This is a genomic window from Aeromonas caviae (genome assembly GCF_000819785.1).
GTDB classification, from domain to species: domain Bacteria; phylum Pseudomonadota; class Gammaproteobacteria; order Enterobacterales; family Aeromonadaceae; genus Aeromonas; species Aeromonas caviae.
This window is the reverse complement of record NZ_CDBK01000101.1, coordinates 1-55,736: the sequence shown is the minus strand read 5'-3', so window position 1 is coordinate 55,736 and position 55,736 is coordinate 1. Positions and strand designations below refer to the sequence as shown.

At 61.8% G+C, this 55,736-nt stretch carries 51 protein-coding genes and 3 pseudogenes (1 of these 54 running past the window's edge); 25 read left to right on the top strand and 29 right to left on the bottom strand.

Going from position 1 to position 55,736, the window contains the following annotated elements; genetic code table 11:
- A protein-coding gene (gene rhlB / locus BN1120_RS18260) for an ATP-dependent RNA helicase RhlB (protein ID WP_029313424.1) crosses the window boundary here: on the bottom strand, window positions 1–1,168 show its 5' portion. Its footprint begins 122 nt before the window's first position; the window shows 1,168 of its 1,290 coding nt (coding positions 1–1,168); its start codon is at window positions 1,166–1,168; the stop codon falls past the left edge of the window.
- Between the two features lie 113 nt (window positions 1,169–1,281).
- On the opposite strand from rhlB, the gene trxA reads away from it, so the two are divergent.
- The 5 genes from trxA (at window position 1,282) to fre (ending at window position 6,552) form a co-directional block, all read left to right on the top strand.
- Window positions 1,282–1,608, top strand: a complete 327-nt coding sequence (trxA, locus tag BN1120_RS18255) for a thioredoxin TrxA (protein ID WP_010672369.1) — start codon at window positions 1,282–1,284, stop codon at window positions 1,606–1,608.
- Between the two features lie 207 nt (window positions 1,609–1,815).
- Complete coding sequence (rho, locus tag BN1120_RS18250) at window positions 1,816–3,081, top strand: transcription termination factor Rho (protein ID WP_010672370.1); 1,266 nt, start codon at window positions 1,816–1,818, stop codon at window positions 3,079–3,081.
- A 106-nt stretch (window positions 3,082–3,187) separates the two neighbouring features.
- On the top strand, window positions 3,188–4,195 hold the full coding sequence (locus BN1120_RS18245) for a hypothetical protein (protein ID WP_042017416.1): 1,008 nt from the start codon (window positions 3,188–3,190) through the stop codon (window positions 4,193–4,195).
- Between the two features lie 33 nt (window positions 4,196–4,228).
- Window positions 4,229–5,698, top strand: coding sequence for a 4-hydroxy-3-polyprenylbenzoate decarboxylase (gene ubiD, locus BN1120_RS18240; RefSeq protein ID WP_042017415.1), 1,470 nt, complete (start codon window positions 4,229–4,231; stop codon window positions 5,696–5,698).
- 155 nt (window positions 5,699–5,853) lie between these two features.
- Complete coding sequence (gene fre / locus BN1120_RS18235) at window positions 5,854–6,552, top strand: NAD(P)H-flavin reductase (protein WP_010672373.1); 699 nt, start codon at window positions 5,854–5,856, stop codon at window positions 6,550–6,552.
- A 167-nt stretch (window positions 6,553–6,719) separates the two neighbouring features.
- On the opposite strand, the gene ubiK is transcribed toward fre, so the two are convergent.
- On the bottom strand, window positions 6,720–6,977 hold the full coding sequence (ubiK, locus tag BN1120_RS18230) for a ubiquinone biosynthesis accessory factor UbiK (RefSeq protein ID WP_010672374.1): 258 nt from the start codon (window positions 6,975–6,977) through the stop codon (window positions 6,720–6,722).
- Window positions 6,978–7,278: 301 nt separating this feature from the next.
- Here ubiK and BN1120_RS18225 point away from each other — a divergent pair, with 301 nt between their 5' ends.
- A complete protein-coding gene (locus BN1120_RS18225) occupies window positions 7,279–9,723 on the top strand; it encodes a VolA/Pla-1 family phospholipase (protein ID WP_042017413.1) in 2,445 nt (814 codons plus the stop codon).
- 58 nt (window positions 9,724–9,781) lie between these two features.
- Here BN1120_RS18225 and glpG read toward each other — a convergent pair whose 3' ends face one another.
- Window positions 9,782–10,615 carry a rhomboid family intramembrane serine protease GlpG gene (glpG, locus tag BN1120_RS18220; protein WP_042017425.1) on the bottom strand — a complete coding sequence of 278 codons (834 nt, stop codon included), beginning with the start codon at window positions 10,613–10,615 and terminating at the stop codon, window positions 9,782–9,784.
- Between the two features lie 29 nt (window positions 10,616–10,644).
- On the bottom strand, window positions 10,645–10,968 hold the full coding sequence (gene glpE, locus BN1120_RS18215) for a thiosulfate sulfurtransferase GlpE (protein WP_042017411.1): 324 nt from the start codon (window positions 10,966–10,968) through the stop codon (window positions 10,645–10,647).
- A gap of 163 nt (window positions 10,969–11,131) precedes the next feature.
- Here glpE and BN1120_RS18210 point away from each other — a divergent pair, with 163 nt between their 5' ends.
- On the top strand, window positions 11,132–11,725 hold the full coding sequence (locus BN1120_RS18210; RefSeq protein WP_010672378.1) for a LysE family translocator: 594 nt from the start codon (window positions 11,132–11,134) through the stop codon (window positions 11,723–11,725).
- Here BN1120_RS18210 and BN1120_RS18205 read toward each other — a convergent pair.
- The 6 genes from BN1120_RS18205 to BN1120_RS18180 form a co-directional block, all read right to left on the bottom strand.
- Entirely contained in the window at window positions 11,704–12,549 is an 846-nt protein-coding gene (locus BN1120_RS18205) for an AraC family transcriptional regulator (protein WP_042017410.1), read from the bottom strand. The genes BN1120_RS18210 and BN1120_RS18205 overlap by 22 nt on opposite strands.
- A gap of 82 nt (window positions 12,550–12,631) precedes the next feature.
- A complete protein-coding gene (locus tag BN1120_RS18200; protein ID WP_010672380.1) occupies window positions 12,632–13,333 on the bottom strand; it encodes an ABC transporter ATP-binding protein in 702 nt (233 codons plus the stop codon).
- Window positions 13,334–13,343: 10 nt separating this feature from the next.
- The gene (livG, locus tag BN1120_RS18195; RefSeq protein WP_010672381.1) at window positions 13,344–14,117 is read right to left on the bottom strand and encodes a high-affinity branched-chain amino acid ABC transporter ATP-binding protein LivG; all 774 of its coding nucleotides are present in this window, start codon (window positions 14,115–14,117) and stop codon (window positions 13,344–13,346) included.
- Window positions 14,114–15,382: a high-affinity branched-chain amino acid ABC transporter permease LivM gene (locus BN1120_RS18190; protein WP_039041002.1), complete on the bottom strand. Its 1,269-nt coding sequence runs from the start codon at window positions 15,380–15,382 to the stop codon at window positions 14,114–14,116. Before BN1120_RS18190 ends, livG begins: the two co-directional genes overlap by 4 nt.
- An 82-nt stretch (window positions 15,383–15,464) precedes the next feature.
- Window positions 15,465–16,391 (bottom strand): high-affinity branched-chain amino acid ABC transporter permease LivH, encoded by a 927-nt coding sequence (gene livH / locus BN1120_RS18185; protein ID WP_042017408.1) that lies wholly within the window; start codon window positions 16,389–16,391, stop codon window positions 15,465–15,467.
- A 66-nt stretch (window positions 16,392–16,457) separates the two neighbouring features.
- Window positions 16,458–17,579: a branched-chain amino acid ABC transporter substrate-binding protein gene (locus BN1120_RS18180; protein WP_039041003.1), complete on the bottom strand. Its 1,122-nt coding sequence runs from the start codon at window positions 17,577–17,579 to the stop codon at window positions 16,458–16,460.
- Window positions 17,580–18,014: 435 nt separating this feature from the next.
- Between BN1120_RS18180 and BN1120_RS18175 the strand changes: the two genes are divergently transcribed.
- Window positions 18,015–19,019, top strand: a complete 1,005-nt coding sequence (locus tag BN1120_RS18175) for a substrate-binding domain-containing protein (protein WP_042017407.1) — start codon at window positions 18,015–18,017, stop codon at window positions 19,017–19,019.
- 83 nt (window positions 19,020–19,102) lie between these two features.
- Here BN1120_RS18175 and norR read toward each other — a convergent pair whose 3' ends face one another.
- A complete protein-coding gene (norR, locus tag BN1120_RS18170; protein ID WP_042017406.1) occupies window positions 19,103–20,629 on the bottom strand; it encodes a nitric oxide reductase transcriptional regulator NorR in 1,527 nt (508 codons plus the stop codon).
- Between the two features lie 170 nt (window positions 20,630–20,799).
- Between norR and norV the strand changes: the two genes are divergently transcribed.
- The 8 genes from norV to BN1120_RS18135 all read left to right on the top strand — a co-directional run bounded on the left by norV (window position 20,800) and on the right by BN1120_RS18135 (window position 29,796).
- Window positions 20,800–22,284: an anaerobic nitric oxide reductase flavorubredoxin gene (gene norV, locus BN1120_RS18165; RefSeq protein WP_042017405.1), complete on the top strand. Its 1,485-nt coding sequence runs from the start codon at window positions 20,800–20,802 to the stop codon at window positions 22,282–22,284.
- Window positions 22,281–23,432: an NADH:flavorubredoxin reductase NorW gene (gene norW / locus BN1120_RS18160; RefSeq protein WP_042017404.1), complete on the top strand. Its 1,152-nt coding sequence runs from the start codon at window positions 22,281–22,283 to the stop codon at window positions 23,430–23,432. Before norV ends, norW begins: the two co-directional genes overlap by 4 nt.
- Before the next feature lie 51 nt (window positions 23,433–23,483).
- Window positions 23,484–23,822 (top strand): DUF1971 domain-containing protein, encoded by a 339-nt coding sequence (locus BN1120_RS18155; protein ID WP_041212030.1) that lies wholly within the window; start codon window positions 23,484–23,486, stop codon window positions 23,820–23,822.
- Window positions 23,823–23,944: 122 nt separating this feature from the next.
- Window positions 23,945–25,162, top strand: a complete 1,218-nt coding sequence (locus BN1120_RS18150) for a 4Fe-4S binding protein (protein ID WP_042017403.1) — start codon at window positions 23,945–23,947, stop codon at window positions 25,160–25,162.
- A 176-nt stretch (window positions 25,163–25,338) separates the two neighbouring features.
- Window positions 25,339–25,422, top strand: a complete 84-nt coding sequence (gene tnaC, locus BN1120_RS21995; protein ID WP_069652909.1) for a tryptophanase leader peptide — start codon at window positions 25,339–25,341, stop codon at window positions 25,420–25,422.
- Window positions 25,423–25,625: 203 nt separating this feature from the next.
- Window positions 25,626–27,092 (top strand): tryptophanase, encoded by a 1,467-nt coding sequence (gene tnaA, locus BN1120_RS18145; RefSeq protein ID WP_010672391.1) that lies wholly within the window; start codon window positions 25,626–25,628, stop codon window positions 27,090–27,092.
- A 70-nt stretch (window positions 27,093–27,162) separates the two neighbouring features.
- Window positions 27,163–28,377 (top strand): aromatic amino acid transporter, encoded by a 1,215-nt coding sequence (locus BN1120_RS18140; RefSeq protein ID WP_039041009.1) that lies wholly within the window; start codon window positions 27,163–27,165, stop codon window positions 28,375–28,377.
- 198 nt (window positions 28,378–28,575) lie between these two features.
- Window positions 28,576–29,796: an aromatic amino acid transporter gene (locus tag BN1120_RS18135; protein WP_042017401.1), complete on the top strand. Its 1,221-nt coding sequence runs from the start codon at window positions 28,576–28,578 to the stop codon at window positions 29,794–29,796.
- A gap of 81 nt (window positions 29,797–29,877) precedes the next feature.
- Here the strand turns inward: BN1120_RS18135 and BN1120_RS18130 are convergent, their stop codons facing one another.
- Window positions 29,878–30,282 carry a hypothetical protein gene (locus BN1120_RS18130; RefSeq protein ID WP_042017400.1) on the bottom strand — a complete coding sequence of 135 codons (405 nt, stop codon included), beginning with the start codon at window positions 30,280–30,282 and terminating at the stop codon, window positions 29,878–29,880.
- Between the two features lie 104 nt (window positions 30,283–30,386).
- On the opposite strand from BN1120_RS18130, the gene BN1120_RS18125 reads away from it, so the two are divergent.
- Window positions 30,387–30,563 carry a hypothetical protein gene (locus tag BN1120_RS18125; protein ID WP_154676073.1) on the top strand — a complete coding sequence of 59 codons (177 nt, stop codon included), beginning with the start codon at window positions 30,387–30,389 and terminating at the stop codon, window positions 30,561–30,563.
- Between the two features lie 57 nt (window positions 30,564–30,620).
- Here BN1120_RS18125 and BN1120_RS18120 read toward each other — a convergent pair whose 3' ends face one another.
- The 5 genes from BN1120_RS18120 to glyQ all read right to left on the bottom strand — a co-directional run bounded on the left by BN1120_RS18120 (window position 30,621) and on the right by glyQ (window position 37,325).
- Entirely contained in the window at window positions 30,621–31,394 is a 774-nt protein-coding gene (locus BN1120_RS18120; protein ID WP_042017398.1) for a hypothetical protein, read from the bottom strand.
- 165 nt (window positions 31,395–31,559) lie between these two features.
- Window positions 31,560–32,324 carry an EAL domain-containing protein gene (locus tag BN1120_RS18115; protein WP_042017397.1) on the bottom strand — a complete coding sequence of 255 codons (765 nt, stop codon included), beginning with the start codon at window positions 32,322–32,324 and terminating at the stop codon, window positions 31,560–31,562.
- Between the two features lie 724 nt (window positions 32,325–33,048).
- The gene (locus tag BN1120_RS21030) at window positions 33,049–34,218 is read right to left on the bottom strand and encodes a DUF3800 domain-containing protein (protein ID WP_080768098.1); all 1,170 of its coding nucleotides are present in this window, start codon (window positions 34,216–34,218) and stop codon (window positions 33,049–33,051) included.
- 104 nt (window positions 34,219–34,322) lie between these two features.
- Window positions 34,323–36,392, bottom strand: coding sequence for a glycine--tRNA ligase subunit beta (glyS, locus tag BN1120_RS18110; RefSeq protein WP_042017396.1), 2,070 nt, complete (start codon window positions 36,390–36,392; stop codon window positions 34,323–34,325).
- A gap of 9 nt (window positions 36,393–36,401) precedes the next feature.
- A complete protein-coding gene (glyQ, locus tag BN1120_RS18105) occupies window positions 36,402–37,325 on the bottom strand; it encodes a glycine--tRNA ligase subunit alpha (RefSeq protein WP_042017395.1) in 924 nt (307 codons plus the stop codon).
- A gap of 187 nt (window positions 37,326–37,512) precedes the next feature.
- On the opposite strand from glyQ, the gene BN1120_RS18100 reads away from it, so the two are divergent.
- Window positions 37,513–38,091, top strand: coding sequence for a DNA-3-methyladenine glycosylase I (locus tag BN1120_RS18100; RefSeq protein ID WP_042017393.1), 579 nt, complete (start codon window positions 37,513–37,515; stop codon window positions 38,089–38,091).
- A gap of 55 nt (window positions 38,092–38,146) precedes the next feature.
- On the opposite strand, the gene BN1120_RS18095 is transcribed toward BN1120_RS18100, so the two are convergent.
- Window positions 38,147–38,707, bottom strand: a complete 561-nt coding sequence (locus BN1120_RS18095) for a cysteine hydrolase family protein (RefSeq protein ID WP_080768097.1) — start codon at window positions 38,705–38,707, stop codon at window positions 38,147–38,149.
- Window positions 38,708–39,130: 423 nt separating this feature from the next.
- Between BN1120_RS18095 and BN1120_RS18090 the strand changes: the two genes are divergently transcribed.
- Window positions 39,131–39,373, top strand: a complete 243-nt coding sequence (locus BN1120_RS18090) for a hypothetical protein (RefSeq protein WP_010672404.1) — start codon at window positions 39,131–39,133, stop codon at window positions 39,371–39,373.
- 161 nt (window positions 39,374–39,534) lie between these two features.
- Window positions 39,535–40,191 (top strand): OmpA family lipoprotein, encoded by a 657-nt coding sequence (locus tag BN1120_RS18085; RefSeq protein WP_010672405.1) that lies wholly within the window; start codon window positions 39,535–39,537, stop codon window positions 40,189–40,191.
- Between the two features lie 138 nt (window positions 40,192–40,329).
- On the opposite strand, the pseudogene BN1120_RS18080 reads toward BN1120_RS18085, so the two are convergent.
- The 5 genes and pseudogenes from BN1120_RS18080 to BN1120_RS21015 all read right to left on the bottom strand — a co-directional run.
- Window positions 40,330–40,419 (bottom strand): annotated as a pseudogene (locus tag BN1120_RS18080) (endoribonuclease L-PSP); the annotation flags it as partial.
- A 146-nt stretch (window positions 40,420–40,565) separates the two neighbouring features.
- A pseudogene (locus tag BN1120_RS22025) lies at window positions 40,566–40,655 on the bottom strand (endoribonuclease L-PSP); the annotation flags it as partial.
- Window positions 40,656–40,683: 28 nt separating this feature from the next.
- Window positions 40,684–41,031: a RidA family protein gene (locus tag BN1120_RS18075; protein WP_039041019.1), complete on the bottom strand. Its 348-nt coding sequence runs from the start codon at window positions 41,029–41,031 to the stop codon at window positions 40,684–40,686.
- 18 nt (window positions 41,032–41,049) lie between these two features.
- Window positions 41,050–41,295: a sulfurtransferase TusA gene (gene tusA, locus BN1120_RS18070; RefSeq protein WP_041214136.1), complete on the bottom strand. Its 246-nt coding sequence runs from the start codon at window positions 41,293–41,295 to the stop codon at window positions 41,050–41,052.
- 124 nt (window positions 41,296–41,419) lie between these two features.
- A pseudogene (locus tag BN1120_RS21015) lies at window positions 41,420–41,515 on the bottom strand (sulfurtransferase TusA family protein); the annotation flags it as partial.
- 171 nt (window positions 41,516–41,686) lie between these two features.
- Between BN1120_RS21015 and BN1120_RS18065 the strand changes: the two are divergent.
- On the top strand, window positions 41,687–41,878 hold the full coding sequence (locus tag BN1120_RS18065; RefSeq protein ID WP_010672410.1) for a hypothetical protein: 192 nt from the start codon (window positions 41,687–41,689) through the stop codon (window positions 41,876–41,878).
- A 44-nt stretch (window positions 41,879–41,922) separates the two neighbouring features.
- Here BN1120_RS18065 and BN1120_RS18060 read toward each other — a convergent pair whose 3' ends face one another.
- The 6 genes from BN1120_RS18060 to BN1120_RS18035 form a co-directional block, all read right to left on the bottom strand.
- Window positions 41,923–43,179 (bottom strand): ABC transporter substrate-binding protein, encoded by a 1,257-nt coding sequence (locus BN1120_RS18060; RefSeq protein WP_042017389.1) that lies wholly within the window; start codon window positions 43,177–43,179, stop codon window positions 41,923–41,925.
- A 3-nt stretch (window positions 43,180–43,182) separates the two neighbouring features.
- On the bottom strand, window positions 43,183–44,628 hold the full coding sequence (locus BN1120_RS18055; protein ID WP_010672412.1) for an ATP-binding protein: 1,446 nt from the start codon (window positions 44,626–44,628) through the stop codon (window positions 43,183–43,185).
- Window positions 44,629–44,741: 113 nt separating this feature from the next.
- Window positions 44,742–45,464: a response regulator gene (locus BN1120_RS18050; protein ID WP_042017386.1), complete on the bottom strand. Its 723-nt coding sequence runs from the start codon at window positions 45,462–45,464 to the stop codon at window positions 44,742–44,744.
- A gap of 347 nt (window positions 45,465–45,811) precedes the next feature.
- Entirely contained in the window at window positions 45,812–46,975 is a 1,164-nt protein-coding gene (gene fadA / locus BN1120_RS18045) for an acetyl-CoA C-acyltransferase FadA (protein WP_005307433.1), read from the bottom strand.
- A gap of 21 nt (window positions 46,976–46,996) precedes the next feature.
- Window positions 46,997–49,144, bottom strand: a complete 2,148-nt coding sequence (gene fadB / locus BN1120_RS18040) for a fatty acid oxidation complex subunit alpha FadB (protein WP_042017384.1) — start codon at window positions 49,142–49,144, stop codon at window positions 46,997–46,999.
- A gap of 204 nt (window positions 49,145–49,348) precedes the next feature.
- Complete coding sequence (locus BN1120_RS18035) at window positions 49,349–51,286, bottom strand: acetoacetate--CoA ligase (protein ID WP_042017382.1); 1,938 nt, start codon at window positions 51,284–51,286, stop codon at window positions 49,349–49,351.
- 196 nt (window positions 51,287–51,482) lie between these two features.
- Between BN1120_RS18035 and pepQ the strand changes: the two genes are divergently transcribed.
- Genes pepQ through hemG form a run of 4 tightly spaced genes read left to right on the top strand, consistent with a single transcriptional unit; the run spans window position 51,483 to window position 55,448 of the window.
- Window positions 51,483–52,805: a Xaa-Pro dipeptidase gene (gene pepQ / locus BN1120_RS18030; protein ID WP_042017380.1), complete on the top strand. Its 1,323-nt coding sequence runs from the start codon at window positions 51,483–51,485 to the stop codon at window positions 52,803–52,805.
- Entirely contained in the window at window positions 52,805–53,422 is a 618-nt protein-coding gene (locus BN1120_RS18025) for a YigZ family protein (protein ID WP_010672418.1), read from the top strand. The genes pepQ and BN1120_RS18025 overlap by 1 nt, the downstream gene beginning before the upstream one ends.
- Window positions 53,423–53,458: 36 nt before the next feature.
- Complete coding sequence (locus tag BN1120_RS18020) at window positions 53,459–54,916, top strand: TrkH family potassium uptake protein (protein ID WP_039041357.1); 1,458 nt, start codon at window positions 53,459–53,461, stop codon at window positions 54,914–54,916.
- 7 nt (window positions 54,917–54,923) lie between these two features.
- The gene (gene hemG, locus BN1120_RS18015) at window positions 54,924–55,448 is read left to right on the top strand and encodes a menaquinone-dependent protoporphyrinogen IX dehydrogenase (protein ID WP_042017378.1); all 525 of its coding nucleotides are present in this window, start codon (window positions 54,924–54,926) and stop codon (window positions 55,446–55,448) included.
- The last annotated feature ends 288 nt before the right edge of the window (window positions 55,449–55,736 follow it).

Below are 55,736 nucleotides of genomic sequence, written 5' to 3'. Positions count from 1 at the left end.
GCAGCGCCTCGCGGTCATACTTGCTGACCGGGATGGGGTGGTGGATGTACTCCTCGATGGCCGGCAGGTTGAAGGCATAGTCTTCACAGGCCAGGCTGATGGAGTGACCGCTTCTGCCGGCGCGGCCGGTACGACCGATGCGGTGGACATAGTCTTCGGCATCGTCGGGCAGGTCGTAGTTGAAGACGTGGGTCACGTCGGGGATGTGCAGACCACGGGCGGCCACGTCGGTGGCGACCAGGATATCCAGGGTACCCTTGGTGAACTCTTCCAGGATCTTCATCCGCTTCTTCTGCGGCACGTCGCCGGTCAGCAGGCCGACGCGGTGGCCGTCGTTCTCCAGCCAGGCGTGAACGTCTTCACAGACGTGCTTGGTGTTGGCGAAGACGATGGCTTTCTCGGGCCACTCCTCTTCCATCAGGGAGAGCAGCAGCAACATCTTGTCTTCGTTGGAGGGGTAGAAGAGCTCCTCCTTGATCCGCACGCCGGTCATCTGTTCCGGTTCGACCTGCACATGTTCCGGGTGGTTCATGTGTTCATAGGCCAGCTCCTGCACCCGCAGGGAGAGGGTGGCGGAGAACAGCATGCTCAGACGCTCGGTGGCGGGGGGCATGCGGCGGAACAGGAAACGGATGTCCTTGATGAAGCCCAGATCGAACATGCGATCCGCTTCGTCCAGAACCACGACCTGGATGTTGCCGAGATCGATGACCTTGGACTTGAAGTAGTCGATGATGCGACCCGTGGTGCCGATAAGGATGTCGACGCCCTGTTCCAGCACGGCCAGTTGCTTGTCGTAGCCTTCGCCACCATAGGCGAGACCGAGCTTGAGGCCGGTGGAGGCGGACATGCTCTCTGCATCGTTATAGATCTGGACGGCCAGCTCCCGGGTCGGGGCCATGATAATGGCGCGGGGCTGGTTGACGAGGCGCGGCCTGGTCAGCGGATGGGTCAGCAAATAGTTGAATGTCGCCGCCAGGAAAGCCAGGGTTTTGCCGGTCCCCGTTTGGGCCTGACCGGCGAGGTCATGACCTTCAACCAGCAGGGGCAGGGAGAGTGCCTGGATGGGCGTACAATAGTGAAATCCCTTTGATTCCAGACCAGCCAGAACTTCGGGTTCGAGGCCCATTTGGGCGAATTTTTCGGTCGTTAGATGTGTTTTGCTCATGGCGGTAGGTTATCAGGTTAGGCTTGCAATAATAAACAGGATCATTTCAAATAGGGCAACTATTGCCTTTGTTGAACCATCAATAAAGCCTTAATTACTGACTGGAGTTGGAGATGAGTGACAAGATTGTTCAGCTGAGCGATGCCAGCTTCGAGGCCGATGTAATCAACGCCGACAGCCCTGTTCTGGTCGATTTCTGGGCCGAATGGTGTGGACCGTGCAAGATGATTGCCCCGATCCTGAACGAAGTTGCTCAGGAATATGAAGGTCGCGTGACCGTGGCGAAATTGAACATCGATCATAACGCCGACACTCCGCCCAAGTACGGCATTCGTGGTATCCCGACCCTGCTGCTGTTCAAGAATGGTGAAGTGGCAGCGACCAAGGTCGGCGCCCTGTCCAAGACCCAACTGAAAGAGTTCCTGGACGGCAACCTGTAATAATCAAGAAGGAGCGCATTGCAATAATGCGCTCCTTGTGTTTTATCACCTAGACGCTCACCCTGATTGGTGCTAGTTTATCGCTCGTTTGCTAACCTTTTTGCCTGACTCTTTGCTTAACTACCAGCCTGGCAAGTCAAATCCGATCAGCATCAATCCAGCAGACTGTCTCCTCATTTCAATCCTTGCTTACAGACTTTCACCACTATGAATCTGACTGAACTTAAGAACACTCCTGTGTCCGAGCTGGTCCAGCTTGGCGAATCCATGGGGTTGGAAAATCTGGCTCGGGCGCACAAGAAAGACATTATCTTTGCAATCCTCAAGGCGCACGCCAAGGGCGGCGAGGATATCTTTGGCGACGGTGTGCTGGAAATCCTGACCGACGGTTTCGGTTTCCTGCGCAGTGCAGACGGCTCTTATCTCGCTGGTCCGGATGACATCTATGTCTCCCCGAGCCAGATCCGCCGCTTCAACCTGCGTACCGGCGATACTATTTCCGGCAAGATCCGGCCGCCGAAAGAGGGCGAGCGCTATTTCGCCCTGCTCAAGGTCAACGACGTCAACTACGACCGTCCGGAAAACTCCCGCAACAAGATCCTGTTTGAAAACCTCACTCCCCTGCACGCCAACGAGCGTCTGCGCATGGAGCGTGGCAACGGTTCCACCGAAGACATCACCGCCCGTGTACTGGATCTGGCATCCCCGATCGGCAAGGGCCAGCGCGGTCTCATCGTTGCACCGCCCAAGGCCGGTAAGACCATGCTGCTGCAGAACATCGCCCAGAGCATCGCCTACAACCACCCGGATTGTGAGCTGATCGTGCTGCTGATTGACGAGCGTCCGGAAGAAGTGACCGAGATGCAGCGCATGGTGAAGGGCGAAGTCATCGCCTCCACCTTCGACGAGCCGGCCTCCCGTCACGTCCAGGTCGCCGAAATGGTGATCGAGAAGGCCAAGCGTCTGGTCGAGCACAAGAAGGACGTGGTGATCCTGCTGGACTCCATCACCCGTCTGGCCCGCGCCTACAACACCGTCATCCCGTCTTCCGGCAAGGTGCTGACCGGTGGTGTGGACGCCAACGCCCTGCACCGTCCGAAGCGTTTCTTCGGTGCGGCGCGCAACGTCGAAGAGGGCGGCAGCCTGACCATCATCGCCACCGCGCTGATCGATACCGGCTCCAAGATGGATGAAGTCATCTACGAAGAGTTCAAGGGTACCGGCAACATGGAACTGCACCTCTCGCGCAAGATTGCCGAGAAGCGCGTCTACCCGGCCATCGACATCACCCGCTCCGGCACCCGCAAGGAAGAGCTGCTGACCGCCCCGGACGAGCTGCAGAAGATGTGGATCCTGCGCAAGATCATTCACCCCATGGGCGAGATCGACAGCATCGAGTTCCTCATCGACAAGCTGGCTGCGACCAAGACCAACGACGAGTTCTTCGACTCCATGAAGCGTCAACAGAAGTAACAGTCTCTTCAATGACAAAACCGCGGCCCAGGTCGCGGTTTTTGTTTATCTATTTCACGGCTGGCTTAGTAGTATGAAGCCTCGATGTCACAAGGAAAGGGACGTCATGAAGCTGGTGTTGTTCATATGGATGGGTTGGTTGTGGCTGGCGGCCCCGGTGCATGCCGACTCCCCGCCGCAATTGCAGGCTCCCCTGGTGGCGGACGAGGGACTGGAGGGGCATCGGGCGTACCTGGACGGCCGCATGGCGCTCGGGCAGTTTGATGCCATCGACTCGTTGCTCGAGACCCTGTCGGTGGGGCAGCGGGAGTTCCTGTTGTTCCAGTTGCTGGGGGAGCTCAAGTCATCGGGCGCACCGAGCCCGGCGCTGCTGGCCTGGGTGCGGGCACAAGCGGCCAAGGCGCCACAATGGCTGGTGGAAGGGAAGGTGGACGGTTTCCTGGTGCAGCTACCCGCCTACGACTTCCCCGCCGAGGCCCGGCTGGTGCTGAGCCACTGGCAGCAGCTGGCCTGGCAGGACAACTATCGCCAGTTGCTGGAGCAGGATCGCTTCGACTTCAAACAGGTCTACTACAGCCGCAATCCCGAGCTGGCACAGCAGCAGCAGGCCCTGCTGGCGGTGCTCGATCGGCAGCCGGTATCCGTGCTGCGCCGGGAGGCGCAGCGGCTTGCCGCCCTCAATCTCTTCTTGCCGGACAACCAGTTGCTGCTGCACTTCATCGAACAGACCGGGGAGACGGCACTCTACCTCAAGCTGTGGCGTCAGCCAGTGGATCACGATAGCCTGACTGCACTGCACACTATTTCCCGCTTTTATGCAGGTCAGGAGGCGAGCGATCTGCTGATCGCCGCCAGCCAGAACAGCCGCCTGATGGTCCCCGCCCTGCACCAGCTCAGCCGCCTCTCCCCCTTGCCGGACGGGGCCCAGCAGTTCCTCCTGGCCGAACTCGGCAAGCACCAGTATGGCGGGCTGGTGGCCGGCCTGTTGTTGCAGATGGACGAGCCCAGACTCCTGGGTCAATTGGCAAACCGGCTGACGCTTCAGGAGCGGCGACACGCCTCGTCCGTCATGAGGTCCGATACGGGTACACCGGATACGCCGCCAGGGTTATAATGCGGGACCACCTGATCCCGCTAGGGTACTTGCATGAAATACAAGGACTTGCGTGATTTTATCGCGCAGTTGGAACAAAACGGACAGCTCAGGCGCATCAGTCGCGAGATAGACCCCTATCTGGAGATGACCGAGATCAGCGACCGCACCCTGCGGGCGGGGGGGCCGGCCCTGCTGTTTGAGAATCCCAAGGGCTACACCATGCCGGTGTTGACCAACCTGTTCGGCACGCCGGACCGGGTTGCCATGGGCATGGGCCAGCCCAACGTCAGCGCCCTGCGCCAGGTGGGGACCTGGCTCTCCTATCTGAAAGAGCCGGAGCCGCCTCGTGGGCTCAAGGAGCTGATGGAGAAGCTGCCCATCTTCAAGCAGGTGCTCAACATGCCGACCAAGCGGCTCTCTTCGGCCCCCTGTCAGCAGGTGGTGCAGGAAGGGGATGCGGTGGATCTGGATCAGATCCCCATCCAGCACTGCTGGCCCGGGGATGTGGCGCCCCTGGTCACCTGGGGTCTGACCATCACCCGCGGTCCCTACAAGAAGCGGCAGAACCTTGGCATCTATCGCCAGCAGAAGATCGGCAAGAACAAGCTGATCATGCGCTGGCTGGATCACCGGGGCGGCGCCATCGATTTTCGCGAGTGGCAGGAGGCCCACCCGGGCGAGCGCTTCCCGGTGGCGGTGGCGCTGGGCGCCGATCCGGCGACCATCCTGGGCGCGGTGACGCCGGTGCCGGACAGCCTTTCCGAATACGCCTTTGCCGGTCTGCTGCGGGGCAGCCGTACCGAGGTGGTGAAGGCGCTGAGCTGCGATCTGGAAGTGCCAGCCAGCGCCGAGATCGTGCTGGAAGGCTATCTGGAGCCGGGGGAGATGGCCCCCGAAGGGCCTTACGGCGATCACACCGGCTACTACAACGAAGTGGACGAGTTCCCGGTCTTCACCATCACCCACATGACGATGCGCCGGGATGCCATCTACCACAGCACCTACACCGGCCGTCCGCCCGATGAGCCGGCGGTGCTCGGGGTGGCGCTCAACGAGGTGTTCGTGCCGCTGCTGCAGAAGCAGTTCCCCGAGATAGTGGATTTCTACCTGCCGCCGGAGGGGTGCTCCTACCGGATGGCGGTGGTGACCATCAAGAAGCGCTACCCCGGCCACGCCAAGCGGGTGATGCTGGGGGTCTGGTCCTTCCTGCGCCAGTTCATGTACACCAAGTTCGTGATCGTCTGCGATGACGACATCAACGCCCGCGACTGGAAGGACGTTATCTGGGCCATCACCACCCGGATGGATCCGGCCAGGGACACCACCCTGATCGAGCACACCCCCATCGACTACCTGGACTTCGCCTCGCCGGTCTCCGGGCTCGGCTCCAAAATGGGGCTGGATGCCACCAACAAGTGGCCGGGGGAGAGCAACCGGGAGTGGGGTCAGCCCATCGTCCAGGATGAGGCGGTAAAGCAGAAGATCGATGCCATCTGGGACGAGCTGAAGATCCTCGACTGAGGGATCCCCGATGCGGCGCGGCCATTGTGACGCAAAAGTGCGGTATTGCCGTGCCGAATTGGGTATGCTCGACGGACCTGACCACCAACTGGTCGCCATAAAAACAGTGAAACCATGAGCGAAGCGGGCCGGGCAGGCCCCTCACAAGGACAAGAATGCAACGTATCAAGTGCCGCGTAGAGGAACTGCGCGAATATGTCGACACCATCTGGCACGTGGCGCTGGCGCCGCAGCAGGAGGTGAGCTTCAAGCCGGGCCAGTATCTGCTGGTGGTGATGAGCGATTCGGACAAGCGCCCCTTCTCCATCGCCAACTCGCCGACCCGCTCCGGCGTGCTGGAGCTGCAGATCGGTGCCACTCCCGAGAATGCCTATGCCGGTCAGGTGCTGGCCCGCATGCGCGAGCAGGGAGAGATCGAGGTCGAGCTGGCCGCCGGCAAGGCGTTCCTGCGCGACGAATCCCCCCGACCGTTGATCCTGATGGCGGGCGGCACCGGCTTCTCCTATGCCCGCGCCATCCTGGAATACCTGATCGGCAGCGGCAGCAAGCGTCCGGTGTTCCTCTACTGGGGGGTACGCCAGGCGCACTGGCTCTACGAGCTGGAGCAGATGCAGCAGTGGGAGCGCGACTACGCGCCGCTGACCTTCATTCCCGTGGTGCAGGAGCCCGAGAGCGACTGGACCGGCAGGACCGGGCTGGTGCACAAGGCCATCATGGATGACTTCGTCAGCCTGCATGACTACGACATCTATGTGGCGGGCCGCTTCGAGATGGCCGGTGCCGCGCGGGAAGAGTTCAAGGTGCTGGGCGCCGAGCCCGAGCGCATCTTCGGCGATGCCTACGAGTTTATCTGACCACGGCCGACCGCAGTGAGTCGATCTGCCCCCTTATCGTCTTGCGAGAGAAGGGGGGGGGAAGAGGGTATCCTAGCCCGTACCGGGCTCACCCCTTTTGCAGACGTGAAAAACGACAAACCCCAGCCTGGCTGGGGTTTGTGCTATCTACGGCGGGTCACGCCGGATCATTCGCCCTTGGCGGCGAGCTGCTGCTCGAGCTGGGCCAGCTTGGCCTCGAGGGCGGTCAGCTTCTCCCGGGTGCGCAGCAGCACCTTGGTCTGCACGTCGAACTCCTCGCGGCTCACCAGATCCAGCTTGTTGAGCTGGGCCTGCAAGACCTGACGGGTCTTTTTCTCCACCTCTTCACCCATGCTGCGAATGCCGGGGGGCAGGGCGTTGTGTATCTGTTTGGCGATCTCTTCCAGTTTTTTCGGGTCGATCATGGGGGTCTCCTTAAGCAATGGCGCCATTCTACCGACAAATCGTCCCCTTTGCCGAGATCGGAGCGGCTTTTTGCGCCATGGATCCAGCCGGGCTCTGGTCGGGTCTGGTTGATGCACTCTGGCTGCTACCCTGTGACGCCGGGGATCAATTCCAATTCCTTGATGGTGTACACAAAAAAATCAGATCAGATGACTGACCAGAGGCTTATTAATTGTTGCGTTGCTGTTAATATGATTCGGTCGGGTTTGAACCCTACCCCGTCAGGCTCATCATGGATAACAACATAAAAGAGATAAGGATATGAAGAAAAAGCTAATTTACGCGGCCGTCGTCAGTGCGCTGCTGAGCGGTTGTGGTGGCAGTGACGACAACACAGGCGATACCTCAAGCTATCTCGATTATCTGCTGAGCGGCTCCAATGCAGTCCGACCCAGCGCCCTGGCAGCCCGTGCGACCGACGGTACCCTGAAATTCTCCACGGAAACGGCGGATCTCTCCAACCCGGTGTCCGCCCTCTCCACCCTGGATGGCTGGTCGACTACCCAGGCGATCCAGATTGTGCCGGTGACGGCCTCCGGCATCCAGGTCAAGGCGCCGGCCGCTGCTGAATTCGCAGCCTCCGTGGCACCCCTCTACCTGATGGAGCTGGAGTTTGACAGTGCTGCCCTGCGTCCGAGCGGTGTGAAAAAGGTGCTGACCTACGGGGTGGACTTCGTGGTGGCCGAGACGACCGGCAAGCTGAATCTGGTGCCGCTCAAGCCGCTCAACCCCTCTTCCTACTACATGATAGTGGCGACCGATACCCTCAAAGACAGCACGGGCGCCCCCCTGCGACCGGGTAGCGACTACAGCAACTACAAGACCAGCACCGGCAGCAACGCCCAGGAGCAGACCATCAGCGGCCTGATTGCGCTGCAGGAAGGGCTGTTCAAGGCAGCCACCGGCATCACCAGCGACCACGTGATCTTCTCCGACTGGTTCGGTACCCAGTCCGGCGCCGACGTGCTGGTGGCGGTGAAAGGGGCGGCCGCATCCGTGCTCAAGAGCCCGACCCTGGACGCTGCCGCCCTGTGGAAGCAGGACGCCCTGGGCAATACCAGCCTGCCTGGCACCTATACCCTGTCGGTGAGCGGCGGCAGCCCCTTCCTGACCCAGCTGGATGCCGAGAACTTCCTGCCCCAGGAGCAGAAGGATGCGATTGCCGCCGCTTTTGGTGACGGCACTCCACTCCACAATCTGGCCTTGGGTACCACCGTCTACAGCGGCACCGTCAAGCTGCCCTACTTCCTCTCCTCCCCGGCCACCGCCGGCTCCTGGGACAAGGCGAAGACCCAGTCCTGGCACGGTGCCATCCCCAGCCTCTACGCCATCGCGAACGCCCTGAAGGCCCAGGATGCCGAAGTGATCGGCGGCCTGGTGGGGGCGGGTGTGGATCCGGCCCTGCTGGGCGAACTCATCGCCGATCCGAGCCGTCAGGCCGAGCTGCTGGCAGAGGCGAGCAAGCTGATTGGGGTGACCCTCACCTCCGGTGGCAAGCCGCTGGATCCCGAGATGAACGTCGGCCGCTTCAACCCGCTGCCCAAGCTGGAAGAGGTGCAGTCCGTGCCGATGCGGATCTTCGCCGCCGCGCCGCTGGCGAACATCACCGACGTGATCATCTATCAGCACGGCGTCACTTCGGTGAAGGAGAACGCCTACGCCCTGGCCCTTGGCCAGATTGGCGCTGGTACACAGGCCAAACCAACGGCTAAAAATGTGGCCGTAGTGGTGATCGATCATCCGTTGCACGGTGAACGCGGCTTCGCCCTGACCGGCAGCATGGACTCGGTGACCACCTCCGACAACCCGACCCCCTACCTGAACCTGAGCTACCTGACCGTGGCCCGCGACAACCTGAAACAGAGTGTGGCGGATCTGCTGGGCCTGCGTCTGGCTGTCGGTCTGGCCAATGCCAAGGGTTTTTCCTCCAATGGCCAGCCTTCCAAATTAGGAGGTGCCGGTCTCAAGGTGCACTTCCTGGGTCACTCCCTGGGGGCCATCTCGGGTGCCAACCTGCTGGCGGTCGCAAACCAGCCTTTGAATCCTGCCATCGACCCCTTGTTCCAGTTCACCACTGGCGGCCTGGCCATGCCGGGTGGCGGCATAGCGCCGCTGCTGCTGAACTCGCCGACCTTCGGTCCGACCATCCAGATGAGCGTGCTGACCGCTGGCAGTACAGCCCTGAAGGCAGCCTTCACCGCCTACGCCCCGAACTGCAAGACGGCAGTGCCGACCTGCTTCGTCAACGAGTTCCTGCCGAGCCAGGATGCGGCCACCCAGGCCACGGCGGCCAATACCCTGCAGAGCTACAGCTTCGCGGCGCAGTCGGTGCTGGATTCGGCCGACCCCATCAACCTGGGGAGCGGTATCGCGGCGGACTTCCCGCTGTTTGCCACCGAAATCGTCGGCGACGGCGCCCTGAGCCTGTCGGATCGGGTGATCCCGAACAGCATCGCCACCGCCCCCCTGGGTGGCACCGAGCCGCTGTTCAAGGTCCTGGCCCTGCAACCGCTGACCGCCACCGGCGCCGCCAACCACAGAGCGGCCCGCTTCGTGGCCGGGGGTCACAGCTCGCTGCTGGCACCGGACGAGAACTTCGATCCGACCGGCGCCGTCACCACCGAGATGCAGACCCAGTTCGGCAGCTTCTTCGCAAGCGACGGTACTGCGGTCAAGGTGACCGACGGTAGCCTGCTCAAGCAGTAAGCCGGCCGACCAATAAAAACGCCGCCCCTTGGGGCGGCGTTTTTTATGGCAAATCGGCTCAGGCTGGCCTGTGGTGCCTGTCCAGCCAGCCTTGGGCAAGGCCGACCAGCAGGCCTGCCAGGTGAGCCAGGTTGGCGGTGGGGGTGCCGAGCATGTCCAAGAAGCCGAGCACCAGCCAGACCAGCATGAAGCCCATCAGGGCTGGCGGCATGGCGAGGCCGCAATCCGGTTGCAGCCTGGTTCGCAGCCAGCTGTAGCCGAGCAGGGCATAGACCACCCCGGAGAGGCCGCCAAAGCGCGGGCCGCTGGCAAAGAACTCGGCGATATTGGGCAGGGCAGCCCCGACGATGAGCAGGATGAACAGCTTGCCGCTGCCGAGGCGCTGCTCTATCTGGCCACCGAGATACCACCACCACAACAGGTTGAACACCAGGTGCAGCACCGAGAAGTGGATAAAGGCCGGGGTGACGTAGCGCCAGGCCTGCCAGTCGGTGAACTGGGCCAGGGTGGGGTGGAAGGCGAGCTCGTCGAAGATGGGCAGGCCGATGGCATCCAGAGCGTAGATGGCCAGGCAGGCGATGATGACCACCAGGGTCAGAGGGCCCGCCTGGTGGAGGAAATCGGTGACCGGATCCGTCATCCCCTTGCTGTAGTCGATCCGGGCATCGGCATGGCCGGACTGCCAGGAGGCCTCCATGTAGCGGGGATGATTGGGTTCGCTCAGGAAGCGTTTGACCTCCTGCTGGGCCTGGGCGAGGCGCCGCTCGTCCGCCAGCCAGATCGAGACGCCGAGCTCGGACTGGGTCAGCTCGCACGGAATGCCCAGGGTGGCGAGATAATCCACCAGCGCCTGGGCCATGCGGGCGTCGCCCAGCACCAGCAGCTGGATCATGCCGGTCGAGGAGGAGCGACCCGCCTCTGTCATGCGTCCCCCGCCTGGATGGGGAACTCCCTGCGCCAGGCCTCGAAACCGCCATCCAGGCTATAGACCTCGTCATAGCCCTGTTGCAGCAGGTACTGGGCCGCCCCCTGGCTGCTGTTGCCGTGATAGCACATCACGATGACGGGGGTATCGAAGTCCACCTCGTTCATAAAGCGAACCAGGGTGCCGTTGGTGAGGTGGAAGGCGCCGACCGCGTGGGCCGTCTCGAAGGATTGGGGATCGCGAATGTCCACGAGACGGGCTTCGCCTGCGCTCAGCTTCTGGTGGGCATCATAGGCGCTGATATGGGCAAACTGGTCCATTGAGATGTCCTGAAAATGGAGGGTTGAAGGGCAGTTTACCGCAAGCGGCGGTTTGCGCTAAGTGTGCGATGGGGGCGGCATCCAGGGGATCGCAATTTTCTTCAATATCGTGCCGCCCGGGCCGGGTAGGCTCGGGCTTCCCTCAATTGAACGAGCATCATCCATGGAATTCAGTCTGCTGTTATCCATGGCCGGGTTTGCCCTGGCCATGTCCATCTCCCCGGGGCCGGTCAATCTGGTCGCCCTTGGCACCGGCGCCCGGTACGGTTTCACGGCCAGCCTGCGCCACGTGGTGGGGGCCACCCTCGGCTTCATCCTGCTGCTCCTGCTGATGGGGCTGGGTCTTGGCGGCGCTCTGTCCCGCTGGCCTGTGGCGCTGGGGGCCATTCACTGGGGCGGCGTGCTCTTTCTCGGCTGGATGGCCTGGCAGTTGCTGGTGGACAGCGGCGAGGTGGAGGAAGTGGAGGGCGTGCCCCCCGCCTTCTGGTACGGGGCCTTGATGCAGTGGCTTAATCCCAAGGCCTGGCTTGCCGCCAGCATGGGGATGGGAGCCTATGGGATCGCGGGCGGCATGAGCCAGATCGCCCTCTTTACCGGCATCTATCTGGTGATCTGCCTCGGCTCCATCGCCTGCTGGGCCTATGCGGGCAGCCGATTGCAGGGGTGGCTGGTCTCTCCTCGCCGGTTGCGCTGGTTCAATCGGGCCATGGCGCTCTTGTTGCTGCTCAGCGCCGCCTATCTGGTGCGCTCGTCCTGAGGGACGAGCTGCGCTCTGTACTGGCCCGGGGTGGCTGCCACCCGGCGTTTGAACTGGCGCTGGAAGTGGGCCTGATCGGCAAAACCGCTGGCAAGGGCCACTTCCGCCAGGGGCTGCCCCTGGCGCAGCAGGGTGCGGGCGTGGCGAATGCGCTGATCGAGCAGGTAGGCGTGGGGCGTCATGCCGTAGTGGCGGCTGAAGGCGCGCACGAAGTGGGAAGGGGTAAGCCCGGCCACCGCACTCAGCTGTGCCAGGGTGAGGGCGCAGGCACTCTCGTCCTGCATCAGCTCGGCGGCTCGCTGCAGGTGCTGGGGAGGGCGGTCATCCCACTTGGCCGGGGTGAGCCTGGCCAGAAGCTGGCGGCTGAAGAGGTGGCAGGCCACTTCGCGAGCCAGGGGATCCGGCTCCTCCACCAGTTGCCGATGAAGCCGGCAGAGCCCCTGGTAGAGCAGGGGATCCCGGCTTGCGGTCATGTCGAAGGGGCGAAACGCGTTGCCGAGCCCGGCCTCCTCCTGCTGGCGCTGCAACCAGAGGTTGTCGATGTAGAACATCAGATAGGACCAGGGCTGGTCAGCGACGGGATTGCAGGCGTGCACCTCTTCCGGGTTCATCAGCACCAGGCTGCCGCGGCCGACCTCTTGCAGGCTGCGCTGGTTGAGGTAGTGGCTGTGGCCGCCGGTGATGGCGCCGATGGAGAAGTGGGGGTGGCTGTGCTTGTCGTAGCAGACGCGCCGACCATCCTGCACCGCCCTCGCCTCGATGAAGGGCAGGGCGGGATCGTGCCAGAAGTGGTGCTGATCCTGCGTCGCCCGCGCACGGCTCACAATGTGCTCCTCGGCGGGGGGCTGTTCCCCTGCCGGGCTCGGGGAGCGCGGCAGGGGAAGGGTGACGATGGTTGCTGCATCCTCAGCCGCCGAGATAGGCCTGGCGGACGGCGGGGTTGGCCAGCAGGGCCTCTCCCGTGTCTTGCAGCACCACCCGGCCGTTCTCCAGCACATAGCCGCGATCCGCCAGCTTGAGCGCCTGGTTCGCGTTCTGCTCCACCAGGAAGATGGTCATCCCCTTCTGGCGCAGTTGCTCTATGGTGTCGAAGATCTGCTGGATGACGATGGGCGCGAGTCCCAGGGAGGGTTCATCCAGCAGCAGCAGGCGCGGCTTGCTCATCAGGGCGCGGCCGATGGCCAGCATCTGCTGCTCGCCGCCGGACATGGTGCCTGCCCGCTGCTCCAGCCGCTCGTGCAGGCGGGGGAACAGGGTAAATATCTGATCCAGCAGGCCGCGCTGCTCCGCCTTGTCGACGAAGAAGGCCCCCATCAGCAGGTTCTCCTCCACCGTGAGGCGGGCGAAGATGCGGCGTCCCTCCGGCACCACGGCGATGTCCTTGCGCATGATGCGGGCGGTGGTGAGGGAGTCTATCTGCTCCCCCTCGAACCAGATGGAGCCGCTGCTGGGCTTGGGCTCGCCACACAGGGTCATCAGCAGAGTGGTCTTGCCGGCGCCGTTGGCGCCGATCAGGGTGACGATTTCCCCTTCTTTCACCTCGACGCTGACGTCGTGCAGCGCCTGAATTTTGCCGTAGTGGGTCGATACGTTGCGAAGTTCTAACATCTTTTTGTCCTTACGACTCGCCCAGATAGGCCTTGATCACCGCCGGATTGCTGCGGATTTCGTCCGGTTTGCCGTGGGCCAGCGGGGTGCCCTGGTTGACCACGAAGATGCGGTTGGAGATCTCCATCACCAGCTTCATATCGTGCTCGATCAGCAGCACCGAGACCCCGAACTCGTCCCTCAGGTTGGAGATGAGCTCGTTGAGCTCGTCGGTCTCCTTGGGGTTGAGACCTGCGGCCGGTTCATCCAGCATCAGCAGTTCGGGCCGGGTCGCCATGCAGCGGGCGATCTCGAGGCGGCGCTGCTGGCCGTAAGCCAGGTTCCCCGCGGCGCGGTTGGCGAGATCCTTGAGGCCCACCTTTTCCAGCCAGAAGGCGGACTGCTCCAGCCCCTCTTTCTCGGCGCGGCGGAAGGAGGGGGTCTTGAACAGGCCGGCGATGAAGCCGGTATTGAGATGCCTGTGCTGGGCCACCAGCAGGTTTTCCACCGCCGTCATCTCCTTGAACAGGCGCACGTGCTGGAAAGTCCGCACTATGCCCTTGCGGGCGATGAGGTGGCCGGGCAACCCCTGGATCTCCTCACCCTTGTAGCGAATGACACCGCCACTCGGGCGATAGAAGCCGGTCAGGCAGTTGAAGATGGTGGTCTTGCCCGCCCCGTTGGGGCCGATGATGGAGATCACCTCCCCCTTTTCCACATCCAGCTTGACGCCGTTGACCGCGAGCAGGCCGCCAAAGCGCATCGACAGATCTGAGACATCCAACAATGGTTGATTGTTGCTCATTTACGCAGCTCCATATGGGGTCGACTCATGGGCAGCAGTCCCTGCGGCCGCCAGATCATCATGAATACCATCAAGAGACCGAACATCAGCATGCGATATTCGTTGAACTCGCGGGCGAGCTCCGGCAGCACCGTCATCACGATGGCCGCCAGCACCACCCCGATCTGGGATCCCATGCCCCCCAGCACCACAATCGCAAGGACGATGGCCGACTCGATGAAGACGAAGGATTCCGGGCTGATGAAGCCCTGGCGCGAGGCGAAGAAGCTGCCGGCAAAGCCCGCGAAGCAGGCGCCTATGGTGAAGGCGGTCAGCTTGATGATGGTGGGGTTGAGCCCCAGGGACTTGCAGGCGATCTCGTCTTCCCGCAGCGCCTCCCAGGCACGGCCGAGCGGCATGCGCAGCAGGCGGTTGATGACGAACAGGGTGGCCACTACCAGCACCAGGGCCATCAGGTAGAGGAAGATCACCTTGTGGTTGGCGTTGTAGGCGATGCCGAAGAAGTCGTGGAAGGTGCCAAAGCCCCCATCCTTGACGGTGCGGTTGAACTCGAGCCCCCCCAGGGTCGGTTTCGGAATGCCGGAGATCCCGTTCGGACCGCCGGTCAGGGTGGTCATGTTGTTGAGCAGGATGCGGATGATCTCGCCAAAGCCCAGGGTGACGATGGCCAGGTAGTCCCCCCGCAGCCGCAGCACCGGGAACCCGAGCAGGAAGCCGAAGGTGGCCGCCAGCAGACCGGCGATGGGCAGACACTCCCAGAAGCTCAGACCGAAGTAGGTGTTGAGCAGGGCGTAGCTGTAGGCGCCGACCGCATAGAAGCCGACATAGCCGAGGTCGAGCAGACCGGCGAGGCCCACCACCACGTTCAGTCCCAGCCCCAGCATGATGTAAATCAGGGTGAGGGTGGCCAGATCGATGGCGCCGCGAGAGGCCATGAAGGGCCAGCTCACCGCAAACAGCAGCACCAGCACGGCGGTGAGGTTATAGAGCTTGGGGGCCTCTTCGGGGCTTGGCAGCACCAGCTTGGTGAAACCGACGGAGAAGCCGCTGATGGAGGCCTGGAACAGCCGGCTTATCTGGCCGCGCAGCATCTGGAACCAGAAGACGATGGTGGCGCCCCCCAGCAGCCAGGCCAGCGATACATCGAGGCGGCTCACCACCAGCAGGCGGGAGCCATCGGTCTCCAGCTTGAAGCCGAGCAGCCAGAAGGAGAGCACCAGCAGCACCAGGCTGGCGATGCAGGCATGGATAAATTGACGTTTCATCAGACTTTCTCCACTTCCGGACGGCCGAGAATGCCAGTGATGGTCATGAACAGCAGCACGAGGGCATGCATAGATTGGTTTTTCATACCTTCTCGACCTCCGGACGACCCAGGATGCCGGTGGGCATGAAGAGCAACACGAAGATGAGCAGGGCAAAGGCCATCACATCCTTGTACTCGGTGCTGAGATAGCCCGCGGTGAGCGCTTCCACCACGCCGAGCAGCAGGCCGCCCAGTACGGCACCGGGAATGCTGCCGATACCGCCCAATACCGCAGCGGTGAAGGCCTTCAAGCCCGCCATGAAGCCGAGATAGGGGTTGATGACGCCGTAGTACATGCCGAGCAGCACCCCCGCGACGGCGGCCAGGGCGGCCCCCAGCACGAAGGTGATGGAGATGACCACGTGGGTGTCTATCCCTAACAGGTTGGCCATCTTGATGTCTTCGGAACAGGCACGGCAGGCACGCCCCATGCGGGAGCGGCCGATGAACTGGGTCAACGCCAGCATGGTGACGAAGGTCACCACGAAGATGATGAGCTGCATGTAGGAGAGGCTGGCCTGGAAGCCATCCTCGCTGCCGAGGGTCCAGCCCCCGGAGATCAGAGTGGGCATGGCGATGTCACGCGAGCCCTGGGCCATCCGCATCATGTTCTGCAGGAAGATCGACATGCCGATGGCGGAGATGAGGGGGATCAGGCGGTTGCCGCCCCGCAGTGGACGATAGGCCACCCGTTCTATGGACCAGCCATAGCTGCCGGTGATGATGATGCTGACCAGGAAGGCGCCCCCCAGCAGCAGCACGGTGCTGTCGATGCCCATCATCATGAGCCCGGCCATCACCATGAAGGCGACATAGGAGCCGATCATGTAGACCTCGCCGTGGGCGAAGTTGATCATGCCGATGATGCCGTAGACCATGGTGTAGCCGATGGCGATCAACGCATAGGTGCTGCCTATGGTCAATCCGTTCAGCAACTGCTGAACCAGATAAAGAAGGTGTTCGGACATACCGCGTTCCCTGTGTACTTGCCCGCAAAGAAAGGAGGGGTGACTCACGTCACCCCGACCGGCAGATTATTTGAGTTGAGTGGAGGTACCGTCGGCGTGCCACTGGAACACACCGAATTCGAAGCCTTTCAGGTCACCGTTCGGTGCCCAGGTCAGGGGGCCCATCACGGTGTCGATCGGTGCGGCCTTGATGGCGGCAGCGACGGCAGCCGGATCATCCTCGCCCGCCTTGGCGATACCGGCCGCCAGGGCCTGCATGGCGGCGTAGGTGGTCCAGACGAACGGACCGGAGGAGTCCTGACCCTTGGCCTTGAACGCTTCCACGATGGGGGCGTTGGCCGGCACCAGGTCATATTTGTTCGGCAGGGTCACCAGCAGGCCTTCGGAAGCCGGGCCGCCGATGGCGGAGATGTCCTTGTTGCCCACGCCTTCCGGACCCATGAACTTGGCCTTCAGACCCTTCTCGCCAGCCTGGCGCAGGATCAGACCCAGCTCGGGGTGGTAGCCGCCGTAGTAGACGAAGTCCACGTTCTCTTTTTGCAGCTTGGCGATCAGGGCGGAGAAGTCCTTGTCGCCGGCGGTGATGCCCTCATAGGCAACGACCTTGACGCCGGCCTTGTCCAGCGCGGCTTTCACGCTGGAGGCGATGCCTTCGCCGTACTGTTTCTTGTCATGGATGACGGCCACGCGCTGGGGTTTGACCTGCTCGATGATGTACTTGGCGGCGGTCGGGCCCTGGTCGCTGTCCAGGCCGATGGTACGCAGAGTCAGCTGGTAACCGCGCTCGGTGATCTTGGGGTTGGTGGAGGCGGGGGTGACCATCAGGACCCCTTCATCTTCATAGATGTCGGAGGCGGGCAGGGTGTTGTCGGAGCAGAGGTGGCCGACCACGAACTTGACGCCGTCGTTGATCACCTTGTTGGCGATGGCCACAGCCTGCTTGGGATCGCAGGCATCGTCATAGATGACGGCTTCGATCTGCTTGCCCTTGATGCCGCCCGCCTTGTTGATCTGCTCGACCGCCATCTTGCCGCCGGTGAACTGCATGTCACCGTACTGGGCGACCGGGCCGGTCAGGGGGCCGGCGATGCCGATCTTGATGGTATCGGCCGCATTGGCCATGGAAACTGATCCAAACAGAGCCAAAGAAACCGCTGCTCTGACTGCCATTTTGCTGAAGTTATGCATTGATTCGTCCCTTAATCAGTGAATTGTTTCATTTTATGCACGTCATTCCGAGCCTGTGTCCCGCCAGCCCGGCGATAGATAAGGTTCTATCATTCCTCGCCGGGCAATAACAAGATGTTAAAGATACTAACCGGAGCAGGCGCAAGAGGAGTTTTGTGAAACTAACACGCAGTTTTTTGCTTTTTACTGGAGTTTAATGTTGTCAAGTTGATGCAACATACAGATAACAAATTGTCATGGTGACAATTTCCAGAGTAAAAAACTGACGATATTTCATTCTGCGTCCGCTCTCATTTTGACCAAAATCCGTTTGCGCAAAAAGAAATGACCGCATAGATTAGCCAGCATTGATAATTCACTGGCAGCGCCCGTTAAAACCAAGCCTTTATTCGGGAAATCTGCTACTGTTCCGCCTTTGTTATTCAGGAGACAGAGATGGCAACTATCAAGGATGTCGCCTCGCGCGCAGGCGTATCCATCTCCACCGTCTCACATGTACTCAATCACACCCGTCGGGTCAGCGAAGACGCAACCCAGAAAGTGCTTGAGGCGGTGGCAGAGCTGAACTACGCGCCCAACTCGGTGGCGCGCAGTCTCAAGATCAATTCGACCAAGACCATCGGCATGCTGGTGACCACCAGTGCCAACCCCTTCTTCGCGGAAGTGGTACAGGGGGTGGAAGCCTACTGCTTCGAGCAGGGTTACAGCCTGATCCTGTGCAACACCGAGAACCAGCCGCCCCGCCAGCAGCACTATCTGCGCATGCTGATGGAAAAGCGGGTGGACGGTCTGCTGGTGCTGGGGACCGATATCGACACCCAGTTCAGAGACATGCTGCGCATCCACAAGAAGGTGCCGCAGGTGGTGCTGGACTGGGGCAACGAGTGCGATTTCGCCAACGTGATCAACGACAACGCCCGCATCGGCGCGCGTCTGGCGGTGCGCCATCTGCTGGAGCAGGGCCACACCAACATCGTCTGCATCACCGGCCATCTCGCCAAGCCGACCACCCAGCAGCGACTGGACGGGGTGCGCGATGCCCTGGCTGAACAGGGAATGACCCTGAAAGAAGAGCAGATCTTCGAAGGGGACTACGAGAGCCAGAGCGGCTTCGATGCCATGCAGCGCATCCTGGCCCTCACCCCTCGCCCGACCGCGGTCTTTGCCTTCGACGACCCCATGGCCATCGGTGCCATCTGCGCCGCCTGGGAGGCCGGGGTCAAGGTGCCGGACGATATCTCCATGATCGGCTATGACGACGTGGAGATGGCGCGCTTCTCCAGCCCGCCGCTCACCACCATCCGCCACCCCAAGGCCGAGCTCGGCCTGCTGGCGGTGCAGCAACTGGTGAGCCGGATCCGCAACAAGGAGCTGGAAGTGGAGTCCATGACGGTGCAGCCCGAGCTCATTGTCCGCCGCTCGGTCAAGTCCCTGCGCTGACGGCGCCACGGGTGCCATGAACAAGAAACCCCCTCGCCAGCGAGGGGGTTTCTGTTTTTGGGCCCCTCTCGTATCTGGGGGCGTCAGGCCTTGAGGCCGAGCCGCCTGGCGAGGCGGTGCAGGTTGCCGCCGTCCAGATCCAGCGCCCGGGCGGTGGCGGCCCAGTTGCCGTCATGGGCCGTCAGGGTCTGCTCGATGAGCTGGCGCTGGAACAGATCGGTGGCGGCGCGAAGGCCGAGGCCGGCAATGGCCGGGGAGGCGGGCTGTCTGACGGTGTCGGCGGGCAGGGATGAGCCCGTCGGCCCCAGGTTGAAGTGGTGGGGCTCCAGGGTCGGCGAGGGGCTGCCCTGTTCGGCCCTGGCCAGCACGGCGGCGCGGTGGATGGCGTGCTCCAGCTCCCGCACGTTGCCGGGCCAGTCGTGGCGCTCGAGCAGTTGCAGCGCCTGTGGCTGGATACGCAGCTGCTCCAGCCCCAGGCCGAGCCGGCAGCGCTCGCAAAAGTAACCGGTCAGCAGGGGAATGTCGCCTGGGCGTTCCCGCAGTGCAGGGGCGTGGATCGGGAACACGCTCAGCCGGTGGTAGAGGTCGGCCCGAAACTGCCCCTCGACCACCGCCTGTTTCAGATCCCGGTTGGTGGCCGCCAGGATGCGCACATTCACCTTGAGCGGGGTGTCGTCACCGATCCGCTGCAGATCCCCGTATTGCAGCACCCGCAGCAGCTTGGCCTGCAGCGGCAGGGAGAGCTCCCCTATCTCGTCGAGAAACAGGGTGCCCTTGTCCGCCAGCTCGAACTTGCCTGCCCGATTGTGGATGGCGCCGGTGAAGGCCCCCTTCACGTGGCCGAACAGCTCGCTCTCGGCCACGGATTCGGGCAGGGCGGCGCAGTTGAGATAGACCAGGGGGGCATGGGCGCGGGGCGAGCCGCCATGCACCGCCTTGGCGATCAGCTCCTTGCCGACCCCGGTCTCCCCCAAAATCAGCACGTTCAGCTCGGAGCTTGCCACCACGTCTATCTCGTGGCGCAACCGGGCCATGGCAGGGGAGTGGCCTATCATCTCCGGCTGCTCAGGGCCGGGCCGGGTGGCGGGGACCAGGGGCTCGCTGCTTTGGCGGGCGAGCCGCTCCAGCAGCAGGGCGTTGTCGAGGGCGGCGGCGGCCAGGGCCCCCACCAGACGCAGCTCCTCGTCGCTGATGCCGTCGAACTGGGTCGGGTTCATGCCGTCTATGGTCAGGGCGCCGATCAGCGCCTGATCCGAGAAGAGCGGCAGGCCGACACAGGCGTGCACCTTGAAGTCGTCGTGATCCGGCAGCAGGCCGTCATAGGGGTCGGGCAGGGCGCTGTCGGCAGGGAAGCGCACCACATCCCCGGCGCGGGCGATGGCCTCGAGGCGCGGGTGATCCTTGAGGGCGAAGCGGCGCCCCAGCACGTCCTGCATCAGGCCGTCGATGGCCAGCGGGATGAACTGGCCCCCCTCGTAGCGCAGCAGGGCCGAGGCATCCGATTTCAGCAGGCTGCGCACGCTCTGGATCAGGCGGTGGAAGCGGTCCTGATGAGAGATGCCGAGTTGCAGGTCGAGGGCGATGCGCGCCAGGCTGTCGGTCGAGATCACGATAATTGTCCAAATGACAGTATGTTTGTGATTTTGACTATAAAGGTGTGGTGTCTTAATGACAACGAGTGATATGAGAAGCCATTAAAAACAATGGGTTACAAGTTGGCACGTCCGCTGCAATAGCTGGTTCAGTTGAACATCCACTATTGCATTCGAGGAACTGCCTGATGAGCATTCACGTCAAGAACAACATCCACTGGGTCGGCCAACGGGACTGGGAGGTACGCGACTTCCACGGCACCGAGTACAAGACCCACAAGGGCACCAGCTACAACAGCTACCTCATCCGCGAAGGGAAGAATGTGCTGATCGATACCGTCGATCACAAGTTCAGCCGTGAGTTCGTGCAGAACCTGGCGGCCGAGATCGATCTCGCTTCCATCGACTACGTGGTGATCAACCACGCCGAGGAGGATCACGCCGGCGCCCTGACCGAGCTGATGGCCCGCATCCCCGGCACCCCCATCTATTGCACCCACAACGCCATCGACTCCATCACCGGCCATCATCACCACCCGGAGTGGAACTTCCACCCGGTCAAAACCGGTGACAGCCTGGACATCGGCAACGGCAAGCAGCTGGTATTCATCGAGACCCCCATGCTGCACTGGCCCGACAGCATGATGACCTACATGACCGAAGATGCGGTGCTCTTCTCCAACGACGCCTTCGGCCAGCACTACTGCGACGAGCACCTGTTCAACGACGAGGTGGACCAGACCGAGCTGATGGAGCAGTGCCAGCGCTACTACGCCAACATCCTTACCCCCTTCAGCCCGCTGGTGACCGCCAAGATCAAGGAAGTGCTCGGCTTCAACCTGCCGGTGAGCATGGTGGCCACCTCCCACGGCATCGTCTGGCGCGAGGACCCCACCCAGATCATCCTGAAATACCTGGAGTGGGCCGACCACTATCAGGAAGACCGCATCACCCTCTTCTACGACTCCATGTCCAACAACACCCGCATGATGGCCGACGCCATCGCCCAGGGCATCCACGAGGTGGACCCCGGCGTGGCGGTGAAGATCTACAACGTGGCCCGCCACGACAAGAACGAGATCCTGACCCAGGTGTTCCGCTCCAAGGGGATACTGGTGGGCTCCTCCACCATGAACAACGTCATGATGCCCAAGGTGGCGGGCATGCTCGAAGAGATCACCGGCCTGCGTTTTCGCAACAAGCGCGCCTCGGCCTTCGGCAGTTACGGCTGGACCGGTGGCGCGGTGGACCGGATCCAGACCCGATTGATGGATGCGGGCTTCGATATCAGCATCTCTCTCAAGGCCAAGTGGCGGCCGGATGGCTCGGCGCTGGCGGAATGCCGCGAGCATGGCCGCCAGCTCGCCCGTCAGTGGGCGTTGCACCCGCTGGACGCACCCCGCCCGATCACCACAACCCAGACAATCGTGACGCCCGTCCCCGCGATGCCTGCTGTTGAGCCGCAAGCCGCAGCGGCCGCCGCCGAATGGGATGACGACCAGGCCATGCTCTGCACGGTCTGCCAGTGGGTCTATGACCCGGCGCTGGGGGAGCCGGATCAGCTGGTGGCACCGGGCACCCCCTGGGCCCAGGTACCGGACAGCTTCCTCTGCCCCGGCTGCGGCATCGGCAAGGAGGTGTTCGAACCCTGCGCCGTGGAGGCCTGTGTATGAGCGCCGTCCCCAGCAGTGACGAGATAGTGGTGATCGGCAGCGGCTTCGCCGCCCAGCAACTGGTCAAGAGCCTGCGCAAGCTGGATGCCGGGCAGCCCATCCGCCTCATCACCGCCGACAGCGGCGATGAGTACAACAAGCCCGACTTGAGCCACGTGGTGAGTCGGGGCTGCCCTGCCGCAGCCATGACCCGTCAGAGCGGCAGCGATTTTGCCGAGCAGCAGCGCATCGCGCTGCTGCCCCACTGCCCGGTGCATGGCATCGACCCTGCCCGGCGGTTGGTGCTGACCGAGCAGGGGGAATTCCCCTACGGCCAGCTGGTGCTGGCCACCGGTGCCAGTGCGGCGCGCCCCGATCTGCCGGGCAGCGAATCCCTGGTCACCCTCAACAGCCAGCAGGAGTATGCCGCCGCCGAGGGGGCAATCCAGCAGGCCCGCCGCATCCTTGTGCTGGGGGCCGGCCTCATCGGCTGCGAGCTGGCGATGGACATGGCGAGCGCAGGAAAAGAGGTGACGCTGGTGGACTTGGCGGACAGCCCCTTAAGCGCCCTGCTGCCCGCCGCCCTGACCGAGCCGCTGCAACAGGCCCTGCGCAGCCAGGGGGTCAGCCTGCAGTTCGGGACAGGTCTCGCCAGGATAGACGCCCAGCCGGGCGATGGCTGTCGTGTCACCCTGACCGACGGCCGCATCAGCGAGCAGGATCTGGTGATCTCCGCCATTGGTCTCAAGCCAAATCTGGCCCTGGCCGAGAGCGCCGGGCTCGAGGTCGGCCGCGGTATCCTGGTCGACGATCGGCTGCAGACCAGCGACCCCCATATTTTCGCGCTGGGGGATTGCGTGCAGTGGCAGGGTCAGCTGCTCCCCTTCCTGCAACCCATAGTGCTGGGGGCCAATGCGCTGGCGCGCACTCTGCTCGGCACACCGACCCTGCTGGCCCTGCCGCCCATGCTGGTGAAGGTGAAGACGCCGCGCTACCCGCTGCAACTGGCGGGTCGTACCCGGGGTGAAGATCTCGCCTGGCAGTGCCGCTGGAACAGCCACGGCATGGTGGCCGAGGCGCGCGACCAAGCCGGCGAGCTGTGCGGCTTCGTGGTGGGGGGCGACCAGATGAGCGCCGCCTTCCCGCTGCTGCGTCAGCTGCCCCGTTGAACCATTAATAGCCGAAGGCCGGGCTGACCCGGCCACTCGAGGAGAATTGATATGGCCATGCAACTGATTCCATCTCACTGGGTGGTGCGCCGCTCCACCCCCTTCTTCACCCGCCAGAATGTGCCCCAGGCCCTGCTCACCCACCACAACACCGCGGCCGGGGTGTTCGGCCAACTCTGCGTGATGGAGGGCACCGTCACCTATCACGGCTTTGCCGACGAACAGGCCGAGGAGCCCGAGGTGAGCCTGGTGATCCGGGCCGGGGAGTTTGCCACCAGCCCGCCCCAGTACTGGCACAGGGTCGAGCTGTCGGAGGATGCCCGCTTCAACATCCACTTCTGGGCCGAGCAGGCAGAATCCGACCAGCCGCTGTTCCACAGCCGCAAATAACGGGGTTTAAGGCTGAGGGGGCGGAGCGGGCAATTGCCCCCTCTGCCCATGCAGATCAAAATAATCAACTCAGATGTTGGTTATCCTGCCCCCTCGATTCGGATGAGCACAGTGAGGGAAACATGAGCCTGTTGGAAGCCCTGACCATGACCTCGGGTCTGGTCTATCTGGTCCTGTTGTTGTGGCAGGGCCGCAGCGGTTGGGGCTGGACGCTCTCTCTGCTGTTGGCCGCCGCGCTCTGGCTGCTGGTGGCGGATTCGGGACTCTGGCTCGCACTGGGGCTGGTGGCCACGACCCTGGCGCTCTGGCAGCGCTATCGCCCCCTGCTCATGCTGGCCCACATAGACAGTCAACGTCTCAGAATGGCCACCAGGCAGCTATTGCTGCTGTGTTGGGGGTTGGTGGCGGTTCAATATGTTGTTCATATCGGACAGTTGGGGCAGGGGATGACCCCCTGGTTGGTGCGCCCCGACGTGGTGGATGGTTTCCTGCCCATCGCAGGTGGTCTCGGGCTGCGGGCCTGGCTCGGGCAGGGGCTGACGGACCCCCACCACCCGGCGGCCACCGTCACCGTGCTGGTGCTCTCCCTGTCGGCCCTGCTGCTGGGTCGGGCGTTTTGTGCCTGGTTCTGCCCGCTCGGGCTGGTGGGGGAGTCGCTGCACGGCCTGCGCTCGCGCCTGTTGCCGGGGGAGTGGACCCCGCCGCGCTGGCTCGATGCCGTGTTGCGCGGCCAGAAGTTTCTGGTGCTCGGCTTTCTGCTCTTCATCATATTGCTGGCGGTACCCGCTGCCGCCCTGCCCGGCTACCTCGCCAGCCCCTACCATCAGGCGGCGGACATGAAGATGGGGGCCTTCTTCTTCAACCTGACCCTGATCTCGGGCCTGTGCCTTGGCTGGGTGCTGCTGCTCACCGCCACCTTCCGGCAAGGGTTCTGTCGCTACCTCTGCCCCTATGGCGCCTGGTTCGCCCTGCTCGGCTTGCTGACCCCGCTGCGCATTCGCCGCGACCCGGCCCGCTGCCTGCGAAGCTTGGGCCACGACTGCGACAAGTGCAGCCGGGCCTGCCCCTCGCGCATCCAGGTGCACCAGCTCATCGCGGTGCAGAGCCTCGAGTGCACCAGTTGCCAGAGCTGCGTGGCCGCCTGCCCCAAGCGGGCTGATGCGCTGCACTTGGGCACCCAGGGGCGCCGGCTCGCCCCTCGCCAGCTGCTGGGGCTGCTCTGTCTGTTGCTGCTGGTGTTGCCGCTGCTCGCTTACGGCTTGCTGGATCTCTGGGTCAGCCAGACACCGATCCCTGACCGCTACGAGTTGTTGCAGCGGCTGCCCTGGCTGAGCCACTGAGGGGGGAAAGGGCAAAAGGTGGATGATGGGGGGATCTTTCGGATTGGCGATAAAAGCTGTATAAAAATCCCCCGCCAAATTGTTAGCGCCATCCCACTTTGCTCATATTGCAATTGATCATATAGCGCTCCCCACCATAATGGGTGCTGTTATTTGGCGTTGTTAATATCAATTGGATGAGCAACAACATGAATATCAAGGTCAGCTATCCCAAGTGGTTTACCCTGGACCATAAGATCGCGTTCTTCTTCCCGCTGTAATTCCTCGCGGCGGCGCGGCATGCCTGCCATGCCACAAGTCCGCCTCCATTCCTGAACTGAAATAGCTGCACCTATCTTCGCCTGTTTATTCTGGCGAGGCGATGTCGTGCACCTATTTCCCAATATTTCCCACCTGCCGGACATTCTATTTTCGGCGGGGGAAGAGACTCATTCTGAATATTTAAATCTGGGGTGTTTATATTATGGAAAACTTCAAGCATCTGCCCGAACCCTTCCGTATTCGTGTCATCGAGCCGGTCAAACGCACCACCCGTGCCTATCGGGAAGAGGCCATTGTCCGGGCGGGCATGAACCCCTTCCTGCTGGACAGCGAAGACGTCTTCATCGACCTGCTGACCGACAGCGGTACCGGCGCCATCACCCAGGACATGCAGGCCGCCATGCTGCGCGGTGACGAGGCCTACAGCGGCAGCCGCAGCTACTATGCCCTGCAACAGGCGGTGCAGGAGATCTTCGGCTACTCCCTGACCATCCCCACTCACCAGGGGCGCGGCGCCGAGCAGATTTACATCCCCGTGCTCATCAAGAAGCGGGAGCAGGAGAAGGGGCTGGATCGCAAGAAGATGGTGGCCCTCTCCAACTACTTCTTCGACACCACCCAGGGCCACACCCAGATCAACTGCTGCGTGGCGAAGAACGTCTACACCAGGGAGGCGTTCGATACCTCGGTCACCGCCGACTTCAAGGGCAACTTCGATCTGGTGAAGCTGGAAGAGGCCATCCTGGAGGCGGGCCCCGCCAACGTGCCCTACATCGTCAGCACCATCACCTGCAACTCCGCCGGTGGCCAGCCGGTCTCCATTGCCAACCTGAAGGCGGTGTACGAGATCGCCAGAAAGTACGACATCCCGGTCATCATGGACTCCGCCCGCTTCGCCGAGAACGCCTACTTCATCCAGCAGCGGGAGCCCGGCTACGCGAACTGGACCATCGAGGAGATCACCAGGGAGTCCTACAAGTACGCCGACGGCCTCGCCATGTCGGCGAAGAAGGATGCCATGGTGCAGATGGGGGGGCTGCTGTGCTTCAAGGATGACAGCATGCTGGACGTCTACACCGAGTGCCGCACCCTGTGCGTGGTGCAGGAGGGCTTCCCGACCTATGGCGGCCTGGAAGGGGGCGCCATGGAGCGCCTGGCGGTGGGCCTGCGGGACGGCATGCGCCAGGACTGGCTGGCCTATCGCATCGGCCAGGTGCAGTACCTGGTGGACGGGCTGGAGGCCATCGGCGTGGTGTGCCAGCAGGCAGGGGGCCATGCGGCCTTCGTGGATGCGGGCAAGCTGCTGCCCCACATCCCGGCGGATCAGTTCCCGGCCCACGCCCTGGCCTGCGAGCTCTACAAGGTCGCCGGCATCCGGGCGGTGGAGATAGGTTCCCTGCTGCTGGGGCGCGACCCCGCCACCGGCAAGCAGCACCCCTGCCCGGCGGAGCTGCTGCGCCTGACCATTCCCCGTGCCACCTATACCCAGACCCACATGGACTTTGTCATCGAGGCCTTCGGCGAGGTGAAGAAGAACGCCCACCGGGTGAAGGGGCTGGACTTCATTTACGAGCCGGCCGTGCTGCGCCACTTCACCGCCAGACTGAAAGAGGTCGAGCATAACGACCCGTCAGCCGGCAAGACGCAGAAAAAATTGATAGAAGCATAACGAGTCAGGGGCACAGATTTTTCTGTGCCCTTTTTTTTCACTGCTCTGTGAAAGATTTGGAGTGACACACATGACATCAACACCGTCCGTCATCGGAGGGGCCTGCATCATTGCCAGCGTCTGTGTCGGTGCCGGCATGCTGGGGCTGCCGAGCGCGGGAGCCGGGGCCTGGACCAGCTGGTCAACCCTCGCCATCATTCTCACCATGGTCATCATGACGGTTTCAGGCTGGATGCTGCTGGAAGCCCTGAAACCCTACGCATTGACTGCCTCCTTCAACTCGGTGACCAAGGATCTGCTCGGTCGCAGGATCAATCTCTTCAACAACCTCACCGTCTATTTCGTGGGCGGCATTTTGCTCTATGCCTACATCACCTCGTCGGGTCTCATCCTGGGCGGCCTGCTGGGCATCAATAGCCAGCTGGCCTCGGTGTTGTTTGTGCTGGTGTTCTCCTGGTTCGTCTGGCATTCGACCCGGGCGGTGGACAGGATTTCGGTCGTCCTGATCGTCTTCATGGTGCTGAGCTTCGTGTTCGGGGTCTCCGGGCTTGCCAGCAAGGTCGACACCGCCAAGCTGTTCAACTCCTTTGCCGAGGAGCTGGGCCGCGCCCCTTACGCCCTGGCCATGTTGCCGGTGGCGCTCACCTCGTTTGGCTACCACCACTCGGTGGCATCGATGCGCGCCTATTACGGCGAGGAGCAGAAAGCCAGGCAGGCGATCCTGGGGGGGACCCTGATCGCCCTGGCGCTCTATCTGCTGTGGCTGCTCAGCATCTTCGGCAACCTGCCTCGTCCCGCCTTCGGCCCCGTCATCGCCAAGGGGGGCGACGTGGATGTGCTGCTCGGGGCGCTGGCCTCGGTGATCGAGTCCAGGCAGGTCTCCCAGGCCATCAACCTCTTCTCCATGGCGGCCATCCTCTCCTCCTTCATCGGGGTGGGGCTCGGGGTGTTCGACTATCTGGCGGATCTGTTCCGGTTCGACAACAGCCGCGCCGGTCGCACCAAGTCCTGGGCGGTGACCTTCCTGCCCCCCCTGGCGCTCTCCCTGATGTTCCCGTTCGGCTTCGTGGTGGCCATCGGCTATGCCGGGGCCGCGGCGACCGTCTGGGCCTGCATCATCCCGGCCCTGCTGGCGAAGAAGTCCCGGGAGCTGGCCCCGGACGAGGCGGGGTTCAAGGCTCCCGGCGGCCAGCCCATGGTGGTGGCCGTCATCGTCTTCGGGGTGCTTACCGCCATCTTCCACCTGATGGCCATGGCGGGTCTGCTGCCCGTCTACACCGGCTGACCCTGGTGTGCTGAACCTGGCCCCATCCCGAGCATATTCCACGGATGGGGCGCAGGATCCGGCCCGTTTCCCCCCATTTCCCCTCTGGATTTGATACCCGAAGGCATGCAGGGTAAAGTCCCCCGGCGCCAGCAGTGGCGAACGCAGGAGAAGCACGGCGGTGTGCCGTGACCAGTCGACAATCCGTTTGGGGGAGTAATGGAACAGAAACCATCGTTGGTGGGCGGGGCATGTATCATTGCCGGCGTCTGTGTGGGGGCCGGCATGCTGGGGCTGCCGAGTGCGGGGGCGGGCGCCTGGACCCTCTGGTCCATGCTCGCGGTGGCACTGACCATGGTGGTGATGACGGTCTCCGGCTGGATGCTGCTGGAGTCCTATCGGGGCTATCCCCTGCGCGTCTCCTTCGATACCGTGACCCGGGATCTGCTGGGGGAGAAGGTCAACGCCCTCAACAATCTCAGCGTTTATTTCGTCGGCGGCATCCTGCTCTATGCCTACATCACCTCGGCCGGTCTCATCATCGACGGCATGACGGGGATGGGCAGCCAGTGGGCGTCCGTGCTCTTTACCCTGGCCTTCTCCCTGCTGGTGTGGCACTCCACCCGGGCGGTGGACCGCATCTCGGTGTTGCTGGTGATCCTGATGGGGCTGAGCTTTGCCTTCGGCATCTCGGGCCTGTCGATGAACGTGCGCCTCGATCTGCTGCTCGACCGGGTGGGCAGCGAAGTGAGCTACGCCCCCTATGCCCTGGTGATGCTGCCGGTGGCGCTCACCTCGTTCGGCTACCACCATTCGGTCTCCTCCATGCGCGCCTACTACGGTGAAGAGCGTCGCGCCAGCCGCGCCATTCTGGGAGGCACCCTGATCGCGCTCGCGTTTTACCTCATCTGGCTGGTGAGCGTCTTTGGCAACCTGCCCCGTAGCGAGTTCGGCCCGGTGATCGCGGAGGGGGGCAACGTGGATGCCCTGCTCAAGGCTCTTGGTTCGGTGATCGAGTCCAAGGCGGTGGCCAGCGCCCTCAACGCCTTCTCCATGGCGGCCATCCTCTCCTCCTTCATCGGGGTGGGGCTCGGGGTGTTCGACTACCTGGCGGATCTGTTCAAGTTCGACAACAGCCGGGGTGGCCGCGCCAAGTCCTGGGCGGTGACCTTCCTGCCGCCCCTGGTGCTCTCCTTGCTGTTCCCGTTCGGCTTCCTGGTGGCCATCGGCTATGCGGGCGCCGTAGCGACCCTGTGGACCTGCATCATCCCGCCCCTGCTGGCCTGGAAGGTGCGGGCGGCCCGGCGCGAAGAAGGTGGCGAGGGTTTCCGCGCCCCCGGCGGCCTCTTCATGATCGTCCTGGTGATCCTGTTCGGCGTGCTGACCGCCGCCATCCACCTGCTCAACATGGCGGGGCTGCTGCCTGTCTATACCGGCTGATAGCTTCTGCCATACCGCAGTAACAAAGAAGGAGCCTCATGGGCTCCTTCTTGCTTGTCACACAGGCAATATTGGCGTCGGTTATTGAATGCCGACCGACAGGGAGTGAGGGACCTTGGCGCCGTTACGGGCGGTGGCGCGCATCTGGTAGACCTGGATCAGGTACTTGCCCGACTTGGGCAGGGTGCCTTGCCATTTTGTGTCCACGTTGCCGCCGCCCAGTGCCTCGGCCTGACCCGGGATGGCGCCCGGTGCGAAGACGTTGAAGTTGGCATTGGTGCTGCCGGTGATGGCGACCGTCATGGTCTGGCCTTCTTTGGCGCCCAGGGTGTAGTTGATGGTGTCATAACCGGAGAAGGTGCCGTCAACCTTGGCGCTGTGCGCGCCTTTGGCGAAGTGCACCGGCACCGTGGTCACCTTGTCTGCCGCCTGAACCGAGGCCGCCATCATCATGGCCAGCAAGGCGGCCGTTACTGCTTTTTTCATTATGTATTGCTCCTGTGATCGGGCCCTGGCACGGGCCTCGAGGGGAAGATATGCCTGAACGATGACGCGACTCCATCGAAATGATGGGGCGGTCGGAGTGGGGGATGTTGCAAGATTTGGGGTATGCACAGACGGACATGGTGCCTTTTGGCCGCAAGCCAGATGAACACAAGGTCGATGGGGTTTTATATGGCGAGTTTCCTGATACAGGAGGCGTTTTTGTCAACGTGGTGTTGACGAACAGGGTGCCCGCTGCAGCCATGAGTCTGCGACAGAATTGATCGCCCCGGGTCTCCTGCATGGTCAGGGCGCGGGAAGGCGTGCGGAAAAAGAGGACGTTAAGGTTGGCTGGTGCCCCCAGCCGCCATGGCCTGCTGCTCATAGCGCGCCACCGTGCCGTCCTGCTTCATTTGCCGGATCACGCCGGCAAGGGGGGCCAGCAGATCCTGATGCCGTTCGTGCAGGTAGACGTAAGAATCGGCCAGCTCCATCACCCCGGCGGAGTAGATGCCGGCATAGCCCGGGTCCTGGCGCGTCAGGGCGGCCAGGGCCTGGCTGGCAATCAGGGTCTGCTCCACATAGAGGTCACTGCGCCCCTTGAGCAGCTTGCCCATCCCCTGCTCGGCGGTGGCGATGGCAAAGAGCCGGTTCGGTGCCACCACCTTGCCCAGCATCATCTCCGGCAGCTTGGCGCCACGGCGAAACTCGACCCGATAACCGGTGCCCTGCAGGCTGTGCCACCCCTGCAGCTGGATCCCGGGCTGGTGGGCATAGGCCTGATAGGAGACGGCGAAATGGGGCTCTGGCACGCGCTGGAGGGTGCGGGTCTGCTGCTGGTAGCTGGCGGCGCGGTGGATCTCGCCATCGACCTGTCCCTGCTCTGCCAGCAGGGGGGCCCGTCCCCCGGGGTAGCCCTGGTACTGGAAGTCATAGCCCAGGCGGGCGAACGCATCCCGATAGATGAGATCTAGCCAGCGACCATAGGGGGACTCCCTGGTTTCAAGGGAGCTCACCAGTGTGATGTTGCCCCTGCCTTGCGCCCCCCATACCTGGAAGGCCAGCAGCAAGAGCAGTGAAAGAGCGAAGAAGCGGTATCCTGAAACCTGCGCCATGGTGTCCCTGTCAGAGCGGTGGTTGCAAAGGGTGACAGTCCTATCCTAGCCCAGGGGGTTGCCCGGTCCAGCGCTTTCTGCCGTCCGCCCGTGGATACCCTCCAGGCCGCCTCCCGTCCCGCCTTGCCCGAATGAACGCCAACCAAGGGAGATGGCCAGCGCCGCTCACAGGCTGGCGAAATCCACCTCGGGCAGGGTTTCGAAGCCGGGGCGGGCAAACAGATAGCCCTGCATCAGGCTGACGCCCATCTCCCGCAGGCAGGCCATCTCGTCGCGGGTCTCGACCCCTTCCGCCAGCGGGGTGATCTGCAACTCCGTAAACAGCGCCAGACAGTGGCGAACGATGGCCTGACGGATCGGGTCCTGGTCGATGCCGCGCAGCAGGTGCATATCGAGTTTGACGATGTCGGGGCGAAAATCGGCCAGCAGACTCAGGCCCGAGTAACCGGCGCCAAAGTCGTCGATCGCCGTCTTGAAGCCCAGGGCCTGATAGTGATCCACGATGCCGCGAATATGGCGGTTGTCCTGCACCTGTTCCACCTCGGTGAACTCGAACATGATCTGCTCGATGGGAAAGAGATGCTCGCGGGCCGCCTGCAACGTGGTGCGGATGCAGCGCTCCGGGCGATAGACCGCATTGGGTAGGAAGTTGATGCTCAGCATCCCCTTCATCCCGAGCCGTGCCGCCAGCGCGATGGCCTTGATCCGGCACAGCTGATCGAAGCGGTAGCGGTTGTCGTCGTTGACCCGGTCGATCACGCTTTGCGCCGACTCGTTGTTGAGCCCCCGCACCAGGGCCTCATAGCCGAAGAGGGTGCGCTGGCTGCAATCGACGATGGGCTGGAAGGCCATGGTGAAATCGAAGTCGAGATCCACCTGCTCATGACACTGCTGGCAGAGGGGGGAGGACGGGGCGGCAGGTATGTCCATGACGGTCCTTTCAAGGCGTGGGGTCGCGAGAGATTGCCTCAAAGGATAACAGCTCCTCTCTCGCCGGCAGAGGTTATTCCTCCGGATAGGCAGGCCGTCTTCTGGCATATCAGAGGTTGGTCTGGTTTCTGCCCGACAGGCGTCCATGGTGGGTCAGGCGCCGCCGCTTGTGGGCCTGTTTGTCCCTTTTTCGGGACCGGGATTGACCTCGCTGGCATCCTCCAAGGCCACGTCTTGCCCGCCAACCAGTCGGGGCAAGCGGTATAAGCTGATTCGATGGCATTGCGGAAAATGCCCCCATTTTTGCTTATGCCTCCTCGCAGTGTGCCCCGATGGCACAAATAGGCCGATTCGAGGCCCGCAAAGGCCACTGGCCGATCTTGAGCAACCAGCATAATGCGCCAGCCACAGCCCCGCAGGTTCGATGAGCAAAGCGTCATCGAACCTGCGAGTTGCCCCCGTTGGGGATGAGGGGGCGTTATGCCAACCCAAGGTCAATGTTGGATTTCTCGATGTCCGGTACCGACCGGCATTCACCAAATTTCACCACCTTCTGTAGGTTCGATTAGCGAAGCATAATCGGACGATCGAGAGACTTTGATCGCGGTTGTTGCCATGAAGCAGGATCGGCCAGCCGGAGGAGGAAATTCTACTGGCCGTGATGGCGGGATAATCCATTTACGCGAACGTCAGATTACGCCTGACGGTTAATCGAACCTACGAGTTACAACCCCAAATCGTTTAGTGTGGAACGATGTGCAGCCATAAATTTATTGGCCATATCTGCCTGTTCTTTTGTTATTTCATCCAAGTCAGGAAGTATTGATTCAAATCGTGTAAATCTTTCTTCCATACCAGAAAAGGAAATTCCATCTACATAAGATTGTTTTAAAAATAGTGACCCTATAACACGTAACTCGGTTGACAATTCTTTCTTTAATATAATCCTGTTTGTTATCCAAAGGTATATATCTACAATCTGTAAACCAATAGACTCTTGGCTTTTTGATATTTCAAGGTTACTGTTGATTAAGTTTTTATTTATCAGGTCTGATTTTTCTATTGATGCAAACAATGGATGGTTAAGATATTTGTTTCTGTCTTCCTGTGTTGCTCTTTTCATTCCATCAGAAATCAAACTGGCATTTCGATATGTCTCAATTTGTGCTTTATTAAACTGTGTTTGCATATCAACTGTTATTGATAGAGCTTTTTTTCTATTTTTTAATTTTAGTCGTCTAGAAATACTTGAAGCAACGAATTGAAATCCAACTGCATTTGGTGATATTGCTTTTTCATCAGGCTGACCAAAGTCCATTGCTAGAGGGTTTTTTATTGCGAACCCAAGCGCATTAATTATTATTTCTTTTGAACGAGCATCCAAGAATGAAGTGTTTGCAATAGATCTTATTTCTTCTAGGGTCTGAATGATGTCTGATTCTTTATTTTCTATGTATTTACATGTGCATAGTGCCCATGTTTTCTTTAAAATGTCATCATCTAAAATAGCAGCCAACTTAAGTATTATAAGATAGCGCATAGGGGTCCAATATGTATCCCATCTAACAGCAGGGTTGATACCAGCATCAAATATAGCGTCAAAAAGACAAACAACAGCTAGGGCTCTTTTTTCAATGAAATAATAATCAAATGAAAATTTGAATTTATCCTGTAATAGATAAAGCTCTCGTGAGATCTCAGTTAGTTTATTGACTCCGAGATGATTTGCGTGAAGGCAATCAATGTCGAGCTTCTTTGTTATATCTTTGAACCACTGTTTTCCTAATGCATCTACGTTCAATGTGCTGGATAGAACGCCATAAGTTAATATAGGTTGATTTTTATCAAAAAGTTGATTGCCTGTATTACCTGATTCATCCACATGAAAGAACATATTAGTGTTACCTATCGTGTGCAAACGAAGGTGATAGATTAATCTATTTTTAATAAAAACGGCGCCTTTCGGCGCCGTTTTTTGATCTAGCCAACAAACCTCAATCACTGCAGCAGCGAGATATCCGCGACTTGCAGGAACAGGTTACGCAGGTTGTTCAGCAGCGCCAGACGGTTGGCCTTGAGGGCTTCGTCGTCGGCCATCACCATGACTTCGTTGAAGAAGGTATCGACCGGCTCGCGCAGGGCGGCCAGACGGGTGAGGGCAGCCTGATAGTCACCGGCAGCGAACAGCGGGGCCAGTTCGGCTTGCAGTTCGGCAACCTGGGTGGCCAGCGCCTTCTCGGCGGCATCGACCAGCAGTTCCGGTTTGACGGTTGTGGGCAATGGAACCTCGACCTTGGCCAGAATGTTGCTCACGCGCTTGTTGGCGGCAGCCAGTGCCAGTGCGGCATCCAGCGTGCGGAAGTGGCTGACGGCCTTGACGCGACGATCGAAGTCGAGCGGACGGGTCGGGCGGCGGGCCAGTACGGCCAGCACCACGTCGGCACCGATGCCTTCGTCCTGATAGGCAGCGCGGAAGCGGCCCAGCATAAAGTCGACCACGTCGGTGACGACGGTTTTGTTGGTCAGCTTGTCGCCGTAGACGCGTACTGCTTCTTCAACCAGTTCAACCAGATCCAGATCCAGCTGCTTCTCGGTCATGATGCGCAGGGCACCGATGGCGGCGCGACGCAGGGCGAACGGGTCCTTGTCACCCTTCGGCAGCATACCGATGCCGAAGATACCGGCCAGGGTGTCGAACTTGTCGGCCAGCGCGACGGCGCAGGCAACCAGACCGGACGGCAGGGCATCACCGGCAAAGCGCGGCATGTACTGCTCGTTGAGAGCCACGGCCACCGCTTCGTCTTCGCCATCGTGACGGGCGTAGTGCATCCCCATGACACCCTGGGTGTCGGTGAACTCGCCGACCATGTTGGTCATCAGGTCACACTTGGAGAGCAGACCGGCACGCTTGGCCTGAGCCACGTCGGCGCCGATACGCTCGGCGATAAAGCCGGCGACGGTCTCGATACGCTCGACCTTGGCCTTGACGGTGCCCAGCTGTTGCTGGAACAGCACGGTTTCAAGGCGCGGCAGGCGGGAGGCCAGGGTCTGCTTGAGGTCGGTCTTGAAGAAGAACTCGGCGTCAGAGAGACGGGGACGAACCACCTTCTCGTTGCCGCTGATGATCTGGCTCGGGTCTTTGGACTCGATGTTGGTGACGAAGATGAACTTCGGCAGCAGCTTGCCGTTCTTGTCGTAGACCGGGAAGTACTTCTGGTCACCCTTCATGGTGTGCACCAGCGCTTCAGCCGGCACGGCCAGGAACTTCTCTTCGAAGTTGGCGGTCAGCACCACAGGCCACTCGACCAGTGCGGTCACTTCTTCCAGCAGGGCGTCGTCCAGATCGGCCACGCCACCGAAGGCGGCAGCGGCCGCTTCGACGTCAACCTTGATCTTGGCCTTGCGCGCCATGAAGTCGGCAATCACCATGCCGCGCTCCTGCAGGATCTGCGGGTACTGGCTGGCGTTGTCGATGGTGAACTCGCTCTCGCCCATAAAGCGGTGACCGCGGATGGTGCGGGCAGAGTCGATACCCAGAATGTGGGCGGGCACCAGATCCCCATCCAGCAGCAGGGTCACGGTGAACACCGGACGCACGAACTGGATGGTCTTGTCGCCCCAGCGCATCATCTTGGGGATCGGCAGCTTGGCCAGCGCTTGGCTAACCAGCTCACCCAACAACTCTTTGGCCGGACGGCCTTCGACCTTGGCGGTGTGAACCAGCCACTCGCCCTTGTCGGTGACCAGACGCTCGGCCTGCTCAACGGTGATGCCGTTGCCACGGGCCCAGCCTTCGGCAGCCTTGGTCGGCTTACCTTCGGCATCGAACGCCTGGGCCACGGCCGGGCCGCGCTTCTCGACGCTCTTGCTCGGCTGCTCGCCAGCCAGCTCGCTTACCTTCAGCGCCAGACGGCGCGGTGAAGCAAACCACTCGACGTCGCCGAAGGCCAGATCGGCCTTGGTCAGTTCGGCTTTGAAGTTGTCGGCAAAGGCTTCGGCCAGGGAGCGCAGGGCTTTGGGCGGCAGCTCAGCAGTACCGATCTCTACCAGAAATGTATGTTGTGCCATGTCCGTTCCTTAACCTTGCTTGTTCTCTGTGCGCTGACACATGGGGAAACCCAGCGCTTCGCGGGAGGCGTAGTATGCCTCTGCTACGGCCTTGGTCAGGGTGCGAATGCGCAGGATGTAGCGCTGACGCTCGGTGACCGAGATGGCCTTGCGGGCATCCAGCAGGTTGAAGGAGTGAGCGGCTTTGAGGATGCGCTCGTAGGCAGGCAGCGGCAGCGGTTTTTCCAGTGCCAGCAGATTCTGGGCTTCCTTCTCGTACTGCTCGAAGCAGTGGAACAGGAACTCCACATCGGCGTGTTCGAAGTTGTAGGTGGATTGCTCCACTTCGTTCTGGTGGAACACGTCGCCGTAGGTGGTCTTGCCCAGCGGGCCGTCAGACCAGACCAGATCGTAGACGCTGTCCACGCCCTGAATGTACATGGCCAGACGCTCGAGACCGTAGGTGATCTCGCCGGTGACCGGCTTGCACTCGAGGCCGCCAACCTGCTGGAAGTAGGTGAACTGGGTCACTTCCATGCCGTTCAGCCACACTTCCCAACCCAGACCCCAGGCACCCAGCGTCGGGTTTTCCCAGTTGTCTTCCACGAAGCGGATGTCGTGGATCTCGGGATCCAGACCTAACTCTTTCAGGGAGCCCAGATAGAGTTCCTGAATGTTGTCGGGGGAAGGCTTGATGATCACCTGGAACTGGTAATAGTGCTGCAGGCGGTTCGGGTTCTCACCGTAGCGGCCGTCAGTCGGACGGCGGGACGGTTGTACGTAGGCGCAGGCGATGGGCTCCGGGCCCAGGGCGCGCAGGCAGGTCATGGGGTGGGAGGTACCGGCACCCACTTCCATATCCAGCGGCTGAATGATGGTACAGCCCTGGCGGGACCAATAGTCCTGCAACTGCAGGATCAGGCCCTGAAAGGTTTTGACATCGAATTTTTGCATAGTGTTTTTCGCGCGAAATGAAATCAGAGCAAGATTTGCTGAATGTGAACCGAGGGAGTATACCGTCTGGCATGGTCGGATAATAGGCGAAATTACAGGGGATTAGTGGGGCTATGTTGCCGCTTGCCCTATGATGTCGCCGACGCAAGCGGCCTGCCGATGGCCGATGAAAAACAGGGGAGAGGAAATGGAACTGCGCTGCGCCTGGGTGACCAGAGACCCGGAATACATCGAATACCATGACAAGCAGTGGGGCAGGCCGGTGTATGACGCCCGCGAGTTGTTTGCCAAGCTCTGCCTCGATGGCCAACAGGCGGGGCTGTCGTGGATCACCATCCTCAAGCGCACCGAGAGCTACCATCGCGCCTATGCGGATTTTGATCCGGTGCGCATCGTGCAGTTCGACGACCAGGACGTGGCGCGGCTGATGCAGGATACCGGCATCATTCGCAACCGGCTGAAGGTGCAATCGATCATCAAAAACGCCCGCGCCTATCTGGCGCTGGAGGCGGAAGGCATCGATTTCGTCGATTATCTGTGGGGCTTCGTGGGCGGCGCCCCCATCGTCAACCAGCGTCAGGGCAACGGCGACATTCCGGCGACCTCACCGGAGTCGGATGCCATGTCCAAGGCCCTCAAGAAGCGCGGCTTCACCTTCGTCGGCAGCACCATCTGCTACGCCTTCATGCAGGCGGTGGGCATGGTGAACGATCATCTGGTGACCTGCCCCTGCCACGCCGAGTGCCAGCAAGCAGCGGCGACGTGAAGGGGAAATGCACGAAGAAGGGAGGCTCAAGCCTCCCTTCTTTTTTTGCTCTGAATCAGCAGGGCTCAAGGGTGCGGCTGAGCGCCTCGCACACCTCGTCGCTGCTCATCAGCCGCACGAAGGGGCCGGCCAGGGTGGCGTTGTGATGGGCGATGATCTGGGGGGCGGTCAGTTGCGGCGTGTCCATGCAGGTATGGGCATCGCTCACCAGCACTACGGTGTAGCCGAGATCTGCCGCCGCCCGGCAGGTGGTGTCGATGCAGTACTGGGTCTTCATGCCGGTGATGATCAGGGTCTGCACGCCGTCCTCTTTCAGCCAGCCATCGAGACCGGTGCCATGGAAGGCGCTGGGGCGCTGCTTGTCGAACACCCGATCGGCCTCGCCGACGACCAGCTCAGGCGCAAGCTGCCAGAACGGACTGCCGGCGGCGATGGGGCTGCCGGCCGGGCCCGTGTGGCGCACCGCCAGCACAGGGAGAGCGGCACTGCGGGCCGCCTGGCCCAAGCGATTGATGTTGGCCAGGGTCTCGGCCCCGGCATGGGGGGCTTCCGGGCCGTGAAGGAGGCCCACCTGGATGTCGATGATGAGCAGCGCGGGGCGGGAAAGGGACGACATGGTCATGGCTCCGTGAGAAATGTCACCCACTCTGGGGCCATGGGCTCTTATGAGACAACCCGCATATGGGGGGCAACCACTCCAGACTCCGGGAGCATGTTCCGTTACGCCGGGCCAGGGGCCTTTTCGCCCCTTGGTACAGCCGGGATACAGTCACACGGGTTCACCATCGGGAGCGCCATCACGAGGGAGTCCCGTGTCACTGAGCGCCGTTCGCCCTCTCTTCCCCGGCCTGATCGGCTGCACTCTGGGGATGACGTTGCTCGTCAGGGCAAACATGAGGGGAAGCCGGCCCTGTGCAAGAAGGTCCGAGGCTGCACAAACGACGCCCCCGAGGGCCGAGTCTGCGCTACCGGGATCTTGCCCCTCCCCTATCATTGAAAGACGCCGGACCGGTTCAGGTTGTCTGGCGAAGGAGCCATCATGAAGAAGTCCGTATTGGCGCTGCTTGCCGCCACCGCCTTGCTGGCCGCCCTGCCTGCACAGGCCACCAAGCAGGCCCAGGAGCGCCGTGACGCCCGCGATGTGCGTCAGGATACCCGTCAGGAGTCCCGTGACGCGAAACAGGCGTGTCGTGAGGGGCTGGTGGGCAATGCCGACTGCCGCCAGGAGCATCGTGACAACAAGCAGGAGGGGCGAGACAAGGCCCGGGATATCAAATATTGATGCGGGCCCGTCCGAAGATGGCCTGCACCGGGTAAGTCGCAAGGGGCAGGGGGCGTTTTGCCCCCTGCCCCTCTTCGCAATGGGCGCGTCACACTCTGGCGCCTCTCTGGGTTAGAATGCGCGGCTATCGGCTAGAGTCGTTCTTTTTCAGAGGTTTTTTCATGCATTTCAAGAAACTGGTTCCTGCACTTGCCCTGACCGTCGCCATCACTGGCTGTACCACCAACCCCTATACCGGTGAATCCCAGACCTCCAAGGGCGCCTGGGGCGCGTTGGCGGGTGCGGCGACCGGCGCAGCCGTGGGGGCGCTCTCCTCCAGCAAGGGCGACCGCAAAAAGGGCATCCTGACTGGCGTCGCCGCCGGTGCGGCCCTGGGTGGCGGTATCGGTTACTACATGGATGTGCAGGAAGCCAAGCTGCGCGAGAAGCTGCAAGGCACCGGCGTCAGCGTGACCCGCAACGGTGATCAGCTGATCCTCAACATGCCGAACAACGTCACCTTCGACAGCTCCAGCGCCCAGCTGAAAGCCGCCGGTGCCAACACCCTGTCCGGCGTGGCCCTGGTGGTTGCCGAGTTCGACAAGACCCGTCTGAACGTGGTCGGCCACACCGACAGCACCGGCTCCCGCGAGCTGAACATGAAGCTCTCCCGGGATCGCGCCGATGCCGTCGCCGCCCAGCTGATCGGCCAGGGCGTGTCCGGCAGCCGCATCGCCATCAGTGGTGTGGGCCCGGATCAGCCGGTGGCCAGCAACAGCACCGCCGAAGGCAAGGCCCAGAACCGCCGGGTGACCATCACCCTGACCCCGACCGCCTAAGAGGTCCGGTTCGATGCCATGAAAAAGGCCCCGCCAGCGATGGCGGGGCCTTTATATTGGCGCCGGTGCGTGCCCTTTGCTCCTTGCCCCCTTCTCCCCTTGCGGGAGAAGGCTCGGGGATGAGGGGATAACCGCCTCTTAGACAGCCGCGGTCAGCTGCACTTCCACCTTGTAGCCCTCGCGGGCGAGACGGGCCTGCACGCAGGCGCGCACGGGGGCGGTATCGGCATCAGGGGAGCCAGGCATCCCGCTTTGTTTAGACAGCCGCAGTCAGCTGCACTTCGACCTTGTAGCCTTCATGGGCCAGACGGGCCTGTACGCAGGTGCGAACGGGGGCTGTGTCGGCATCAGGGGAGCCAGGCATCCCGTTTTGATTAGACAGCGGCAGTGAGCTGTACTTCCACCTTGTAGCCTTCGTGGGCGAGACGGGCCTGCACGCAGGCACGAACGGGGGCTGTGTCGGCATCAGGGGAGCCAGGCATCCCGTTTTGATTAGACAGCGGCAGTCAGCTGTACTTCCACCTTGTAGCCTTCGTGGGCGAGACGGGCCTGCACGCAGGCGCGTACCGGTGCTGTGCCGGCCGGGATCCAGGCATCCCACTGCGCGTTGAAGGCGGCGATGTCTTCAATGTCCTTGAGATAGATGTTGGCCATCAGGATCCTGTCGACGCCGGAACCGTTGGCTTCCAGCAGACGCTGCAGGCTTTCCAGCACTTCACGGGTCTGCTGGTGGATGTCGGCGGTCTCGGTGGCGGGCACTTCCACCACGTAGAGGGTGCCGTTGTGGATGACCACATCAGACCAGCGCTGGGTGGTCCCGATACGGGTAATGGTTGTCATGTTTGCTCCGGTACGGGGTTATTGACCCTTGCGGATCAGGTAGCGGTAAGGGGCCTGCTCAGTCTCACTGGCGACCAGGGTATGGTCCATGAAGCGGCAGAAGCTGGGAATGTCACGGGTGGTGGAGGGGTCGTCGGCGCTGACCAGCAGGGTCTCCCCATCCGCCATCAGCCGCACTTTCTTGCGAACCATCATCACGGGTTCGGGGCAACGAAGCCCGATTGCGTCCAGCTCGTGGGTCGCATTGCAGAATTCAGTACTCATGAATAATCAACCTTCAGCCGCACCTTCTTGCGCGCTATCGTCACGGGTTCGGGGCAACGAAGCCCGATTGCGTCCAGCTCGTGGGTCGCATTGCAGAATACAGTACTCATGAATAATCAACCTTCAGCCGCACCTTCTTGCGCGCCATCGTCACGGGCTCGGGGCAACGAAGCCCGATTGCGTCCAACTCGTGCGTTGCGCCGCAGAATAAAGCACTCATCAATAATCAACCTTCAACCAATTCGGCCAGCAATGATACTCACGGCGAAAAAATAATCAAACCATGGGGCGGTTATGCAGCATATGCTACCAAAATGTGAACCGGCTCTACCCAGGCTTCGCTCGATGAGTAATATAAAAATTGAACCATATTCAACAAGGAGGTGTGAATATGCAGGTCTCCTACGGCAGATTGCAAGCCTACGCAGGCATGGGGTTCTTGTCGTTCGCCATGATAGTGCTGGGCAGCCCGATAGGTAATACCGGTACTTGGTTCGGCTCCATGGTGATGATAGGGCTGGGGCTCTGGATCGAGCTCAGCGACTACTACGACGAGGATGAGGACGAGAACGATCCCTCCTGAGAGCCTGGCTCTCGGCACTCAAAGGCGGACGATGTCCGCCTTTGTCATTTCTGCTCCGCGCCGGAACGGGTCGAGCGCATGGCGCGCTCCAACTGCTGCGCCGTCTGCTCGGGGTTGGCCCTGGCGTCGTTGAAGAAGCTGCTCAGCACATCCATGATCCCCTGGCGCATGTTGGTGGGTACCGCCATCCCCTCCGCCATGCTGGGCAGCAGGTTGTCCTGTTGCTCGGCGTGGAGGAAATCCTGATAGGAGCGGATGGCGCAACGATCGAACTTGCTCATGTCCGGCTTGATGAGCGCCGGGATGGAGCCCTTCACCCGGTTGAACTCCTCCTGAAAGCGCGGCGTCATCAACAGCCTGGCCAGCTCGCCCTGGGCCTGCAACTGGGCGGGATCCCGCTGCTTGAACATGGCGATGGAGTCGAGGTTGTAGCTGAACAGCCCCTGGCTGCCCGGGCTTGGCAGGCACTCGATATCCTCGCCGGGGCGGTAGTTGCCGGCGCTCAGCTCCCCTTTCACCCAGTCCCCCATCACCTGCATGGCGGCGCCGCCGCTCTCCAGCAGGTTGGTGGCCTGGTGCCACTTCAGGCCGGCGTATTTCTCGGGTACATAAGCGCGCAACTGCTGGAAGCGGGTCAGCACCCGCACCATGTCTGGGCCGGTCAGGGTGGCGCTGTCCTGTTCGAGGAAGGCCTTGCGATAGAAGGTCTTGCCCCCTTCGCCGAGGGCCACCGTTTCGAACAGCACCGCGATCTGCCAGGGTTCGTTACCGATGGCGAGGGGGGTGATGCCCTGCTCCTTGAGCTTGTCCGCCACCGACACGAACTGGGCCCAGTCGGTGGGGGGCTTGAGCCCCTGTCGCTCGAATACCTTGCGGTTGAGCCACAGCCAGTTGACCCGGTGGATGCCGGTGGGGACCGCCATCAGGGCGCCGTTCTGGCTGAGGGTATCGCGCACCATGGGGGGCAGCTGAGGGTACCAGCCGAGGTGCTCGGCCATGGGGGTGAGGTCGCGCAGAAAGCCCAGGCTGCCCCACTCGTGCAGCTCGAACCCCTTGAGGTGGGCTGCCTCCGGCGGGTTTGCCGCCAGGGCCCGGCTCTTGAGCACCGTCATGGCGCTCTTGCCGCCCCCCCCCTGTACCGCGAAGTCGTTCCACTGGTTGCCCTGTTCGGCCCACTCGGACTTGAGCACTTCCACGGCCCTGGCCTCGCCGCCGGAGGTCCACCAGTGCAATACCTCCACCTGGGAGGCACAAACGGGCAGGGAGAGCAGGGCGATGACAGAAAAAGACAACCACTTCATACATTACTGCCTTGGTAGGGAGAGGGTGGCCTGCAGGCCGCCCTGGGGGCGATTTTCCAGCACCAGGTCGCCGCCGTGGGCGTGGGCTATGTTGCGGGCGATGCCAAGGCCCAGCCCGGTGCCGGCGGCATCGGTGCTGAGGCGGTAGTAGGGCTCGAAGATGCGCTCGAACTGATCGTCCGGCAGACCGGGCCCCTCGTCCATGATGAAGAGGATCAACATCTCCTCGTCATCCATGATGATGATGCGCACCTTCTGGCCGTACTTGATGCCGTTGTCCACCAGGTTGCCGATGCAGCGCTTGAGGGCCAGCAGCTTGCCGCGATAGGGCCACTTGCAGTGGCCCTCGATGGTGAGCAGATCCTCGTGCAGGTTCATGGCCTCCGCCATCTGCTCCAGCAGGGCGTTGACGTCGATCTGCTCGAGGTTCTCGTGAATGTCCGTCTCTTTGACCGTCTGCAGCGCCCCTTTGACCATCAGCTCCAGCTCGTCCAGGTCCTTGTTGAACTTGGCGATCTGCACCTCGTCGTCCAGCAGTTCGACCCGCAGTCGCAGTCGGGTGATGGGGGTCTTGAGGTCGTGGGAGATGGAGCTGAAGAGGCGCTCCCGATCGTCGATGAAGCGGCGAATGCGCTGCTGCATGATGTTGAAGGCGCGGGTCGCCGCCACGATTTCGGAGGCACCCTCCTCCTTGAGGGACGGCTGGTCGATGTCCTTGCCGAGGTTGACCGCCGCCTTGGCGAGGCGACGCAGGGGGCGGGTCTGCCAGCGCACCAGCATGAAGGTGAAGAAGCAGAGGAAGACCGTCATCAGGGCGATGAAACGCACCTGATTGCTCGGCATCACGGTGTCATCCAGCGTCATGTAGGGGGCGGGCAGCAGGGCCGCCAGATAGAGCCACTCCCCCGGTTCTATCTCGATCTGGGTCACCAGCACCGGCGGATTGATGGGCTCCAGGGACAGGGTGTAGCGGGCCCAGGAGGAGGGGAGATCCGCCAGCAGGGTGTCGTTGTTGAAGACGTGCAGCTCCTCGGGGCGGGAGAAGTCCACCTTGATCGCCATGGCGTCGGAGAGTTTGCGGCTGAGCACCTCCTGCACCTCCTTGAGCACCAGCGTCTTGCGCTCGCTGTCGGGGATGGCGCTGATGTGGATCTCTTCCTCGTTCAGGGAGACGAAGAAGCGGCTGCCCCCCATGTTGCGCAGCTGATCCAGGGCGATGTGGCGGTATTGCAGGGGCAGGGACTTGAAGAAGTTGACGGTGGAAGCCGCCGACAGCGCCAGGTTGCGGGTGGTGCTGAGCATGCCCTCCAGCTCCCGCTTCTGGATCTGCTGCATCCAGATGCCGGTGAGGATGGTCTGGGAGAGCAGGATCGCCAGCAGCAACAGCAGCAGCATCCGGGACAGCAGGGAGCGGGGCACCAGGGCCCGCCAGAACTTCTGCCCCGTCATGGCAGCGTGTGTCTCTTGTCGATCAGCATGGGGTGCTTACCTCTGTGCCTTGCCGTTGCCCCGTGATGGGTCTCTCTTCTGCCCGTTCAAGGTCTCGCCGTAGCGTCTGTCTGTTACGGGATCTCGTGGACTTCGGCGATCAGCATGTAGCCGCTGCCGCGAATGGTCTTGATGATGCGCGGGCTCTTGCCGTTGTCACCCAGCTTCTGGCGCAGGCGGCTGATCTGCACATCGATGCCGCGTTCCATGGGCAGGCTCTCGCGACCGCGGGTGGCGTCCGAGATGGTATCCCGGTCCAGCACCACGCCGGGCTGCTGCAGGAACATGCCGAGCAGCAGGGCATCGCTGCCGGAGAGATCCAGCAGGCTGCCATCTTCGTGGGTCAGCTGGTGGCTCAGGGTGTCCAGGGTCCACTCGGCGAAGCGCAGCCGACGGCTCGGTTCCTTTTCTTTCTCCGGCTGGCGGAATTCGGCGCGGCGCAGCAGCGCCTTGATGCGGGCCTGCAGTTCGCGCGGGCTGAACGGCTTGGCGATGTAGTCGTCGGCGCCAAGTTCCAGACCGATCACCCGGTCAGCCTCGTCGGAGGCGGCGGTGAGCATGATGATGGGTACCTGGGAGTCGCGGCGGATCTGCTGGCAGAGGGTAAAGCCGTCGTCGCCGGGCATCATGATGTCCAGAATGATGAGGTCCGGGCTGTGATGGGCCAATTGTTGGCGCATCTCGTTCCCTTCGGCCGCGGTCAGTACCTCGAAACCGGCCCGGGTCAGGTACTCGTTGAGCAGCTCGCGGATCTCCCGATCGTCGTCGACGATAAGCAGTTGTTTGCTCGTTGACATATGTATGTGCATCCACCCATTTTTTTGTGCAGATTGAACCTGTCGGGGGAGCAAAAAGCAAGCAAGCCCCCCCTCTAATGTGAAGTTATGGGCAATATAGCCTCAGGATTGGCCCCGATCGCGGGAAAAGAATAAAAAAGGCCGACCCAAACGGGCCGGCCAACACGCAGATTCCGACGGCAGGAGCGCACCCCGTGTGACGCGTTCCACAGACTCGACAGCAGGGTCGGCAGGCCGACCCGGTATTCGTGATGGGGCCGCTGTGCCGGGAAGCAGGGCCGTCTTCTGTCTGTTGTTGCCGCCCCGAGGCGGCGTCCCTGACCGGTGAGCGGTCAGGAGTGATTCACTTACACCCGTTCGAACACGGTGGCGATGCCCTGACCCAGGCCGATGCACATGGTGGCCACACCCAGGGTCGCGTCCTTCTCCTCCATCAGATTGATCAGGGTGGTGGAGATGCGGGCGCCGGAGCAGCCGAGCGGGTGACCCAGGGCGATGGCGCCGCCGTTCAGGTTCACCTTCTCGTCCACCAGATCTTGCAGACCCAGATCCTTCACGCAGGGCAGGGACTGGGCGGCAAACGCCTCGTTCAACTCGAACAGATCGATGTCGCCGACGGTCAGACCGGCCCGCTTGAGCGCCTTCTGGGTGGCCGGCACCGGGCCGTAACCCATGATGGCGGCGTCGCAACCGGCGATGGCCATGGCACGTACCTTGGCACGCGGGGTGAGGCCGAGCGCCTTGGCGCGATCCGCACTCATCACCAGCATGGCGGCGGCGCCATCGGAAAGCGCCGAAGAGGTGCCGGCGGTGACGGTGCCGTTGACCGGGTCGAACACCGGGCGCAGCTGGCTCAGGGTGTCGACCGTGGTCTCCGGGCGGATCACCTCGTCGTAGTCGTAGAAGAAGCGGGCGCCGCTGGCGTCGTGCCCTTCCAGCCCGACGATCTCCTTGGCAAAACGCCCTTCCACGGTGGCGGCGTGAGCGCGGCGGTGGGAGCGAGCGGCAAACTCGTCCTGCTGTTGACGGCTGATGCCGTGCAGCTTGCCGAGCATCTCGGCGGTCAGCCCCATCATGCCGGAGGCTTTCGCCACCGACTTGGCCATGCCGGGGTGGAAGTCCACCCCGTGGCTCATCGGCACGTGACCCATGTGCTCGACGCCGCCGATGATGAAGATATCCCCATCACCTACCTGAATGGCACGGGAGGCGTCGTGCAGCGCCTGCATGCTTGAGCCGCACAGGCGGTTGACGGTGACCGCCCCCACCTGCTTGGGAATGCCGGCCAGCAGGGCGGCGTTGCGGGCGATGTTGAAGCCCTGCTCCAGGGTCTGCTGCACGCAGCCCCAGTAGATATCCTCGATCTCGTTCGGGTCGAGGTTGGGGTTGCGCAGCAGGATGGATTTCATCAGGTGCGCGGACAAGTCTTCTGCACGCACGTTGCGGAAGGCGCCGCCCTTGGACCGGCCCATCGGGGTCCGGATACAGTCGACAATGACTACGTCTTTCATGAATGGATCTCCTTTCCGCAATCAGTAGAAGGTGTTGCCCTGGGCAGCCATCTCGCGCAGCTTGTCGCTGACGCGGTAGAGCGGGCCCAGGTCGGCATACTGGTCGGCCATGGCCACGTAGCGATCCAGACCGATAGTGTCCAGATAGCGGAACACGCCGCCGCGGAAGGGAGGGAAGCCCAGGCCGTAGACCAGTGCGATGTCGGCTTCGGCTGGCGTGGCGACTATGCCCTCTTCCAGGCAGAGCACCACCTCGTTGATCATCGGGATCATCATGCGGGCGATGATGGCCTCCTTGTCGAAATCCTGCTTCGGCTTGGCGATGGGGGCCAGCAGCTCGTAGCTGGCTGCGTCGGCCACCTTCTTCGGCTTGCCCTTCTTGTCCTGCTCGTAGGCGTAGAAGCCCTTGCCGTTCTTCTGACCGAAGCGGCTGGCGTCATACATTACGTCGATGGCGGTACGACCTTCCTTGCTCATGCGCGCCGGGAAACCCTGCGCCATCACGTCACCGGCGTGGTGGCCGGTGTCGATGCCGACCACGTCCAGCAGGTAGGCGGGGCCCATGGGCCAGCCAAACTCCTTCTCCATCACCTTGTCGACGGCGGCGAAGTCGGCGCCATCGGCGACCAGCTTGTTGAAGCCGAAGAAGTAGGGAAACAGCACGCGATTCACGAAGAAGCCGGGGCAGTCGTTGACCACGACCGGGGACTTGCCCATGGCGGCGGCGTAGGCCACCACGCGGTTGATGGTTTCATCGGAAGTCTGTTCGCCACGGATGATCTCCACCAGCGGCATGCGGTGCACCGGGTTGAAGAAGTGCATGCCGCAGAAATTCTCGGGGCGCTTCAGTCCCTTGGCCAGCAGAGAGATGGGAATGGTGGAGGTGTTGCTGGCGAGCACGGCGTCTTCGCCGATGATCCCTTCCACTTCGCCCAGCACGGCGGCCTTCACTTTCGGGTTCTCGACCACAGCTTCGACCACCACGTCCACATGCTTGACGTTGTCATAGCTGAGGGTCGGCGTGATGGCGGAGAGCACCTGGCCCATCTTGATGCCGTCGATGCGGCCGCGCTCGAGCTGGCCGTTGAGCAGCTTGGTGGCCTCATTCATGCCAAGTGCCAGCGCCTTCTCGTTGATGTCCTTCATCACCGCTGGGATGCCCTTGCTGGCAGACTGGTAGGCGATGCCGCCCCCCATGATGCCGGCACCCAGCACGGCGGCATGGCCGGTGGCCTTGTTTGCCTGCTTGGCGGCCTTCTTGGCCAGCGCCTTGATGTGCTGATCGTTGAGGAAGATACCGACCAGCGCCTTGGCCACGTCGGTTTTCGCCAGTTTGATGAAGGTGGCGGCCTCGGCGGCCAGCGCCTCGTCACGGCCCATGCCGGCGGCGGCTTCCACCGTCTTCACGGCGGCCATGGGGGCCGGATAGTGTTTGCCCGCCACGGCGGCAACCATGCCGGCGGCGGTGGTGAAGCTCATCATGGCTTCCAGTTTGGAGAGGCGCAGCGGGGCCTTCTTGGCGGCGCGGCGGCCCTGCCAGTCCAGCTTGCCCTTGATCGCGTCCTTGATCATCTGCACGGCGGCGCTGTGCAGCGCGTCCGGGGCGACCACGGCATCGATGGCACCCACCTTGAGGGCGTCATCGGCACGGTAATCCTTGCCGGTGGTGATCCACTCCAGTGCGTTGTCGGCACCGATCACCCGCGGCAGACGGACAGTGCCGCCAAAGCCGGGCATGATGCCGAGCTTGGTCTCGGGCAGGCCGATCTTGGCCGTGGTGTCGGCCAGCCGGAAATCGGTGGAGAGAATAGTCTCGCAGCCGCCGCCCAGAGCATGGCCCTTGATGGCGGAGAGGGTGGGCACCGGCAGATCTTCGATGGCGCTGAAGATGTCGTTGGCCTTCTTCAGCCAGCCGAGCAGGTCTTCTTGCGGCAGATCGAACAGTTCCAGGAATTCGGTGATGTCGGCGCCGACGATGAAAGCGTCTTTGCCGGAGGTGAGGATCAGACCCTTCAAATCGGCTTGTTGCTGTAATGCGGCGATCGCTTCGCTCAGGGAGAGCAGGGTAGCGCGATCCAGCTTGTTGACTGAACCCGGGGCATCGAACCTCAGCTCGGCAATGCCGTCTTCGAGGTAGCTGACCGTCAGGGTTTCGCCTTGGTAGATCATGAGAGTGTCTCCTTGTTCCCACTCTGTGGGGAATGGTGCTCCTTTATCCCCAGCAGGGGGCGAGGCTCACTATTGATCCAAAAGGAGACATTTTCAACACCTATTTAAAACATTCGTTTAACAGTTGTCGAGTAAAAGCTCTTCATCACAAAACGGGCAAAAAAGAGGCGCCTTGCGGCGCCTCCGATGGAGATGAGCGTGGTATCAACTGGCCAGTTCCGGCCGATTGCGATACTGGTTCAAGACCTCGGGATCGGCGAGGGCGTGGGTGTTGTTGACGGGGCGGTTGTGCACCACTTCCCGGACCGCCAGCTCCACTATCTTGCCGGACTTGGTGCGTGGGATGGCATCCACCTGCAGGATGCGGGCAGGCACATGACGGGCGGTGCAGTGCCGATTGATCTGCTGGCAAATCCGCTCACGCAGCCCGTCGTCCAGCTTGCAACCCGCCTTGAGCTTGACGAACAGCACCACCCGCTCGTCCTGTTTCCATTGCTGGCCGATGACGATGCTCTCCTCCACCTCGTCGAGTTGTTCCACATAGCGGTAGATCTCGCTGGTGCCGATGCGCACGCCGCCCGGGTTGAGGGTCGCGTCGGAGCGGCCGTAGAACAGAATGCCGCCGTTCGGGGTCAGCTCGATCCAGTCCCCGTGGCACCAGATGTTGTCGAACCGCTCGAAGTAGGCGGCGTGGTACTTGTCGCCGTTTTCGTCCCCCCAGAAGTAGATGGGCTGGGCCGGGAACGGCTTGGTGCAGACCAGTTCGCCCTTTTCACCCAGCACCGGCTGGCCCGCCTCGTTGAATACCTGCACCGCGAGACCAAGGCCGCGCCCCTGGCTCTCGCCGCGATAGACGGGACTCAAGGGGTTGCCGATGACGAAGCAGGAGCAGATGTCGGTGCCGCCAGAGATGGAGCTGAGCTGCACATCCTGCTTTATCTGCTGGTAAACGTAGTCAAACCCCTCCGGCGACAGCACGGATCCGGTGCTGCAGATGAGGCGCAAGGCAGGCAAGTCGTGGGTATTGATGGGGGCATAGCCCTGCTTGTGCAGCGCATCGAGATACTTGGCCGAGGTGCCGAACAGGGCGACCTCTTCGTCCCGTGCCAGATCCCACAGCACGTTGCCATCCGGGTAGAAGGGGGAACCATCGTAGAGCACCAGAGTGGCGCCGGAGGCGAGGGCGCTCACCAGCCAGTTCCACATCATCCAGCCACAGGTGGTGAAGTAGAAGATGCGCTCCCCCGGCTTGATGTCGCAGTGCAGTTGGTGCTCTTTCAGGTGTTGCAGCAGGGTGCCGCCAATGCCGTGCACGATGCACTTGGGTTTGCCGGTAGTGCCGGAGGAGTAGAGGATGTAGAGCGGGTCGTTGAAGGCCATGGTCTCGAAGGCGAGCTGGGCATCATGCTGGCTTGCCAGCAATTGCTGCCAGTCGTGACCAAGCTGCAGCGGGTTGCCGAGCAGGGGGATCATTACCGTCTGCTCTAGGCTGTCGAGCTGACCGACGACGCTGGCCACCTTGTCCTGAATGTCGATGGCCTTGCCGCCGTAGCGGTAGCCATCCACCGCGAACAGCACCCTGGGACGGGTTTGGCCGAAGCGCTCCACCACGCTGGCCTCGCCAAAATCGGGACTGGTGGAGGTCCAGATCGCGCCGAGGCTGGTGGTTGCCAGCATGGCCACCACGGTTTCCGGGATATTGGGCAGGTAGGCTGCGACCACATCACCCCGGCCTATGCCCTGGCTGCGAAGCCACTGGGCCAGGCGGGCGACCTGATCTGCCAGCTCATGCCAGCTCAGGGTCCGGCTTGGACCCCCTTCGATGCGGGAGATGATGGCCGGGCTCTCATCCTGACGGCGCAGCAGGTTCTCGGCGAAGTTGAGCTGGCTGTCGGGGAACCAGCGGGCGCGCTGCATATCCTGGCGGTTCTCCGCCACAATGTTGCCAAGCTCGCCCTTGACGCCGCAGTGCTGCCACACCAGGGGCCAGAAGCGGGTGGTCTTCTCCACCGACCATTGATACAGGTCGGCATAGCTGCGCAGTTGCAGGCCATGGAAGTGATTGACCTCGGCCATGAACTGGTGGAGGTTGGAGTGCTGCATCCTGTCCTGATCCGGTGTCCACAGACAAAGGTTTTGCATGAGTCGTTCCTGACGGCTGATATCTACTGTCTGTGGGCAGTGTATTGAATTGTTCTTTGTTTGTTAATTGTCTGTTTTATCTTCATAACAAAAAGCCTGTAACCTATGCGTTACCTCACGAAGCGAAAGCCGGGTGGCTCGAGCCTTGATTCGCTTGATGTTATGCTGAAGTCACATTCGCCCGGAGCAGGACGCCATGAGCAGTTACAGCCAACTTTTTGCCCAGCATCTCGACACCCTTCAGCAGCGTACCCGCGACATCCTGCAACAACAGGGTCTTGGCGGTCTCGCTATCCACTCCGGCCAGACTCATCGTATCTTCCTCGATGACCAGGATTATCCCTTCAAGGTGAATCCCCAGTTCAAGGCCTGGCTGCCGGTGCTGGACAACCCTCACTGCTGGTTGCTGGTGGATGGCGTGAGCAAGCCGGTGCTGCTGTTCTACCGGCCGGTGGACTTCTGGCACAAGGTGGCGGAGTTGCCCAACGCCTTCTGGGTCGACTTCTTCGACATTCGCTTCCTGACTCGCCCGGAGCAGGTTGCCGATCACCTGCCGGCCAACAAGCAGGAGTGGGCCTATCTGGGCGGCCATCTGGAAGTGGCCGAGCTGCTGGGACTGGGCCAGCCCAATCCGGAGGCGGTCCTCAACTACCTGCACTACCACCGTGCCTACAAGACGCCCTATGAGCTGGAATGTCTTCGCGATGCCAACCGCATCGGCGTACGCGGCCACATCGCGGCCAAGGACTCCTTCATGGCGGGGGCGAGCGAGTTCGAGATCAACCTGGCCTACATGAAGGCGGTCGGACAGGGGGCCAATGAGGCGCCCTACGGCAACATTGTTGCCATCAACCGCAATGCGGCCATCCTGCACTACACCCATCTCTCCACCCAGCGGGTGCCGGATGCGGAGCGTTACTCCTTCCTCATCGATGCCGGTGTGGACGTGCACGGTTATGCCTCCGACATTACCCGAACCTGGGCCTGGCGCCGCGGTGAGTTCGCCGATCTGATTGCTGCGCTGGATGCACAGCAACAGGAGATCATCGACGAGATCAAGCCGGGCCGCCGCTACAGCGAGCTGCACCTGCAGATGCACCACAGGCTGGCGCGCCTGCTGCAAGCCACCGAACTGGTAGACATGTCGGTGGACGAGATGATCCACACCGGGGTGACCAATGTCTTCTTCCCCCACGGTCTCGGTCACTTCCTCGGCCTGCAGGTACACGATGCCGGCGGCTTCATGCAGGATGAGCGCGGCACCCACCTGGCGGCCCCCGAGCAGTTCCCCTATCTGCGCTGCACCCGGGTGATGGAAGTGGGCCAGGTGTTCACCATCGAGCCGGGTCTCTACTTCATCGACAGCCTGCTGGAGCCGCTGCGCCAGGGTGAGCAGGGCAAGCGGGTCAACTGGAACAAGGTGGAGGCGCTGCGTCCCTATGGTGGCATTCGCATCGAGGACAACGTGGTGCTGCATGCCAACGGGGTGGAGAACCTGACCAGACAAGCAGGGCTCTGATGGCGACGGATTACCCCATACCGGCAGCCCCGCTGGAGGTGAGCGAAGAGATCAAGAAGAGCCGCTTCATTACCTACATCGCCCACACTCCGACCGTCGAGGCCGCCAAGGCCTGGATAGACGAGATCAAACAGCAACACCCGGGAGCCCGGCATCACTGCTGGGCTTTTGTCGCTGGCGCCCCCCAAGACAGCCAGGTTTATGGTTTCAGTGATGATGGCGAACCCTCGGGCACAGCGGGCAAACCCATGCTGGCCCAGTTGATGGGGGCCGGTCTGGGTGAAGTCGCCGCCGTGGTGGTGCGCTATTACGGTGGCGTGCTGCTGGGGACCGGTGGCCTGGTCAAGGCCTATGGCGGTGGTGTGGGGGCAGCACTCAAGCAACTTGAAACTTGTATCAAGCGTCAGCTGACCTCTTCCGTGATCCAGTGTGACTACACCGACATGGGGGCCGTGGAGTCCCTTATCTCTGCCCATCAAGGGCAGTTGCTGGTGGCCGATTATGGTGCCAGCGTCACCCTTCAGGTAGCGTGGGAGTCTGCGCTCTGGGCCCGTATCGCACAGGAATTGACCGACCGGACCCAGGGTCGGGTATCCCTTCGTCCCTTAGATGGCTAGAATCCATCGCTCTTTTAGTTTGAAGAGGGAGCCGGAATGCAGATTCTGAGCATCATTCGTATCGTCGGTCTGCTGGTTGCCCTGTTCAGCTCGACCATGCTGCTGCCCGCGATGGTCGCTTTTGGGTATCGTGATGGCGGTGGTACCGAGTTCGTCAACTCCTTCGTCATAGCCCTCCTGCTCGGCCTCCTGCTCTGGTTCCCCAACCGCCACCAGAAAAAGGAACTCAGGTCCAAGGAAGGCTTCCTCATCGTGGTGCTGTTCTGGGTGGTGCTGGGGAGCGTGGGTGCCGTCCCCTTCATCATCAGCGACGTGCCGAACATGTCGGTCTCGGAGGCATTTTTCGAGTCGTTTTCCGGCCTGACTACCACGGGCGCAACGGTGCTGACCGGGCTGGACAATCTGCCCAAGGCGTTTCTCTTCTATCGCCAGCTGCTGCAATGGCTCGGTGGCATGGGGATCATCGTGCTGGCGGTGGCCGTGCTGCCGCTGCTCGGCATTGGGGGCATGCAGCTCTATCGCGCCGAGATCCCGGGGCCCGTCAAGGACAACAAGGTGACCCCGCGCATCGCCGAGACGGCCAAGGCGCTCTGGTTCATCTATCTGTTGCTGACTTCCCTCTGCGCTCTCGCGTACTGGATGGCGGGGATGACGCTGTTCGATGCCATCTGCCACTCCTTCTCCACCTTGTCGGTTGGGGGGTTCTCGACCCACGACGCCAGCATCGGTTTCTTCGACAGCCCGGCCATCAACCTGATCACAGTGGTGTTCCTGTTGCTGGCGAGCGTCAACTTCGCGCTGCACTTCATGGTGTTTGCCCACAAGCCGGTGCGCGTGAGCAGTTATCTGCGTGACTCCGAGCTCAAGGTGTTTCTGAGCATCCAGTGCGTGCTGGTGCTGATCTGTTTCGTCTCTCTGCTGTTCCACGGCCACTACGATACCTGGCAGGATGCGCTCAACCATGGCCTGTTCCAGGCGGTGTCTCTGGGCACGACCACGGGGTACAGCACCACCAGCTATGCGGAGTGGCCCTCCTTCCTGCCCATGCTGTTGATGTTCTCTGCCTTCATCGGCTGTTGTGCCGGCAGTACCGGGGGGGGCATCAAGGTGATGCGTTTCATGATCCTGTTCCTGCAGGGGATGCGTGAACTCAAACGGCTGGTGCATCCGCGGGCCATCTACACCTTGAAGCTGGGACGCCGCGCCGTACCGGAACGGATCGTGGAAGCGGTCTGGGGCTACTTTGCCACCTACATCATCCTGTTCTTCATCTTCATGCTGTTGCTGCTGATGACGGGGCTGAACGAAGTGACGGCCTTCTCCGCCGTGGCTGCGGCATTCACCAACGTGGGGCCGGGTCTGGGGGAGGTGTCGGCCAACTTCGGCAATATCTCGGCCACTGCCCAGTGGATATTGATCGTGGCCATGTTGTTTGGTCGATTGGAAATCTTCACACTTCTGGTACTGTTTACTCCTGCATTCTGGCGTAGTTGAGGTTGGTATGGACAAGATTTTGGTGCTTTATTCTTCCCGGGACGGGCAAACGCGGAAAATCGTGGATGTCATGCTGGAGGAAATATCAGGATGCGAAGTGGTGATGCACGACCTGCACACCCTGCCTATGTGCAACCTCAGCAAGTATGCCAAGGTGTTGATTGGCGCTTCCATTCGTTATGGTAACTTCCACCCCAGCCTGCTCAGCTTCATACACGCACATCATGAACAGTTGGAAGTAGCCAATGTGGCGTTCTTCTGCGTGAACCTGACGGCACGCAAGCCCGAGAAGCAGACGCCGCAGACCAACGCCTACATGAAGAAGTTTCTGCGCCTATCTCCCTGGAAGCCCAAAACTCTGGGGGTGTTTGCCGGGGCATTGCAGTACTCCCGTTACAACTGGTGGCAGACCCGCATCATTCAGTTGATCATGAAGATCACCGGGGGCAGCACGGATACCAGCAAGGATCTGGAATTCACCGACTGGGACAAGGTGCGCGGCTTTGCCCGTGAGTTTTGGTCAAAAAAGTAACAGCGACGTCATTCAAAGCGGCCAGAGCCCTGCGTAAGCAGGGCTTTTTGTTTGATAAGTAGGCGTTCGAGCCACAAAACGGTAAAAAGGACTATTTTTCGCAAAATAGCCCTTGTCATCCCGGCGCGGCTCCCTATAATGCGCCCCTACCAGTACGGCGGAACACGCCAACCTGATGAGCCAGCTTCCTTGGGAGGTTGGCGCCGAAAGAAAAGCGAAAACAAGCGCTTGACTTTCGAAGTGAGGAGCGTAAGATGCGCCTCCTCAACGCGATAAGCGTGACGCTCT

Coding starts and splice junctions, on each gene's coding strand:
- trxA (WP_010672369.1), top strand. CDS start 1,282: ATGAGTGACAAGATTGTTCAGCTGAGCGATGCCAGCTTCGAGGCCGAT.
- fadA (WP_005307433.1), bottom strand. CDS start 46,975: ATGAAAGACGTAGTCATTGTCGACTGTATCCGGACCCCGATGGGCCGG.
- BN1120_RS18150 (WP_042017403.1), top strand. CDS start 23,945: ATGAGCCTGTTGGAAGCCCTGACCATGACCTCGGGTCTGGTCTATCTG.
- tnaA (WP_010672391.1), top strand. CDS start 25,626: ATGGAAAACTTCAAGCATCTGCCCGAACCCTTCCGTATTCGTGTCATC.
- BN1120_RS18100 (WP_042017393.1), top strand. CDS start 37,513: ATGGAACTGCGCTGCGCCTGGGTGACCAGAGACCCGGAATACATCGAA.
- fadB (WP_042017384.1), bottom strand. CDS start 49,144: ATGATCTACCAAGGCGAAACCCTGACGGTCAGCTACCTCGAAGACGGC.
- glpG (WP_042017425.1), bottom strand. CDS start 10,615: ATGATCCAGCTGCTGGTGCTGGGCGACGCCCGCATGGCCCAGGCGCTG.
- BN1120_RS18055 (WP_010672412.1), bottom strand. CDS start 44,628: ATGACGGGGCAGAAGTTCTGGCGGGCCCTGGTGCCCCGCTCCCTGCTG.
- norW (WP_042017404.1), top strand. CDS start 22,281: ATGAGCGCCGTCCCCAGCAGTGACGAGATAGTGGTGATCGGCAGCGGC.
- livG (WP_010672381.1), bottom strand. CDS start 14,117: ATGAGCAACAATCAACCATTGTTGGATGTCTCAGATCTGTCGATGCGC.
- BN1120_RS18065 (WP_010672410.1), top strand. CDS start 41,687: ATGCAGGTCTCCTACGGCAGATTGCAAGCCTACGCAGGCATGGGGTTC.
- BN1120_RS18140 (WP_039041009.1), top strand. CDS start 27,163: ATGACATCAACACCGTCCGTCATCGGAGGGGCCTGCATCATTGCCAGC.
- BN1120_RS18050 (WP_042017386.1), bottom strand. CDS start 45,464: ATGTCAACGAGCAAACAACTGCTTATCGTCGACGACGATCGGGAGATC.
- BN1120_RS18035 (WP_042017382.1), bottom strand. CDS start 51,286: ATGCAAAACCTTTGTCTGTGGACACCGGATCAGGACAGGATGCAGCAC.
- BN1120_RS18090 (WP_010672404.1), top strand. CDS start 39,131: ATGAAGAAGTCCGTATTGGCGCTGCTTGCCGCCACCGCCTTGCTGGCC.
- livH (WP_042017408.1), bottom strand. CDS start 16,391: ATGTCCGAACACCTTCTTTATCTGGTTCAGCAGTTGCTGAACGGATTG.
- fre (WP_010672373.1), top strand. CDS start 5,854: ATGCAACGTATCAAGTGCCGCGTAGAGGAACTGCGCGAATATGTCGAC.
- BN1120_RS18085 (WP_010672405.1), top strand. CDS start 39,535: ATGCATTTCAAGAAACTGGTTCCTGCACTTGCCCTGACCGTCGCCATC.
- BN1120_RS18155 (WP_041212030.1), top strand. CDS start 23,484: ATGGCCATGCAACTGATTCCATCTCACTGGGTGGTGCGCCGCTCCACC.
- glyQ (WP_042017395.1), bottom strand. CDS start 37,325: ATGCAAAAATTCGATGTCAAAACCTTTCAGGGCCTGATCCTGCAGTTG.
- BN1120_RS18225 (WP_042017413.1), top strand. CDS start 7,279: ATGAAGAAAAAGCTAATTTACGCGGCCGTCGTCAGTGCGCTGCTGAGC.
- BN1120_RS18245 (WP_042017416.1), top strand. CDS start 3,188: ATGAAGCTGGTGTTGTTCATATGGATGGGTTGGTTGTGGCTGGCGGCC.
- BN1120_RS18190 (WP_039041002.1), bottom strand. CDS start 15,382: ATGAAACGTCAATTTATCCATGCCTGCATCGCCAGCCTGGTGCTGCTG.
- tnaC (WP_069652909.1), top strand. CDS start 25,339: ATGAGCAACAACATGAATATCAAGGTCAGCTATCCCAAGTGGTTTACC.
- glyS (WP_042017396.1), bottom strand. CDS start 36,392: ATGGCACAACATACATTTCTGGTAGAGATCGGTACTGCTGAGCTGCCG.
- BN1120_RS18075 (WP_039041019.1), bottom strand. CDS start 41,031: ATGACAACCATTACCCGTATCGGGACCACCCAGCGCTGGTCTGATGTG.
- BN1120_RS18125 (WP_154676073.1), top strand. CDS start 30,387: ATGTTGCAAGATTTGGGGTATGCACAGACGGACATGGTGCCTTTTGGC.
- glpE (WP_042017411.1), bottom strand. CDS start 10,968: ATGGACCAGTTTGCCCATATCAGCGCCTATGATGCCCACCAGAAGCTG.
- BN1120_RS18115 (WP_042017397.1), bottom strand. CDS start 32,324: ATGGACATACCTGCCGCCCCGTCCTCCCCCCTCTGCCAGCAGTGTCAT.
- BN1120_RS18120 (WP_042017398.1), bottom strand. CDS start 31,394: ATGGCGCAGGTTTCAGGATACCGCTTCTTCGCTCTTTCACTGCTCTTG.
- BN1120_RS18020 (WP_039041357.1), top strand. CDS start 53,459: ATGCAGATTCTGAGCATCATTCGTATCGTCGGTCTGCTGGTTGCCCTG.
- BN1120_RS18210 (WP_010672378.1), top strand. CDS start 11,132: ATGGAATTCAGTCTGCTGTTATCCATGGCCGGGTTTGCCCTGGCCATG.
- BN1120_RS18200 (WP_010672380.1), bottom strand. CDS start 13,333: ATGTTAGAACTTCGCAACGTATCGACCCACTACGGCAAAATTCAGGCG.
- BN1120_RS18095 (WP_080768097.1), bottom strand. CDS start 38,707: ATGTCGTCCCTTTCCCGCCCCGCGCTGCTCATCATCGACATCCAGGTG.
- BN1120_RS18060 (WP_042017389.1), bottom strand. CDS start 43,179: ATGAAGTGGTTGTCTTTTTCTGTCATCGCCCTGCTCTCCCTGCCCGTT.
- norV (WP_042017405.1), top strand. CDS start 20,800: ATGAGCATTCACGTCAAGAACAACATCCACTGGGTCGGCCAACGGGAC.
- ubiK (WP_010672374.1), bottom strand. CDS start 6,977: ATGATCGACCCGAAAAAACTGGAAGAGATCGCCAAACAGATACACAAC.
- BN1120_RS21030 (WP_080768098.1), bottom strand. CDS start 34,218: ATGTTCTTTCATGTGGATGAATCAGGTAATACAGGCAATCAACTTTTT.
- BN1120_RS18130 (WP_042017400.1), bottom strand. CDS start 30,282: ATGAAAAAAGCAGTAACGGCCGCCTTGCTGGCCATGATGATGGCGGCC.
- pepQ (WP_042017380.1), top strand. CDS start 51,483: ATGAGCAGTTACAGCCAACTTTTTGCCCAGCATCTCGACACCCTTCAG.
- rho (WP_010672370.1), top strand. CDS start 1,816: ATGAATCTGACTGAACTTAAGAACACTCCTGTGTCCGAGCTGGTCCAG.
- hemG (WP_042017378.1), top strand. CDS start 54,924: ATGGACAAGATTTTGGTGCTTTATTCTTCCCGGGACGGGCAAACGCGG.
- BN1120_RS18025 (WP_010672418.1), top strand. CDS start 52,805: ATGGCGACGGATTACCCCATACCGGCAGCCCCGCTGGAGGTGAGCGAA.
- BN1120_RS18180 (WP_039041003.1), bottom strand. CDS start 17,579: ATGCATAACTTCAGCAAAATGGCAGTCAGAGCAGCGGTTTCTTTGGCT.
- tusA (WP_041214136.1), bottom strand. CDS start 41,295: ATGAGTACTGAATTCTGCAATGCGACCCACGAGCTGGACGCAATCGGG.
- BN1120_RS18175 (WP_042017407.1), top strand. CDS start 18,015: ATGGCAACTATCAAGGATGTCGCCTCGCGCGCAGGCGTATCCATCTCC.
- ubiD (WP_042017415.1), top strand. CDS start 4,229: ATGAAATACAAGGACTTGCGTGATTTTATCGCGCAGTTGGAACAAAAC.
- BN1120_RS18135 (WP_042017401.1), top strand. CDS start 28,576: ATGGAACAGAAACCATCGTTGGTGGGCGGGGCATGTATCATTGCCGGC.